The organism is Collinsella aerofaciens (assembly GCF_039758965.1).
GTDB classification, from domain to species: domain Bacteria; phylum Actinomycetota; class Coriobacteriia; order Coriobacteriales; family Coriobacteriaceae; genus Collinsella; species Collinsella aerofaciens_BR.
In genome coordinates this window covers 1-57,671 of sequence record NZ_JBDMSL010000018.1, presented here as the reverse complement: position 1 = coordinate 57,671, position 57,671 = coordinate 1, and the positions used below count along the sequence as shown (strand labels likewise).

The 57,671-nt window shown below is 60.7% G+C and carries 42 protein-coding genes and 5 tRNA genes; 32 read left to right on the top strand and 15 right to left on the bottom strand.

Going from position 1 to position 57,671, the window contains the following annotated elements; genetic code table 11:
* Positions 1-120 precede the first annotated feature (120 nt).
* From ABHU32_RS07150 to ABHU32_RS07135, 4 genes are all read left to right on the top strand, one after another.
* Positions 121-4,560, top strand: a complete 4,440-nt coding sequence (locus ABHU32_RS07150) for an acyl-CoA dehydratase activase (protein WP_346979504.1) — start codon at positions 121-123, stop codon at positions 4,558-4,560.
* A complete protein-coding gene (locus tag ABHU32_RS07145) occupies positions 4,544-5,233 on the top strand; it encodes a TetR/AcrR family transcriptional regulator (RefSeq protein ID WP_055285228.1) in 690 nt (229 codons plus the stop codon). Before ABHU32_RS07150 ends, ABHU32_RS07145 begins: the two co-directional genes overlap by 17 nt.
* Positions 5,234-5,425: 192 nt before the next feature.
* Positions 5,426-8,068, top strand: coding sequence for an ATP-dependent Clp protease ATP-binding subunit (locus tag ABHU32_RS07140; protein ID WP_346964771.1), 2,643 nt, complete (start codon positions 5,426-5,428; stop codon positions 8,066-8,068).
* Positions 8,069-8,281: 213 nt separating this feature from the next.
* The gene (locus ABHU32_RS07135; RefSeq protein WP_346979503.1) at positions 8,282-9,739 is read left to right on the top strand and encodes an aminoacyl-histidine dipeptidase; all 1,458 of its coding nucleotides are present in this window, start codon (positions 8,282-8,284) and stop codon (positions 9,737-9,739) included.
* Between the two features lie 131 nt (positions 9,740-9,870).
* Here the strand turns inward: ABHU32_RS07135 and ABHU32_RS07130 are convergent, their stop codons facing one another.
* The 3 genes from ABHU32_RS07130 to ABHU32_RS07120 all read right to left on the bottom strand — a co-directional run bounded on the left by ABHU32_RS07130 (position 9,871) and on the right by ABHU32_RS07120 (position 12,358).
* Positions 9,871-11,175 carry a type II toxin-antitoxin system HipA family toxin gene (locus tag ABHU32_RS07130; protein WP_346979502.1) on the bottom strand — a complete coding sequence of 435 codons (1,305 nt, stop codon included), beginning with the start codon at positions 11,173-11,175 and terminating at the stop codon, positions 9,871-9,873.
* 3 nt (positions 11,176-11,178) lie between these two features.
* The gene (locus ABHU32_RS07125; RefSeq protein WP_346964768.1) at positions 11,179-11,649 is read right to left on the bottom strand and encodes a helix-turn-helix domain-containing protein; all 471 of its coding nucleotides are present in this window, start codon (positions 11,647-11,649) and stop codon (positions 11,179-11,181) included.
* Positions 11,650-11,773: 124 nt separating this feature from the next.
* A complete protein-coding gene (locus ABHU32_RS07120) occupies positions 11,774-12,358 on the bottom strand; it encodes a manganese efflux pump MntP (protein WP_346979501.1) in 585 nt (194 codons plus the stop codon).
* 248 nt (positions 12,359-12,606) lie between these two features.
* Between ABHU32_RS07120 and disA the strand changes: the two genes are divergently transcribed.
* The 6 genes from disA to ABHU32_RS07090 all read left to right on the top strand — a co-directional run bounded on the left by disA (position 12,607) and on the right by ABHU32_RS07090 (position 18,068).
* Complete coding sequence (gene disA, locus ABHU32_RS07115; RefSeq protein WP_369796797.1) at positions 12,607-13,647, top strand: DNA integrity scanning diadenylate cyclase DisA; 1,041 nt, start codon at positions 12,607-12,609, stop codon at positions 13,645-13,647.
* Positions 13,647-14,375 (top strand): 2-C-methyl-D-erythritol 4-phosphate cytidylyltransferase, encoded by a 729-nt coding sequence (ispD, locus tag ABHU32_RS07110; RefSeq protein ID WP_346979500.1) that lies wholly within the window; start codon positions 13,647-13,649, stop codon positions 14,373-14,375. Before disA ends, ispD begins: the two co-directional genes overlap by 1 nt.
* The gene (ispF, locus tag ABHU32_RS07105; protein WP_006234975.1) at positions 14,365-14,859 is read left to right on the top strand and encodes a 2-C-methyl-D-erythritol 2,4-cyclodiphosphate synthase; all 495 of its coding nucleotides are present in this window, start codon (positions 14,365-14,367) and stop codon (positions 14,857-14,859) included. Before ispD ends, ispF begins: the two co-directional genes overlap by 11 nt.
* Before the next feature lie 3 nt (positions 14,860-14,862).
* Entirely contained in the window at positions 14,863-16,329 is a 1,467-nt protein-coding gene (gene cysS / locus ABHU32_RS07100; protein WP_346979499.1) for a cysteine--tRNA ligase, read from the top strand.
* Between the two features lie 143 nt (positions 16,330-16,472).
* Positions 16,473-17,387, top strand: a complete 915-nt coding sequence (gene rlmB, locus ABHU32_RS07095) for a 23S rRNA (guanosine(2251)-2'-O)-methyltransferase RlmB (protein ID WP_346979498.1) — start codon at positions 16,473-16,475, stop codon at positions 17,385-17,387.
* Between the two features lie 3 nt (positions 17,388-17,390).
* Positions 17,391-18,068 (top strand): NYN domain-containing protein, encoded by a 678-nt coding sequence (locus ABHU32_RS07090; RefSeq protein WP_006234978.1) that lies wholly within the window; start codon positions 17,391-17,393, stop codon positions 18,066-18,068.
* A 27-nt stretch (positions 18,069-18,095) separates the two neighbouring features.
* On the opposite strand, the gene ABHU32_RS07085 is transcribed toward ABHU32_RS07090, so the two are convergent.
* The gene (locus tag ABHU32_RS07085; RefSeq protein WP_346979497.1) at positions 18,096-19,478 is read right to left on the bottom strand and encodes a DNA-binding protein; all 1,383 of its coding nucleotides are present in this window, start codon (positions 19,476-19,478) and stop codon (positions 18,096-18,098) included.
* 119 nt (positions 19,479-19,597) lie between these two features.
* Here ABHU32_RS07085 and ABHU32_RS07080 point away from each other — a divergent pair.
* The 11 genes from ABHU32_RS07080 (at position 19,598) to rplA (ending at position 24,867) form a co-directional block, all read left to right on the top strand.
* Positions 19,598-19,672 (top strand) — tRNA-Thr (locus ABHU32_RS07080).
* An 813-nt stretch (positions 19,673-20,485) separates the two neighbouring features.
* Positions 20,486-20,567: transfer RNA gene (locus ABHU32_RS07075), tRNA-Tyr, on the top strand.
* Positions 20,568-20,577: 10 nt separating this feature from the next.
* Positions 20,578-20,653, top strand: a tRNA-Thr gene (locus ABHU32_RS07070).
* 3 nt (positions 20,654-20,656) lie between these two features.
* Positions 20,657-20,733 (top strand) — tRNA-Met (locus ABHU32_RS07065).
* A 96-nt stretch (positions 20,734-20,829) separates the two neighbouring features.
* Positions 20,830-22,020, top strand: coding sequence for an elongation factor Tu (tuf, locus tag ABHU32_RS07060; protein ID WP_035137538.1), 1,191 nt, complete (start codon positions 20,830-20,832; stop codon positions 22,018-22,020).
* Positions 22,021-22,299: 279 nt separating this feature from the next.
* Positions 22,300-22,449, top strand: coding sequence for a 50S ribosomal protein L33 (rpmG, locus tag ABHU32_RS07055; RefSeq protein ID WP_022093895.1), 150 nt, complete (start codon positions 22,300-22,302; stop codon positions 22,447-22,449).
* Positions 22,450-22,462: 13 nt separating this feature from the next.
* Positions 22,463-22,538: transfer RNA gene (locus tag ABHU32_RS07050), tRNA-Trp, on the top strand.
* Between the two features lie 76 nt (positions 22,539-22,614).
* Positions 22,615-22,953 carry a preprotein translocase subunit SecE gene (gene secE, locus ABHU32_RS07045; RefSeq protein WP_152067403.1) on the top strand — a complete coding sequence of 113 codons (339 nt, stop codon included), beginning with the start codon at positions 22,615-22,617 and terminating at the stop codon, positions 22,951-22,953.
* 3 nt (positions 22,954-22,956) lie between these two features.
* On the top strand, positions 22,957-23,493 hold the full coding sequence (gene nusG, locus ABHU32_RS07040) for a transcription termination/antitermination protein NusG (protein WP_099432095.1): 537 nt from the start codon (positions 22,957-22,959) through the stop codon (positions 23,491-23,493).
* A 120-nt stretch (positions 23,494-23,613) separates the two neighbouring features.
* A complete protein-coding gene (gene rplK, locus ABHU32_RS07035; RefSeq protein ID WP_152067404.1) occupies positions 23,614-24,042 on the top strand; it encodes a 50S ribosomal protein L11 in 429 nt (142 codons plus the stop codon).
* A gap of 117 nt (positions 24,043-24,159) precedes the next feature.
* The gene (rplA, locus tag ABHU32_RS07030; RefSeq protein ID WP_022093892.1) at positions 24,160-24,867 is read left to right on the top strand and encodes a 50S ribosomal protein L1; all 708 of its coding nucleotides are present in this window, start codon (positions 24,160-24,162) and stop codon (positions 24,865-24,867) included.
* Between the two features lie 127 nt (positions 24,868-24,994).
* Here the strand turns inward: rplA and ABHU32_RS07025 are convergent, their stop codons facing one another.
* The 10 genes from ABHU32_RS07025 to ABHU32_RS06980 form a co-directional block, all read right to left on the bottom strand.
* Positions 24,995-25,705 (bottom strand): metallophosphoesterase family protein, encoded by a 711-nt coding sequence (locus ABHU32_RS07025; RefSeq protein ID WP_346979496.1) that lies wholly within the window; start codon positions 25,703-25,705, stop codon positions 24,995-24,997.
* Positions 25,702-27,618 carry a BMP family ABC transporter substrate-binding protein gene (locus ABHU32_RS07020; protein ID WP_346979495.1) on the bottom strand — a complete coding sequence of 639 codons (1,917 nt, stop codon included), beginning with the start codon at positions 27,616-27,618 and terminating at the stop codon, positions 25,702-25,704. The genes ABHU32_RS07025 and ABHU32_RS07020 overlap by 4 nt, the downstream gene beginning before the upstream one ends.
* Positions 27,619-27,710: 92 nt before the next feature.
* Positions 27,711-28,478: a mechanosensitive ion channel family protein gene (locus ABHU32_RS07015; protein WP_195239368.1), complete on the bottom strand. Its 768-nt coding sequence runs from the start codon at positions 28,476-28,478 to the stop codon at positions 27,711-27,713.
* A gap of 129 nt (positions 28,479-28,607) precedes the next feature.
* A complete protein-coding gene (locus ABHU32_RS07010) occupies positions 28,608-30,632 on the bottom strand; it encodes a bifunctional metallophosphatase/5'-nucleotidase (protein ID WP_346979494.1) in 2,025 nt (674 codons plus the stop codon).
* A 158-nt stretch (positions 30,633-30,790) separates the two neighbouring features.
* Complete coding sequence (locus tag ABHU32_RS07005; RefSeq protein WP_346979507.1) at positions 30,791-31,585, bottom strand: ABC transporter ATP-binding protein; 795 nt, start codon at positions 31,583-31,585, stop codon at positions 30,791-30,793.
* Complete coding sequence (locus ABHU32_RS07000; RefSeq protein WP_006234992.1) at positions 31,578-32,501, bottom strand: ABC transporter permease; 924 nt, start codon at positions 32,499-32,501, stop codon at positions 31,578-31,580. Before ABHU32_RS07000 ends, ABHU32_RS07005 begins: the two co-directional genes overlap by 8 nt.
* 203 nt (positions 32,502-32,704) lie before the next feature.
* Positions 32,705-33,685, bottom strand: coding sequence for an ABC transporter substrate-binding protein (locus tag ABHU32_RS06995; RefSeq protein ID WP_022093885.1), 981 nt, complete (start codon positions 33,683-33,685; stop codon positions 32,705-32,707).
* A gap of 161 nt (positions 33,686-33,846) precedes the next feature.
* Positions 33,847-34,635: a hypothetical protein gene (locus ABHU32_RS06990; protein WP_346979493.1), complete on the bottom strand. Its 789-nt coding sequence runs from the start codon at positions 34,633-34,635 to the stop codon at positions 33,847-33,849.
* 258 nt (positions 34,636-34,893) lie between these two features.
* Complete coding sequence (gene asnS / locus ABHU32_RS06985; protein ID WP_055250271.1) at positions 34,894-36,297, bottom strand: asparagine--tRNA ligase; 1,404 nt, start codon at positions 36,295-36,297, stop codon at positions 34,894-34,896.
* Positions 36,298-36,478: 181 nt separating this feature from the next.
* Complete coding sequence (locus ABHU32_RS06980) at positions 36,479-37,042, bottom strand: PTS sugar transporter subunit IIA (RefSeq protein ID WP_022093882.1); 564 nt, start codon at positions 37,040-37,042, stop codon at positions 36,479-36,481.
* A gap of 243 nt (positions 37,043-37,285) precedes the next feature.
* On the opposite strand from ABHU32_RS06980, the gene ABHU32_RS06975 reads away from it, so the two are divergent.
* The 5 genes from ABHU32_RS06975 to ABHU32_RS06955 all read left to right on the top strand — a co-directional run bounded on the left by ABHU32_RS06975 (position 37,286) and on the right by ABHU32_RS06955 (position 44,438).
* Positions 37,286-38,185, top strand: a complete 900-nt coding sequence (locus tag ABHU32_RS06975) for an alpha/beta hydrolase (RefSeq protein WP_161160737.1) — start codon at positions 37,286-37,288, stop codon at positions 38,183-38,185.
* 472 nt (positions 38,186-38,657) lie between these two features.
* Complete coding sequence (gene feoB / locus ABHU32_RS06970) at positions 38,658-41,018, top strand: ferrous iron transport protein B (RefSeq protein ID WP_271737711.1); 2,361 nt, start codon at positions 38,658-38,660, stop codon at positions 41,016-41,018.
* Positions 41,019-41,138: 120 nt separating this feature from the next.
* Positions 41,139-42,335 carry an MFS transporter gene (locus ABHU32_RS06965; RefSeq protein ID WP_346979492.1) on the top strand — a complete coding sequence of 399 codons (1,197 nt, stop codon included), beginning with the start codon at positions 41,139-41,141 and terminating at the stop codon, positions 42,333-42,335.
* A gap of 153 nt (positions 42,336-42,488) precedes the next feature.
* The gene (locus ABHU32_RS06960) at positions 42,489-43,865 is read left to right on the top strand and encodes an alpha-amylase family glycosyl hydrolase (protein WP_346979491.1); all 1,377 of its coding nucleotides are present in this window, start codon (positions 42,489-42,491) and stop codon (positions 43,863-43,865) included.
* 3 nt (positions 43,866-43,868) lie between these two features.
* On the top strand, positions 43,869-44,438 hold the full coding sequence (locus ABHU32_RS06955; RefSeq protein WP_346979490.1) for a DNA-deoxyinosine glycosylase: 570 nt from the start codon (positions 43,869-43,871) through the stop codon (positions 44,436-44,438).
* Here ABHU32_RS06955 and ABHU32_RS06950 read toward each other — a convergent pair.
* Entirely contained in the window at positions 44,435-45,091 is a 657-nt protein-coding gene (locus tag ABHU32_RS06950; RefSeq protein WP_346979489.1) for a hypothetical protein, read from the bottom strand. The two genes, ABHU32_RS06955 and ABHU32_RS06950, sit on opposite strands and share 4 nt — an antisense overlap.
* A gap of 93 nt (positions 45,092-45,184) precedes the next feature.
* On the opposite strand from ABHU32_RS06950, the gene ABHU32_RS06945 reads away from it, so the two are divergent.
* The 6 genes from ABHU32_RS06945 to ABHU32_RS06920 all read left to right on the top strand — a co-directional run bounded on the left by ABHU32_RS06945 (position 45,185) and on the right by ABHU32_RS06920 (position 57,530).
* Positions 45,185-46,321 carry a pyridoxal phosphate-dependent aminotransferase gene (locus ABHU32_RS06945; protein WP_346979488.1) on the top strand — a complete coding sequence of 379 codons (1,137 nt, stop codon included), beginning with the start codon at positions 45,185-45,187 and terminating at the stop codon, positions 46,319-46,321.
* Positions 46,322-46,824: 503 nt separating this feature from the next.
* Positions 46,825-47,346, top strand: coding sequence for a 50S ribosomal protein L10 (gene rplJ / locus ABHU32_RS06940; protein ID WP_117646079.1), 522 nt, complete (start codon positions 46,825-46,827; stop codon positions 47,344-47,346).
* A gap of 102 nt (positions 47,347-47,448) precedes the next feature.
* The gene (gene rplL, locus ABHU32_RS06935; RefSeq protein WP_006235005.1) at positions 47,449-47,826 is read left to right on the top strand and encodes a 50S ribosomal protein L7/L12; all 378 of its coding nucleotides are present in this window, start codon (positions 47,449-47,451) and stop codon (positions 47,824-47,826) included.
* Between the two features lie 313 nt (positions 47,827-48,139).
* Entirely contained in the window at positions 48,140-49,048 is a 909-nt protein-coding gene (locus ABHU32_RS06930; RefSeq protein WP_118079369.1) for a UTP--glucose-1-phosphate uridylyltransferase, read from the top strand.
* A 508-nt stretch (positions 49,049-49,556) separates the two neighbouring features.
* The gene (gene rpoB, locus ABHU32_RS06925) at positions 49,557-53,048 is read left to right on the top strand and encodes a DNA-directed RNA polymerase subunit beta (RefSeq protein ID WP_346979487.1); all 3,492 of its coding nucleotides are present in this window, start codon (positions 49,557-49,559) and stop codon (positions 53,046-53,048) included.
* Between the two features lie 6 nt (positions 53,049-53,054).
* The gene (locus ABHU32_RS06920) at positions 53,055-57,530 is read left to right on the top strand and encodes a DNA-directed RNA polymerase subunit beta' (protein WP_172676298.1); all 4,476 of its coding nucleotides are present in this window, start codon (positions 53,055-53,057) and stop codon (positions 57,528-57,530) included.
* The last annotated feature ends 141 nt before the right edge of the window (positions 57,531-57,671 follow it).

The window sequence follows — 57,671 nt, the reverse complement described above, 5'->3', positions numbered from 1 at the left end:
ATTCGGCGGCTGCTGAAGCGTTTCGGCAGCCGCTTTTTATACGGAGTTTAAATACAACAGTCTGTTGTATTACGTAGAGTGGTATATCTCTAGCAGGAAAAATGCGAGAGACGGAGCATTATGGCGTTGCTAGTAGGACTGGACGTAGGGTCGACGACGACCAAAGTTTACGCGATGCACGAGGATATGACCGAGGCGTGGTGGGGATATCGCCGCCACGGGGCGTGTCAGACAGCGAGCGTGCGCGCCATGCTCGGCGAGCTCGCCGAGCGCTTTCCCCATGAGTCGCTGCGCGTTGCGGTGACCGGCTCGGGTGCGCGCGATATCGCGACCGCGCTGGGCGCCTCGTACGTTCAGGAGGTGGTCGCCAACGCGCTCGCGATCAGCAGGTTCTATCCGCAGACGCGCTGCGCCATCGAGCTGGGCGGCCAAGACGCCAAGATGATCTTCTTCCGCACCAACGATAAGGGAGACATCGAGGTTGCCGACATGCGCATGAACGGTTCGTGCGCAGGCGGTACCGGTGCATTTATCGACGAGATGGCAAAGCTCATGGGGGTCGGCACCGAATCGGGCGAGTTCGAGCAGCTCGCAAGCCGGGGAACGACCGTCCACGAGGTCTCGGGCCGCTGCGGCGTGTACGCAAAGACCGATATCCAGCCGCTGCTCAACGAGGGCATTCCTACCACCGACCTGGCGCTTTCGGCGCTTCACGCGGTCGCCCGCCAAACGATCGGCGGTCTGGCCCAGGGTATCGACATCGAGCCGCCGGTAATCTTCGAGGGCGGTACGCTCGCCTACAACCCCACGCTGGTCCGCGTGTTCCGGGAGCAACTGAATCTATCGGACGATCAGGTTATCGTCCCGCGCGATCCGCAGATCATGGTCGCGCGCGGTGCCGCCCTGTCGCTGACCGACATGTTCGCATCGTCCCAACCGATCGACCTTCCCGACGCTTTTGTCCGGCTGGATAAGCTCGAGACGGTCGCGCCCGCAAGCGGGGAGGGACGTCTTGCCCAGCCCTTTTTTGCCACACCTGCCGAGCAGGCGGATTTTACGGCACGCCATGGCAAAGAGACGCCGGCAAAGGGTCCGGATGCGTATGCGCCCGGAGAGACGGTGCGTGTGGCGCTCGGTATCGATTCGGGGAGCACGACGACCAAGTTCGCCCTGGTCGATGAGGCGGGTGAGCTTGTCGATTCGTTCTACGCGTCTAATAACGGCAGACCGCTCGACGTCGCCCAACAGGGTCTTGTCAGCTTGAAGAACCGCTGGGAGACAGCGGGAGTCACGCTTGCGATCGATGCCGTGGGCACCACGGGATACGGCGAGGAGCTTTTCGCGCGCGCGTTCCACGCCGACTACCATACGGTCGAGACGGTCGCGCACGCCCGCGCCGCGTGCGCATGCGTTCCCGATGCGACCTTCGTGCTCGACATCGGCGGACAGGATATGAAGGCCATCTGGCTCAACCACGGCGTGCTGACCGATATCGTCGTCAACGAGGCGTGCTCTGCGGGCTGCGGCTCGTTCCTCGAGGGTTTTGCCAAAAACCTCGGAATAGCCGTTGAGGATATCGCGACCGAGGCATTTTCGTCCAAAGCCCCCGCCGTTCTCGGCAGCCGCTGCACGGTGTTCATGAACAGCAGCGTCGTTTCCGAGCAGCGGCGCGGTAAGGGTCCGGGCGACATCATGGCCGGTCTCTGCCGTTCGATTATCGAGAACGTGTTCACCAAGGTCATTCGCGTTTCAAATCTCAACCGTCTGGGCGACAAAGTCGTCGTCCAGGGCGGCACGTTCCGAAACGACGCGGTGCTGCGCGCATTCGAGCAGTATCTGGGCAAACCCGTCACGCGTGCGCCCCACCCGGGGCTGATGGGCGCTATCGGTATCGCCCTGCTCGCGCGCGAGGAATGCCGCAAGGGCGACGCCGGCACGTCGTTTATCGGGCTCGATGCCGTGGAGCGCTTCGAGCATCGCGAGTTCGGCGGCGTTACCTGCCGTCGGTGCAACAACCGCTGCCAGCGCGCGGTCGTGGCATTTGGCGACGGCTCGCTTTACGTCACGGGCAATCGCTGCCCGCGCGGCGGCGCCATCTCATGGGATGAGCTCGTGCGCGAGGTTCCCGCGGCGGAGGAGCTGCGTCCGCAGGGTGCTTGCGAGGCACGGGCACCCGGCACGGGGCGCGACCGGACCGCGGCTGCCCCCAATCTCTTTGTCGACCGCGAGAAGCTGCTGTTCGAGTCGTGCCCCACGGTTCCCGTCTGCGGGGGGCGCGATGTCACGATCGGCATTCCCCGTGTGCTCGAGTTCTGGGACACCATGCCGTTCTGGTCGACGTTCTTCAGCACGCTCGGCTTTAAGGTGCGCGTCTCGGGACGCAGCACCAAGGCGATGTACGAGCGCGGTCTGGCGCACGTCACATCCGACACCGTGTGCTTCCCGGCCAAGCTCGTCCACGGGCACATCCGCAATCTCGTCGACGCCGGCGTCGACCGCATCTTCATGCCCATCATCACGACGGTGCCCACCGAAAACACCGCCTCTACCAGCGAGTGGATGTGCGCCGTCGTAAAGGGATACCCCTACGTGATGCGCAATTCCGATAACCCGGAGGAGCGTTTCGGCGTTCCGTTCGATACGCCGCTGTTCCACTGGTACGACGAGGGCGACCGAAACCGCCAGCTCAAGGCGTGGTGCAAGGAGACCTTCGATATCGATGCCGACCTGGTTGCCAAGGCGACCGAGCAGGCGGACCGCGCGCAGCAGACGTTTGAGAACCAGCTGCAGCTGCGCGGCAGGCAGGTGCTCGAGAACGTGCGCGAGGACGGCGGCTACGCGGTGGTGATCGCTTCGCGCCCGTACCACAACGACCCGCTGGTCAACCACGGGCTGCCCAAGCTCTTCTCTGAGCGCGGCATCCCCGTGCTGACGCCCGATGCGGTGCCGGGGGTCTGCAACGTCGATCTTTCCAACAGCCGCATCGACATCGTGAACAACTACCATGCGCGCATGCTGTCGTGCGCGGTCATCGTCGCATCGACGCCCGAGCTCGAGCTCGTGCAGATGGGCAGCTTCGGCTGCGGCCACGATGCGTATCTCACCGATGAGATCGCGCGCATGATGGGCGAGATGGGCTCCAAGGTTCCGATGATGATCAAGCTCGATGAGAGCGACGTCGCCGGTCCCATGGGCATTCGCGTGCGTTCGTTTATCGAGTCGGTCAACCGTCGTCGCGCGGAGGAGCGTGCCGAGGGCGCCCGGGTGCACGCGGTCCATCCGCTCGACGACCCGTATAAGGTCAAGTACACCAAGCGCGACCGGCACGACAAGATCGCGCTGGTCCCCAACACCTCCCATGCGTTCTGCAGGCTCATGACCGCGGCGATGCGCAATCAGGGCGTGCGCGCCGAGGCCCTTGATATCGGGCGCGAGGATGCCATCCGCCTGGGCAAACGCTATGTGCACAACGACATCTGCTTCCCCGCGCAAATCGTGATCGGCGAGGCGCTCGCGGCACTCGAGAGCGGTAAGTACGACCCGCACGACGTCGCCGTGGTGACTGGCAAGTATATCGGCGACTGCCGCCTGACGCACTACATGCCCCTGCTGCGCCGCGCGCTCGACGACGCGGGATACGACTATGTCCCGGTGCTCACCAACGACGACGTCGATGCCCACAATGCGCATCCGGGCTTCAAGCTCGGCCTTGGCCCGAGCATCCAGATCGCCTACGGTCTTCCCATGATCGATGCCCTCGAGGCCATGCTTAGGCGCATCCGTCCCTACGAGCTCGAGAAGGGCGCGGCGGACGCTGCGTTCGACCGCGCGCTCGATGAGGTTATCGAGGGCATGGAGCGCTCCGGGCTGAGAGGCCAGGCGACGGGCTTCAAACGCGCGCTTGCGATCATGGACGCCGTTCCGTACGACCGCTCGAACCCGCATCCGACCGTTCTCATCGTGGGCGAGTACCTGCTCAATTTCCATCTCGGCGCCAACCACGAGATCGAGCGCTACCTCGAGGACAACGGGCTCGAGGTCATCGAGGCGCGCATGACCGACGTGATCCGCAAGACCTATTTCTACAAGCATGCGCAGTCGCGCGAGTTCCACGTCGACCTGTCGCTGCCCGAAAAGGCCTGGTACGCCACGGCGGACAACCTGTTCGAGCTCGCGCACGACCGTTGCGACCGCCTGGGCGCGGCGAGCCCGCTCTACGAGCCGCCGACGCGCATGCCCGAGCTCGTGCGCGCGAGCGATAAGATCCTGCACCATACGTTCGATGCGGGCGAGGGCGTGCTGATTCCGGCGGAGATCCTCGAGCACGCCAAGCGCGGCTGCCGCAACTTCGTGATCCTGCAGCCGTTCGGGTGTCTGCCCAACCATGTCGTGGGGCGCGGGCTCATCCATGCGCTCAAGGAGCAGTATCCCACGGCGCAGTTCCTGCCGCTCGACTACGATCCCGACGTGAGCTTCGCCAACGTGGAGAACCGTCTTCAGATGCTCATCATGAACGCCAAGGCGCAGGGGTGCGGTGAGGCGCATGGCGAGACCGCGTAAGGACGCCGATGCGCCCGATGCACGCACCCGTATCATCGAGGCGTTTTGGGAGCTCATCGAGAACAACAGCATCTTCGAGCTGTCGGTTGGCGAGGTGACCCGCGCCGCCCGGTGCAATCGCGGAACGTTTTACTACTATTTTCACGATTTCGATGAACTCGTCGCCATCGCCATAGCCCAACTGCTACAGGATAACGAGCTCATCACCGATGCCCTCTGGCATTTTTCGAGCGAGGGCGACCTTTCGGCGTTCGACCGGCGCGACGTCCGCTGCCTGCTGCGGCGCATCGTCATCACCATGAGGGCGGGTGCCGCCGAGCAGGTCGTACAGGGCATCCATACGATCATCATCGACCGCGTGAGAGAGATCGTCCACCCCGACGGAGAAGAGCTCAAGGCGGATTCGAGCTTTGCGGTGGGCTTTCTGGTCTCGGGCATCATGGACTTTGTGATGGCGGTCGGCTTTGCCCGGGAGGGCGGCGAGGAGATAGACCTCGAGCAGCTGGGGGACAGCGCGTGCGCGTACCTGAGGGCGGTCGCCATGCAGACGGTGGAAACGGTCGCGCAAGTCGAGGGCGTCGATACATCCGAGCTGCTCGAACGCGTCTCCAAGGAGGCCGATGCCTATCGCGCATCGCGTGCGACGAGTCCCGACGTGGTGAAAGACGCCTAGGGTTTCTCTTGCGGGGCGCCTGTCGCGCATCGCGCGGTGAGTCCCGCGATGCGGTCATAACCTGCATTCATGTGAGCCGGGTTTATAGATATTCCTCCAGCTGTTAACATAGACAACCTGTGGGTAAAGAGACAAAAGCGCCGCCGACGGGCGGGCGTTTTGATTTCGATGAACTCATGTAAGGAAACGAGCATGTTAGATAGATTTACCGATCGAGCGCGCAAGGTCATGTCGATGGCCAAACAGGAGGCGCTCGATCTTCATTCAAATAAGGTGGGCACCGAGCACCTGCTGCTCGCGCTTGCCAAGGAGGACGAGGGCATTGCCGCCGAGGCACTGCGCTCGCTTGATATCTCCTACGACGACATCATGGACACCCTCAAGGAGGTCCAGACCACGGTTCCCGAGCCCAGTGAGGAGACCGAGGCGGCTAAGCTCGCCTTTACGCCGCTCGTCATTAGCGTTATGGAGCGTTCATTCCGCGTGGCGCGTGAGAATAACCAGACCTACGTGTCGACCGAGCACTTGCTGATCGGCATCGTCGAAGAGGGCAACGGCATGGCCATGGACATCCTCATGCGCCTGGGTGTGTCGTCCGCCTCTATCAAAAAGGCTATCGAGAAACTCACTGCCAAGGACCAGGACAAGAAGCGTCCGCTCGCCGGCGCCGGTGCCGGGCGTCCCGGTGCGGGCCTGCCGTTCTTTAGCGGCTCGGATGCCTCTCAGCAAAAGGGGAGTGGCACCGATACGCTTAAGCAGTTCGCGACCAACCTCACGCAGAAGGCGCGCGATGGCGAGCTCGACCCTGTAATTGGTCGCGAAAAGGAAGTCCAGCGTATGATGGAAATTCTTTCGCGCCGCACCAAGAACAACCCGCTCATTCTGGGCGACCCCGGCGTGGGCAAGACGGCCATCGTCGAGGGCCTGGCTCAGCAGATTGCAGCCGGCAACGTGCCCGAGAACCTCATGAACCAGAATATCTGGACGCTCGACCTGCCGGGCCTCGTGGCGGGTGCCAAGTATCGCGGCGAGTTTGAGGAGCGCCTCAAGAACGTGATCCAAGAGGCCACCGAAGCCGACGACGTCATCCTGTTTATCGACGAGATGCACACCATCATCGGTGCCGGTTCTGCTGAGGGCTCCATCGACGCGAGCTCTATGCTCAAGCCCGTGCTCGCGCGCGGTGCCTTCCAGATTATCGGCGCCACCACGGCCGAGGAATTCCGCAAGTACCTCACCAAGGACCCGGCCTTCGAGCGTCGCTTCCAGACCATCGATGTCGAGGAGCCGAGCGTCGAGGACACGGTCAAGATCCTGACCGCGCTCAAGCCGCGCTACGAGGAGCACCACCATGTGCGCTATACGCAGGGTGCTATCGAGGCCGCCGCGAACCTTTCCAACCGCTACATCCAGGATCGCTTCCTGCCCGATAAGGCCATCGACCTCATTGACGAGGCCGGTGCCCGCGCTCGCATCGCCGCGAATCGCGCGCCCGAGCCGGTGCGCGAGGCCGAGCATCGCATAGAGGAGCTCAAGGCCGCCGCGCAGGAGGCCACCGAGAGCGACGACATGAACAAGGCCGCCGAGATTACCGAGCGGCAGAAGGCCGCCGAGATTGAGCTCGCCGAGGCCAAGGCCGCCTGGACCGCCGAGCTCGACGCCAGCCCGCTCACCATCGATGTGAGTCAGATCGCCGATATCGTGTCCGTGACCTCGGGCGTGCCGGTGTCCTCGCTTACCGAGAGCGAGAGCCGTCGCCTGCTACAGGCCGAAAGCGTGCTCAAGACCCGCATTATCGGCCAGGACGAGGCCGTCGAGGCCGTTGCCAAGGCCGTGCGCCGCAGTCGCTCGCCGCTCAAGGATCCGCGTCGCCCCGGCGGCAGCTTTATCTTCCTGGGCCCCACCGGCACGGGCAAGACCGAGCTCGCCAAGACGCTCGCCGAGTATCTCTTTGGCAGCAAGGACGCGCTCATCAGCTTCGACATGTCGGAGTTCGGCAGCGAGTTCGAGGTCTCCAAGCTTATCGGTAGCCCTCCGGGTTACGTCGGTCACGACGAGGGCGGCCAGCTCACCAAGGCTGTTCGTCGCCACCCGTACTCGGTCGTGCTGTTCGATGAGATCGAGAAGGCGCACCCCGACATCTTCAATATCCTGCTGCAGGTGCTGGAGGAGGGGCGTCTGACCGATAGCCAGGGCAAGACGGTCGATTTCCGCAATACGGTGATCATCATGACGTCAAACGTGGGCGCCCGCGAGATTGCGCAGGATACGAGCGTTGGCTTTGGCACCACCGGCGAGCAGGGTCTCACGTCGAGTGAGATCCGTGGTCGCGCGATGGGCGAGCTCAAGCGCCTGTTCCGCCCCGAGCTGCTCAACCGTATCGACGACATCGTGGTGTTCCAGAAGCTCTCGGGCGAGAATCTCACCAAGATCGCTCACCTGCTGGTGGACGACCTGCGTCAGCGTTTGATTGCCAACGGCATGAACATTAAGCTCACCGATGCGGCCTATGACAAGATCGTGGCCGAGGGCACCGACCTCACCAACGGTGCGCGTCCGCTGCGCCGTGCCATCCAAAAGCTCATCGAGGACCCGCTGTCCGAGGAGCTTCTGGCCGGCGAGTGGGGCGAGGGCGATACCGTCCTGTGCGACGTGACCGATGGCAAGTTTGTCTTTAGCCACGGCACGGGTGAGATCCCGGCACCGCGTCCGGCGGGCACGCTCGGTGGCGATACCGCTCCGGCGGCACCGCACACCGGCAACGCCGCGCCCGTGAGCGGCGGCGTGACCTCGGGCCCCGGCGGCATGATGCAAGCCGGTTCCGGCGCGTTGTAGGGCGTGGCGACAATTTGATACGCGCAATCGAGGCGCTCTGGCAAGGGCGCCTCGATTTGTAGAACTGCGAAGTTGTGACCGTTACGCTATGCGGTCCACCGTTAGCCGATGATGCGAGGGCGCTCGGCGTTTTCGACTGGTTTATGCACGTAAAGTCTGGGAATATACAAGGCGCATGTCTTACTGTCTAACCAGTTGCGCCAAGGAGGCACCATGGACTACAAGATTACCGGCTACGAGCCCGCCCAGCTGTTCCATTTCTTTGAGGAGGTCAGCGCGATTCCCCGCGGGTCTGGCAACGAGAAGGGCATCAGCGATTTCCTGGTCGCGTTTGCCAAGGAGCGCGGCCTCGATGTGTATCAGGACGAGGTCTACAACGTCATCATTCGCAAGCCCGCATCTGCCGGCGCCGAGAATGCCCCGACCGTGATGCTGCAGGGTCACATCGACATGGTGTGCGACAAGCTGGGCTCCGTTGAGCACGACTTTACGACCGATGGTATCGACCTGGTCGTCAAGGACGGCGTCCTCACCGCTAACGGCACCACGCTGGGCGCCGACAACGGTATTGCCGTCGCTCTGATGCTCACTGTTCTCGATGACGATTCGATCGTTCACCCCGCCCTCGAGTGCGTATTCACCACCGACGAGGAGACTGGCCTGGTCGGCGCCGAGACGCTCGACAAGTCCCAGATTAGCGCTCGCACCATGATTAACCTTGACTCCGAGGAAGAGGGCGTTGCCACCGTCAGCTGCGCCGGCGGCGTCGTCGTTACCTACACCTGCCCGATCGCGCGCGAGCACAAGACCGGTAGCACCCTCACGCTCGACATCTCCGGCCTGCTGGGCGGTCACTCCGGCAGCGATATCCACCTGGAGCGCGGCAACGGCAACCTCATCATGGCCCGCATCATCGACCGCCTGATGGTCGCCGGCGAGCCCGCCATCGTCAGCTTTAACGGCGGCACCAAGGACAACGCCATCAACCGTGAGTGCAAGGCTGTTCTGGTCTACGCCGACCATGCTGCTGCCGAGGCGGCGGCCCAGATCGCAAAGGGCATCATCGCCGACGTCACTGCCGAGCTCGAGGTCTTCGACCCCGGCTTTACCTGCACCGTCGAGATTGCCGACGACGCCGAGGTCGAGGCCATGGACCAGAAGTCCGCGCTTGCCCTCATCCGCGCTCTGCGTCTTGCCCCTAACGGCGTGATTCGCCGCAACGTCGCCACCGACGGCTCCGTCGAGGTTTCCTCCAACATCGGTGTGGTTGCCACCTCTGACGACCAGGTCAAGATCATGCTGTCCCCGCGCTCCTCGATCACCTCGCTGCAGAACGAGTTCAAGGACCGCCTGCAGACGCTTGCCGATGTCCTGGGCTTTGACGCCAAGTTTGAGTTCGAGTATCCCGGCTGGAGCTATGCCGAGCATTCGCCGGTCCGCGACGTTTTTGTCGAGAGCTATCGCGAGCTCTTTGGCTCCGAGCTGCGCATCGAGTCCATTCACGCCGGCCTTGAGTGCGGCCTGTTTGCCGAGGCCCTGCACGGCCTGGACGCCATCGCCGTGGGCCCGACGCTCTCCGATGTCCACACCCCGGACGAGAGCATGGAGCTCGCTTCTGCCGAGCGCTTCTACGAGCTGCTCATCGACGTCCTCAAGCGCCTCGCTGCGTAAAGGTCGCATTGACGGCGATCCAAAACCTTTGCTGATGGATTGCAAATGACATTACGAGAGGGGGGGGGTACCCGAGCTTTTGCGGCGGGTGCCCCCTCTCTTCTTTTAAGAAATGGGAAATTGATTGGCGTCTAGCCCATATCCGCCTTGATGAGGTCGAGGGTGCGCTGGCAGTTTTCGCGGACGGGCCCGAGCATATGCTTGCGCAGGTCCGCCATGCCGGGCAGATCGGCGTATTCGTCCATGACCTCTTCCATGCAAATGGGTACCTCGTAGGCGAGGTCCATCATGGTCGCAAAGCAAAACTTCTCGGATAGCCCGGCATCGGTGAGTGCCGCCTCCAGCGCGGGGTCGCCCATACCGTGGTATCGGCGGATAGCGCCTGGACCGATGCGTCCCACACGGTTTTCGCCGCCAACGCTCATGGCGAGGCGCGCTTTTCGCCGCATACGTTCGTATGCCAGCCCAGATGCAACGTCATACATACGGGCCATCATAGCTGTGCCGCCGTTTCCAAGAAGCAGGGAATAGTTCTTCGCATGCGCGTCCGGTGCGCCGATGATGGCGTTAAAGAAAAGTATCTGCGTAAACAGATACAGGTTAAGTTGATGATGGCTCGTATTGACGAGGAGTTCCTGAATATCGCGTGCGGTCGGGCCGCCGTCTGCCGTGTACTTTTGAGCGGGCATCACTCCAAGGGCCTGACAGAGGTCTTCTTGGTGTAGACGCATGATTGTCCCGTCTTTGACATTCACACGGTCATAGCGCTCAACAATGAGGGCGGGTTCGTCCTCAAATAAGCGATACTCAACGTTCGCCGTTGCGATACCCGCGCGCTGGGCGCTTTTCATGCAGACAAACTCATTAAGCGCTTCGAGCTTAAATCCGATAACACCATTTTTGAAAATATGCGTCGTGGGCGAGGAACCTACGCATTCGCACCAGCGACCGTCTATGAGTGCGAGTGCGAACTTGCCCTGGTTGCCTCCAAGTGACCAACTTTCATCTAGACCCATCCACGATGCATCGCGGTCATCTCTGATCGACTTGAGACGGAGAGCAATTTCGTGGTCGTCTATAGGGCGGTATTCGCCAGCGCGATGCAGGACGGCGTCGGCATCTTCTTCGGCACAAAACTGCACTCCGCCCGGACAGTCGAGTCCGATATGGCTGAGCAACGCAACGGGATTGTTGGGCCTAACGTCGAATTTGGCGGCAATCGCTTTTCGTTGGTCCTCGCTGTCGGGTAGAAGGCCAAACAGGTACGGATTCATGACCTGTTGTCCGTATGTGCGATTCGATACGGGTATGTTGGTCGATAGGGCTGGCCCGTCATAGTCATGATCGTAGGTAAAGCTGATAAGACCGTTCTCATCTTGCGTGAGCGTTCCCGCAGGTACACCGCAAATAAAGGTCCGAAGTGATGTTCTGGCCATTGGCTATTTCCCTTCGGGCTTGGTTTGGTTAGATGCGTTTGCGGCAATCGAGACTCCGAGATTGGACATGGCGAAATCGGCGAAGGCTTTGTCGTAGAGTTCAGACGTAAAGGGGGCGTCTGCAAGAACCGGAATGGCGGCACAGCAACGGTAGCTATGAGAGGGACGTTGAGCGCGATGGCGTCTGGGGGTGCTGCGAGTTTGCAGATCGGCATGCGGAACGTTGGCTGATTGCTCGTTATTCGTTTTGACGATATCCCCTTGAGCGGCGAGCGCCAGTCCGAGAGCATTAAAGATCACCAATAGCTTGTCGAGTCGAATGCCGGTGGCATCTCCCAGCTCGAGCGATGCGAGCAGGCGCTCCGAAACACCGGCTTTTTTAGCGAGGGCCGCACGGGTGATTCCCTGTGAGTCGCGTGCCTGGCGCACGTAGATGCCAGCTTGGCGCGGCGTGGTGATGGGAAGGGTATCCACGGCAATCTCCTAACGTGCAGACTTTTGCATATCAGTATGACATGCAAAAGTCTGCACGAATAGGCATTATGCAAAACTCTGCATGAGACTTCTACATTGACGTTGAGCTTATGAGAGGCGCTTTTTATATCGCGAGAATCCCCAGATGCTCAAGCAAGATCTTAAGCCCGATGAGGATGAGTACAACGCCGCCCACGATGGTGGCGGGTTTTTCGTAGCGTGCGCCAAAGGCGTGGCCGATCGCTACGCCGGCGACGGAGAAGATAAACGTTGTGACGCCGATAAGCGATACGGCGGGAACGATATCGACCGAGAGCGCCGCAAACGAGATGCCTACGGCCAGGGCGTCAATCGAGGTGGCAATGGCGAGGATTAGATACTCACCCAGGTCAATCTTTTCGGCATCCTTGCCGTCGCCTTCGTCCTCATCCTCGTCCTCGGTAAAGGCTTCCCACAGCATTTTGCCGCCGATAAAGGCCAAAAGGATAAAGGCGATCCAGTGGTCGATAGGGCCGATGATGCCCATGAATTGGCTGCCAAGCGCCCATCCGATCACGGGCATGCCGGCCTGGAAGCCGCCAAAGAACAGGCCGAGCACCACGGCGACTTTAAGGTTGATCTTTTTCATGCCGAGACCCTTGCAGATGGAAACGGCAAAGGCGTCCATCGAAAGGCCAACGGCGAGCAACACGAGCTCTGCGAGTCCCATAGTCTGGCTCCCTCTCTGCGGGCGAGCCCGATTACGCGACTACTCCCTCATTTATATGAGACCCGATGCTACCACATGAGCAGTCAAAGGAGCCCCGTCCCAAATGAGCTACCTAAGCGGTGTTCGCTCATTCTGTAAGCATCGGATTTCGTGGCTGCTGCGGGGACAAACCGTGAGAAACTATTTAGCGTTTATGGAGCGTATACGATGGGAGCGATGCCTTGGATAAGAACGAGCTGCAAAAGCGTATGGAACAGGCCATCCGCCTGACGGCACCTGGTCAGCCGATCCGCACCGCCCTCGACATGATCATCGCCGGTCACCTGGGCGCCCTTATCTGCGTCGGCGACACCGAAAACGTGCTCGCTGCCGGTAACGACGGCTTCCCGCTCAACATTTCGTTCACCTCGAACCGTCTGTTCGAGCTCTCCAAGATGGACGGCGCTATCGTTATCGACGGCGACCTCACCCAGATCCTGCGCGCCAACTTCCACCTCAATCCCGATCCCTCGCTTGCCACGAGCGAGACGGGCATGCGTCACCGCACCGCCGCTCGCATGTCGGTGCTCACCGATGCCATCGTGATCTCGGTCTCGGCCCGTCGTGCCGTCGTCAACGTGTACGTTCACGGCAAGAGCTACGAGATCCAGCCTGTCACCACCATCATGAGCTCGGTCAACCAGCTCGTCGCTACGCTTCAGACCACCCGTCAGTCGCTTGATCGCTCCCTGCTGCGCCTGACGGCCCTTGAGCTCGACGACTACGTTACGCTCGCCGACATTACCGGTATTTTCTCGAGCTTCGAGATCATGCAGCAGGCAAAGACTGAGCTTAAGGATTGCATCGTCAAGCTGGGCAACCAGGGCAAGCTCGTGCAGATGCAGCTCGAGCAGCTCGCCGGCTCCAGTATGGATACCGAGTATGACCTGATGATCCGCGACTACGCGAGCGACTCCTCCGAGGCAAATGCCGAGAAGATTCGCGCCGAGCTTAGCCGCATGACGCCTAAGGACCTGTCCGACCCACAGCATGTGGCGGCGGTTCTGGGTTATGACGACCTGGATGAGGACTCCGTCATGACGCCGCTGGGCCTGCGCACGCTTTCGCGCGTGTCCGTCGTGCGCGACGGCGTGGCCGAGAAGATTGTCGACGAGTACGGCTCGCTGCAGGAACTCATGGACGACATCAGCGAGGATCCGGAGCGCCTGGGCGACTTTGGCGTTAACAACCCTGCCATTCTTGCGGACTCCCTGTACCGCATGAAGGGCACCAAACAGGGGAACGCATAATGGCGCCCGTATGCGCCGTGGTCGTTGCCGGTGGCAGCGGCCAGCGCTTTGGTAACCCCGGTGGCAAGCAGCTCGTCAATGTAGCGGGTCGTCCGCTTATGAGCTGGTCCATCCGCGCATTTGACCGTAGCGAAAAGGTCGGCCACATCGTGGTGGTTTGTCCTGCCGAGCGTCGTGCCGAGATGCGCCGCCTGGCTATCGACCCGTTTGACTATGACACGCCCATCAGCTTTGCCGATGCCGGCGATACCCGTCAGGATTCCACCCGAGCCGGCGTGCACGCGGTTCCGGCAGGCTTTGAATACGTCGCCATTCACGACGGCGCTCGTCCGCTCATCACGACCGAGGCCATCGATCATGCGATCGACGTGCTTGTGGGCGACCGCTCGCTCGACGGTGTCGTGTGCGGCCAGCCCGCGATCGACACGCTCAAGATCGTCGACGGCGACAACATCGTTGAGACGCCGCCGCGCGAGCTCTATTGGACCGCGCAGACGCCGCAAATCTTTAGCGTCGACGCCATGAAGCGCGCCCACACCGCAGCTATCGCCGAGGGTTTTATCGGGACCGATGATTCTTCGCTGGTCGAGCGCATGGGTGGGCGTGTCCGCTGCGTCCAGAGCCCGCGCGATAACCTTAAGGTGACGGTGCCCGAGGACCTGCGTCCCGTAACCGCGATTCTGCTCGGCCGCATGGCCGAGGGAGAGGACCTTCCCCATGTTCAGTAACCTGCGCATTGGACACGGCTACGACGTTCACCGTCTGGTGGAGGGGCGTCGATGTATTATCGGCGGTGTCGACATTCCCTACGAGCGCGGTCTGCTGGGCCACTCGGATGCCGATGTGCTCGCGCACGCGCTGGCCGACGCCATTCTGGGCGCCTGCCGCGGGGGAGACATCGGCAAGCTGTTCCCCGACACCGATCCTGCCTATGAGGGCGCCGACTCGATGGTGCTGCTCGCCCGTGTGATGGACTATGCGCGCGAGTTGGGCTTTGAGTTTGTCGATGCCGATTGCACCATTGCCTGCCAGCAGCCCAAGATCACCCCGCACCGCGATGCCATGCGCGCCAACCTGGCCCATGCCCTGGGCGTTGACGTCGAAAACGTGGGCGTCGCTGCCACTACGACCGAAAAACTCGGCTGGGAAGGCCAAGGCGAGGGAATTGGCGCCTGGGCCGTCTGCCTGCTACAGAAAACCGTTAAGGAGTAATGAATGCGTATCTACAACAGCGCTACCCATAAAAAGGAAGAGTTCCAGCCCATCGAGCCCGGTAAGGTCCGCATGTATGTGTGCGGCCCCACGGTCTACGACAACATCCACATCGGCAATGCCCGCACGTTCATCAGCTTTGACGTGATTCGTCGCTGGCTCATCGCGAGCGGCTACGAGGTCACGTTCGCCCAGAACCTCACCGATGTCGATGACAAGATCATCAAGCGCGCCAACGAGCAGGGCCGTACGGCTGCCGAGGTCGCGACGGAGTTCTCCGACAAGTTCATCGGCGTCATGCGCGCCGCCAACGTGCTCGATCCCGATGTGCGCCCCCGCGCCACCAAGGAGATCGGCCCCATGATCGCCATGATCAAGACGCTTATCGAGCAGGGCCACGCTTACGCAGCCGATAACGGCGATGTGTACTTTGCCGTGCGCAGCGATCCCAACTATGGTCAGGTCTCGGGCCGCAACATCGACGACCTTATGGTTGGTGCGCGCATCGAGGAGAACGAGGACAAGAACGACCCGCTCGACTTTGCCCTGTGGAAGGCCGCCAAGCCCGGCGAGCCCAGCTGGCCGAGCCCCTGGGGCGAGGGCCGTCCCGGTTGGCACACCGAGTGCGCCGCCATGGTGCATCGCTACCTGGGCACCCCGATTGACATCCACGGCGGCGGCTCCGACCTTGCCTTCCCGCATCACGAGAACGAGTGCGCCCAGGCCACCTGCGCCTGGCACCAGGGCTTCTCCAACACCTGGATGCACACGGGCATGCTGCTGGTAGACGGTGAGAAGATGTCCAAGTCGCTCGGTAACTTCTTTACGCTGGCCGAGGTGCTCGAGCAGCACTCTGCCGCGGCCCTTCGCCTGCTGATGCTGCAGACGAGCTATCGCTCGCCGCTCGACTTCTCCTGGGAGCGCCTGGAGGGTGCCGAGAACTCGCTCACGCGTATCGCCGGCACGGTCGAGAACCTGCGTTGGGCTGCGAACCACGCGACGGCCGACGCCGATGAGGCTGCCGCCGAGGCGTTTGTCGCCAAGGCCGCCGAGACTCGTACTGCCTTTAAGGAGTGCATGGACGACGACTTTAACACCGCCGGTGCCATGGGTGCCGTCTTTGGCTTTGTGACCGAGTGCAACCAGTACCTGGAGCAGGCGGGCGACGCTGCCGACAAGGCCGCCGCGCTTGCCGCTGCCGATACCCTGGCCGAGTTGCTCGATACGTTTGGCGTTGAGCTTCCCGAGCCCAAGGTCGAGCTGCCGCTGGGCCTGCTGGGCGTTGCCGCCGGTCTGGTTGCCTACACGGGTGACGATGTGGACGAGGCAGCTGCCAAGATTCTCGAGGCTCGCGCCGAGGCCCGCGCCGCCAAGAACTGGGATCTGGCCGATGCCATCCGCGACCAGCTCAAGGACCTGGGCCTGACGATCGAGGATACTGCCGCGGGCACTCGTATTAAGACTCTCTAGTATTTGTCGACCGTTCGAGGTGCGGCAGATTGCCTTGAAAGAGGAGGGCATAGACCTGGTGGTCATGTCCGACGATTGAAAGGCAAAGTGCCGTGGCTCGGACGGTCGATTCTTGTTCGTTATCTATTTAAGGAGGCCGTCCTATGGCCGACAATCGCAAGCGTGCGCCTCGTGGCGGCAAGCAGGCTGCTTCTGGCTCGCGTCCGATTCGCCGAAATGACCGCGCTGCCGCTTCCAAGGGCCAGCGCGATCGCACCCAAGCTGCGCGTCCGCAGCGCGATCGCAACCGCGACGCTGTCCAGGCTCCCAAGGGCGAGTTTATCGAAGGTCGTCGCGCTGCCGCCGAGGCACTACGCACTGGTTTTCCCATCAAGTGCGCACTCATTGCCGAGGGCGGGGAGCGCGATGCCGCCTTGTCGCGCCTGGTCGACGACCTCAACGCCGCGGGCGTCCGCGTTAAGTATGTGCCGCGCGCGCAGCTCGATGCGCTGTCGAGCCATGGCGCTCACCAGGGCATTGCGCTCGAGGTTGGCAACTTCCCCTATGCCGATATTGCCGATATTCTCGACCGCGCGGGCGAGGGTCCGGCACTCGTCGTTGTGCTCGACCACGTGACCGACGACGGCAACTTTGGCGCCATCGTGCGCTCCGCCGAGGTTGTGGGCGCGGCCGGTGTCATCATCGCCAATAAGCGTGCCGCTGGCGTAACCGTGGGCAGCTACAAGACGTCAGCCGGCGCCGTCATGCATTTGCCCATCGCGCAGGTTCCCAATATCGCCCGTGCGCTCGATGACCTCAAGGCCGCTGGCTTTTGGGTGGGCGGTGCCTCCGAGCACGCCGAGGGCAGTTGCTGGGACGCCCCCTTCGAGGGTCGCGTGGCACTCGTCATGGGCTCCGAGGGCGACGGCATCTCGCGTCTGGTGCTCGAGAAATGCGACTTTTTGACCAAGCTTCCCCAGCGCGGCATGACCGAGAGTCTCAACGTGGCCCAGGCGACCACCGCGCTGTGCTTTGAGTGGCTGCGCCGCAATGCCGGCGAGCTCATGGGGGAGGAGTAGCGCATGTCCAAGAAGAACCGCGCCAAGTCCAAGGCCAAGCGCTTTGGCGAGGGCTCGGCCAAGCCGATTGTTTCGGCCGCGACCTATGGTGTGGGCGGCAATGCGTTTGCGCAGGCCATCGCCGATCCAGTCTCGACGGTGCACTCCAATAAGCCCGAGCTGCTGGTGGTCGACGGCTACAACGTGATCCACTGCACGCCGCGCTACGAAAAGCTCGTCTACGACCATTCCGACGATCCGTATTCCAGCGACGTTCACGATATGGCGCGCACCGCCCTCATCAACGACGTTGCCGCGTTTGCCCAAGGCCGCTACGAGGCCGTAATCGTGTTTGACGGCGCGGGCAATATCTCCAGCGAGCGCCCCAACCTGCCGGCCCGTGGCGTGCGCATCGAGTTTTCGCCGACGGGCGTCTCTGCCGATACCGTGGTGCAGAAGCTCTGCATCGAGGCACGCGAGGAAGGCCGCGCGTGCTCCGTGGTGTCGAGTGACGGCACGATCCAGGCCGTCGTCATGGGCAAGGGCGTCACGCGCATCTCGAGCCGTATGCTGGTGGACGAGATCAAACAGATCGATAACGACGTTCACGAGGCCGAGGAAGCCCCGCAGATCAAGATGACTCTGGGCAGTCGCCTGAGCCCCGATGCCCTGGCCAAGCTCAAGGCCCTGCGCGGGAGGTAGGGGAGCTGACGGCGCGACGCTGTCTCGCTAACTCCATTCAGCGATGTCGATCATTCTACGGAGGCGCCATGTAAGCGCCTCTTTTAGATATGGCAGCCTTGCCGTGAGCGCGTCGTTTTTAGACAGAATCTCGATCGCCTCGTCGACAAAGCCCTCGAGTTTGTCGCCGTCAAACCAGCCCATGTCCTCGACGAGCAACATTTGTTTGGCGGGGCTTGAATGAAATTGTGCGCTGGTAAAACTGTGCTCTCCCGCCCTAAGCTCCTCTAGTGATATGTTGCACCAGAGTGATGAGCCCGAATCGAAGATGGGGGCTGGTCTACAGACCAGTGAGTTGACGTTTCGCACGAGGCCAAAGTTGCGCCAATGGCGATCGTAGTTGGCAATGATGTCATCGCATACGATCATGCGGTCAAGGGCGTCTTTTATAACTGTCGCTCCAAGCTCCTCGCAGTTTGCTACATACCGTTCGTAATCGGTTAGTCGCTCGTTTGCATTTGCATGCTGGTTTACATAGAACGCAGGGACATACTCTTCTTCATCAGTTAAGAAGACATTGCATATGCTCAGGGCGGAAGTGCCCGTGCCCTCGAGCGAGTAAGGCACATAATCGCAGGCGTTTAGGATGCGACGGTGAAGTGCAGTCGCCACCAGCTCGTTATAAGGTTCCTGGTTTAGATGCGCACCTGCTTTGTGGAGAATTCGACGGTCATCCTCGCATGTCCAGTACTTTTGAAGATTGCCGTCCGAGGTGTTGTCGGGCTTTGCGGCAGCTGCCTTGCCCTCTGGGGCGAAGGGTGCAATGGTTAGCGAGACGTCATCAAAAGCATTATTGAAGAAGTTAATATCTTTCCACGCGAGACCGGAGTCTTGGGGCCTAATCCAATACTGGTCGGATAAGGAGAGGCCAAGATTTCGCTGTACGAGTTCATCGGGAACATCGACTGCGGCTTCTGCAAGCAGGGAGGCTAGCCCAATGCGTGCGAGCGGGATACCGCGGCCTCGCCACCAAATGCGGAAAGAGTCGAGCGACACGGGACTATTGGGGCCAAGTACTCCAATAGGGGCGTGGATGTAATCGATGTCGGCACCGATGTGGGTAAAGTCTTTTCGCGATGTGCTGTAGACCAGCTGGGCGACTTCGTGCGTGCGGTTCATGAGGGTAAACGTAATCTCGCTTTTTCCATGGCCTCGACGGGGGCGTCCCCCCGTTTTGGTCACGGAGCGGAGTCGTGCGTTGACGCTGTCTTTGTCGATGAGCCATACACCAGAAGCCTTGCGTGCCTCAAGCGCTCCGTTTTTTATGAGCTCTTGCACCCTGCGCGGGGTGATGTCGAGTAGCTCTGCAGCTTCCTTCGTGGTCAACATCGTGAAACCCTTCGCCAGAACGAATAGTTTTATCTTCTTCATTGTAATAAAAACTATTCGTTCTGGCGAATAGTTTTGAGATGTGGTCGGTCAAAGGGCCTGTTGCGCCTCGTCCGCAATTCCTTTATTCTTATCTGGCTTCGCGCGAAAGCGCCAAGTGTGCCAGTGTGGCGCAACGGTAGCGCAACTGATTTGTAATCAGTGGGTTGCAGGTTCGATTCCTGTCACTGGCTCCATGAGAGTTTCGGGCTCTGTTCCCTTGTGGGACAGGGCCCGTTTCTATTTATGTCGATAAGTCAGCGTGTTTGGCGCCAACCAAGCTTCAGGTTTGTCTCGATCCGTAACACGAGTGGGCTGAAGACCCTCCTTATAGTTACAGATCGAAACATTGCCAAGGGAAGGCCGATAACATCTCGATCCGTAACACGAAGAGGCTGAAAACCGTTCTTACTGTTACAGAATGAGACGTAAGCGGGGGTTTCTGCGAAACATCTCGATCTGTAACAGATAGGGGAGGAATAACCCTCTTACTGTTACAGGTCGAGACATAGGCCGGGGCGAGGTTGGTCATCGTCATCGAGCGTGGATTATCGGACACACGAGCGTGGAAAATCTTCCGCCTAGTGAATGAGCGTGGATAATCTGCCACTTTGGATTCGATGGCACGGCAAAGTGGGAGATTATCCACGCTCGATTTCAAACGGAAGAAAATCCACGCTCGATTTTGCCTGGGAAGAGCAATCTTCTGTCTGGGCAGCCCCGATCTCGACCTATATATAGGTGCAAATAAGCTGGTATCGAAGTTCGATACTGAAGGTGTACTCCACTACAGCAAAGTGTTACCTTGGGAAACGTCACCTCAGTATCCAAAACCACTGTCCTTCATATCCAAACTCAATAAAACCGCAGGTCACGGCTATATAGATACGCCCGGCACCGTGTATCTATAGGTTTTCGTTGACAGCCCCCAAGGTTGCATCGTATTATCTTTTTCGTTCGCGGGGGCGGCGGTCCAAAAGACCAAAGGACCTGCGGATACTTGAACGATTGGGAGTTTGCCCGAGTGGTTAATGGGGACGGGCTGTAAACCCGTTGGCTCTGCCTACATAGGTTCGAATCCTATAGCTCCCACCCGTCAAGTGCCTGTATAGCTCAGTCGGTAGAGCACTTCGTTGGTAACGAAGAGGTCACCAGTTCAAGTCTGGTTGCAGGCTCCATCCGGCGGTGTAGCTCAGTTGGTTAGAGCACACGGTTCATACCCGTGGCGTCACTGGTTCGAATCCAGTCACCGCTACCATAGGTAACACGGTGGCTTCTCAATAGTATGTTGAGAGGCCACTATGGTATAAAGGCAAAGTCCCGTCCGGGGACGACCTGTTTAGAGGAGGGCTTTATGGCCAAAGAGAAGTTTGAGCGCACTAAGCCGCATGTTAACATCGGCACCATTGGTCACGTCGACCACGGCAAGACCACGCTGACCGCTGCCATCACCAAGGTTCTCTCCGAGACCGAGGGCTGCAAGGCTGACTTCACTGCGTTCGAGAACATCGACAAGGCTCCCGAGGAGCGCGAGCGCGGCATCACGATCTCCGTTTCCCACGTTGAGTACGAGACCGCTGCCCGTCACTACGCTCACGTTGACTGCCCGGGCCACGCTGACTACGTCAAGAACATGATCTCCGGTGCTGCTCAGATGGACGGCGCTATCCTGGTCATCGCCGCTACCGACGGCCCCATGGCTCAGACCCGCGAGCACATCCTGCTCGCCCGTCAGGTCGGCGTTCCCTACATCGTCGTCTTCCTGAACAAGTGCGACATGGTCGACGATGACGAGCTCATCGACCTCGTCGAGATGGAGACCCGTGAGCTCCTCTCCGAGTACGATTTCCCCGGCGACGACATCCCCGTCATCCGTGGTTCCGCTCTGGGCGCTCTCGAGGGCGACGCCAAGTGGATGGACGCTATCCGCGAGCTCATGAAGGCCGTCGACGAGTACATCCCGACGCCTGCTCGTAACAACGACCTCCCGTTCCTGATGGCCGTTGAGGACGTTATGACCATCTCCGGCCGTGGTACCGTTGCTACCGGCCGTGTCGAGCGCGGTGAGCTCAAGCTCAACGAGCCCGTCGAGATCGTCGGCATCAAGGATACCCAGAACACCGTCGTTACCGGTATCGAGATGTTCCGTAAGTCCATGGACTTCTGCGAGGCTGGCGACAACGTCGGTCTGCTGCTCCGCGGCATCAAGCGCGAGGACATCGAGCGCGGCCAGGTTCTCTGCAAGCCCGGTTCGGTTACCCCGCACACCAAGTTCACCGGCGAGATCTACGTTCTGACCAAGGAGGAGGGCGGCCGTCACACCCCGTTCTTCGATGGTTATCGTCCTCAGTTCTACTTCCGTACCACCGACGTTACCGGTACGGTCAAGCTCCCCGAGGGCACCGAGATGGCTATGCCTGGTGACCACATCACCATCGAGGGCGACCTCATCCACCCGATCGCCATGGAGGAGGGCCTGCGCTTCGCTATCCGCGAGGGTGGCCACACCGTCGGTTCGGGCATCGTCTCCACGATCATTGAGTAAATTAGCTCTTTGATATAGCTGACTTAGAGAACCCGGCACTTATATGGGTGCCGGGTTCTTTTCTGCAATGGATATTGAGCCGTTGCTGGTGTCGAGAGGATCGATAATGGTCCTGGATGCACCGTCGATTAGCTCTCGATGGCTTCATTGATGTGTTCCAAATATGAATGGATCCACCGAGAACCAATTGACTCGAGGTTTTCATTGACAGCACTTACGTGGAGCTGATAAAGTAACAACTCGTGCCCGTACGGGGCGGAAATGAAAGGTTCAGGATACATGCGTACTCTAGTTACTCTTGCGTGCACTGAGTGCAAGCGCCGCAACTATACGACCACCAAGAACAAGTCGACCATGCCTGATCGTATGGAGATCAAGAAGTATTGCCCCTGGTGCCGTCACCACACGCTGCACAAAGAGACTCGCTAGTCTCTAGTCACATACGCCAGTAGTTCAATTGGTAGAGCATCGGTCTCCAAAACCGAGTGTTGAGGGTTCGAGTCCTTCCTGGCGTGCCAGTCATTATTCCGTAAGCTCCCAATTGGGGGCTTACGGTTTACTCATGTATAAGCGCATTGCGCGGAGGTAACCCAAATGGCCAACAAGAAGAACAAGAAGAAGGCTCAGCAGCCGGCACCTGCCAACAGCGCTGCCGCCAACTCCAAGGTTGAGGCCAAGAAGGCCGTTGCCAAGAAGAACGAGAAGGCTGCGAAGTCCAAGAAGAACGAGAAGCCTGGTTTCTTCGCCCGCACCAAGAAGTATTTCGCTTCGGTCAAGTCCGAGATGAAGCGTGTCACGTGGCCCGATAAGAAGGAGCTCGTGAACTACTCGGTCGTCGTTTGCGCTTCTCTGATCGTCGTCGGCGTCGTCATCGCTCTGCTCGATGCTGGCTTTGGCGAGGCTCTTGCTCTGTTCTCTGGATTGAGGGGCTAAACCATGTCTAAGCGTTGGTACGTCGTTCACACTTACTCTGGATACGAGAACCGCGTTAAGTCCGATCTCGAGCATCGCATCGAGACTATGGGCATGCAAGACCGTATCTTTGATATCGAGATTCCTATGGAGCGTGTCACCGAGATTAAAGAGGGTGGCAAGCGTGAGACCAAGGATTCCAAGATTTTCCCGGGTTATGTCCTGGTCCGCATGGAGATGGATGACGATGCTTGGACGTGTGTTCGTAACACGCCTGGCGTCACCGGTTTCCTGGGCGGCAATGGCAAGCCCGCTCCGCTTTCCCGCGACGAGTACAATAAGATGACTCGTCGTCCCGGTAAGGGCGATTCGCCCAAGCGTACGTCGGTTGATATTGAGGTCGGTACGTCCGTCCGCGTCACCGATGGCCCGCTTACCGACTTTGATGGCAAGGTCTCCGAGGTTAACACCGAGGCTGGCAAGCTCAAGGTCACGCTGATGATCTTTGGACGCGAGACGCCGGTCGAGCTCGACTTTAACCAGGTCGCTGTCATCGCTTAAGTTTTCGTCCGTTCGCGCGAGCGTGCTTCTTCTGTGACTGCTCATCTCAGGAGTGCTTCTAACACGTGCGTGCTTACGATATAGCAAGTACTTCACACTCGTGATTCGAAAGGAATGACCATGGCTGAGAAGAAGGTTGCCAACGTCATTAAGCTCCAGATTCCTGCTGGTGCAGCTAACCCCGCTCCTCCCGTCGGCCCCGCCCTGGGCGCAGCTGGCGTGAACATCATGCAGTTCTGCCAGGCCTTTAACGCCGAGACGCAGGACAAGAAGGGCGACATCATCCCCGTTGAGATCACTGTCTTCGAGGATAAGTCCTTCTCCTTCATCACCAAGACCCCGCCGGCGGCTCACCTCATCAAGAAGGAGCTGAACCTTAAGTCTGGTTCCGCTAAGCCCCAGGCCGACAAGGTTGGTCAGCTCTCCCAGGAGCAGCTAACCAAGATCGCCGAGATCAAGATGCCGGACCTCAATGCCAACGACATTGACGCCGCCAAGAAGATCATCGCCGGTACCGCCCGTTCCATGGGCGTCACCATCGCTGAGTAGCGATTTCTTATGGTAACGACGGGTGCTCCGACCGGGGCGCCCGTTAAATGTGTGCAATAGGGCACACGATACGATGTGGGAGGGCTCACGCCCGTTTAACCACAGGAGGTAATGCACATGGCTAAGCATGGTAAGAGCTATAACGCCGCTGCCGAGAAGATCGACCGCGCCACGCTCTACACCCCCCTTCAGGCTGCCAAGCTCATCAAGGAGCTCGACACCGCCAAGTTCGACGAGACCGTCGAGGCCCACTTCCGTCTGGGCATCGATACTCGTAAGGCTGACCAGAACATCCGTGGTTCCATCTCCCTGCCCCACGGCACCGGCAAGACCGTTCGTGTTGCCGTCTTCGCCGAGGGCGAGAAGGCCCGCGAGGCTGAGGCTGCCGGCGCCGACATCATCGGTTCCGACGAGCTCGTCGCCCAGATCCAGAAGGGCGAGATTAACTTCGACGCCGCTATCGCTACGCCGAACATGATGGCCAAGGTTGGCCGCATCGGTAAGATCCTTGGTCCCCGTGGTCTCATGCCGAACCCCAAGCTCGGCACCGTGACCATGGACGTCGCCAAGATGGTCTCCGAGCTCAAGGCTGGCCGCGTTGAGTACCGCGCCGACCGCTACGGCATCTGCCACGTGCCCCTGGGCAAGAAGTCCTTCTCTGAGCAGCAGCTCGTCGAGAACTACGCTGCCCTGTACACCGAGATCCTGCGCGTCAAGCCCTCTTCTGCTAAGGGCAAGTACGTCAAGTCCATCTCCGTGTCTTCCACCATGGGCCCTGGCGTCAAGGTCGATCCCGCTGTCCAGCGTGACTTCCTGGCTGAGTAACTGCTAGTTACTGCCTGAGCAAAGCAAGCATTGCTAAAGAAACCCGGTTCCGCCTCGTGTGGGACCGGGTTTCTTGCTATCGCGTGCCAAAACCACCTCAAAGGGGTCAGCGTCCCCTTTGAGGTGGTTACCAGGGTGTTCTGGCGGTTGAGGACTCTATGGCATCGTGGCGTTTGAGTTCGCGGCGCATGGTTTGCGAATTGAGCCAGGCTGCCTGCCAGCCACGGATGGGGTAGCGCGTCTGGTCGAGCTCAAACTGCGTATAGCCGCAGGCGTTGATGATCGTCGTTCCACACACATGCTGCCGCTCGCGCTGAAAATCGTAACCGTAGCTTTGGTGTACATGCCCATGCACCATGTAGTCGACCCCCCAGGACTCAAGTGCCGTGTTAAAGCACTTAAACCCTCGATGCGGCAGATCGTCCAGATCACCCATACCGGCGGCGGGTGCATGGGTAAGCAGAATGTCGCACCCGCCGACCATCCTAACCTTACGCGACAGCTTACGCATGCGCTTGGACATCTCGCGTTCGGTGTACATGTTGGCGCCGTCGCGATAACGCATGGACCCGCCAAGGCCCGCAATGCGAATCCCTCGGTACGTGTACACGCTGTCTTCCACGCAGATACATCCGCCCGGTGCATGACGTGCGTAGCGGTCATCGTGATTGCCGCGCACGTAGATGAGCGGTTTGTTGATGACCGTAACCAAAAACTCAAGATAGTCCGGGTCCAGATCGCCGGCGGACAAAATCAGGTCGACTCCCTCAAAGCGTTCCTTGCGAAAGCACTCCCAAAGGCATCGTTCTTCGGTATCGGCTATGGCAAGGATTTTCATAGGGCAGGGACTTTCGGCTCATCGTCGAGCTGCGGAATGGTGCCTACCACGTTGTCCGCCAGCCAATTCATCTCGACAATCTGCGTGCTCGGCAGCGGAGGGAAGCCTTCGATCTGTACCACGCCGTTCTGGCTGTGGAGCTCGCCGCCAAAGGGGTTGATGGAGCCCTCAACAATGCCGTTGCGGAGCAACTGCACGAGTTTGCGTGTCTGGTAGGGTAGGCCCGGAGCGTAACGGATGTCGATAACGCCGGAGCTCATGCCGTACCAGTAGTTGACGGCGCGCACTTGGTTGTCGTCGCTGGTCTCGTCCCACGTGCCGTGCAGAAGGCTGCGAACGATGAGCTCGTAGTAACGGCCCCAGTTCCATACGGGCATGGCGATGCCGGTGACTTTGCCGTCGACCAAGCGGTGAAGCCCGTAGGCCGTTGGGTCTTCGAGCGACTTTGACATGTCAGCGCCGGTCATGACGCTCACGCCTTCGCGGCACATGGCTTCGGCAAGACCACCGGCGGGCACATCGCCCCAGGTGAGGATGACCTGCGCGCGCGGGTCGAGCAGCGAGGCGCCAATCGCAAAGGCGTTGATCTCGCTGAGTGCGCCCGAGGCGAAGACCGACGCGTGGTAACCGATGCGGTGGTTGTCCGCCATGCTGGCCGCAAGGGCGCCCAGCAGAAACTTGGCCTCGTACATCTTGCCAAAGTACGAACGGACGCTTTGATGGGGAAGGCCGATAGAGCAGTTGAGGAACCGAACCCGGGGATACTCAACGGCAGCCCTGAGCGTGTATTCCATCAGGCGGTGCGAGGTCGAGAAGATGACGTTTGCTCCATGTTTGACAGCCGTTTCCACGGCGGCGTAGAACACATCCGGATCGTGACAGTCCTCGAACGCCTCGGTGCGCACGATACCGCCAAAGTGCTCATCGAGATACTGACGCCCTTGGTCGTGCAGGCTGTCCCAGCTCGACGTCGCACAGGGGAACTCATGGATAAAGGCGATGCGCAGGGGGTTGGCCGTCGAGTAGACGGTCTTGCCCATAAAGAAGTTGAGCACGCCAGCGGTGGACTTGGCGGGCGTTTCTTCCTCGTCGACGCTCGGTGCTTCGACAAGATCGACCTTGTCCTCGTCATTTTTGCCGGCAATGACCAGCTCGCGCCAAATCTTGCACAGGCGGTTTACGACGATATCCGTCGGCGTATCCAGCAGGCGGTCCTGGTTGTACACATTGAGGTACACGAGCATGGCGTCGGCAGGCGTAATGTCCAGGTGGTCGCCGCCTGCGCGAAGGTAGGCGCGCTTAAAGAGCAGGAAGGTGTGGCGCAGGTAGTCGACCTTTTTCTGCGGCCATTTTTCGATAAGGTTCTGACCGAGCATCTTCGCGAGCGTTTCGTAGCTTCCCTCACGCGAGAACTCGATCTCGTATAGGGGGCAGACGCGCCAAAACGCGCAGAACTCGCCGTACAGGCGGCTTTCGACGGAATCCCATGTGCCGGGGTAGAGACGGGTGACCTTGGCCGAAACCGTCGGGGCGTCTAGGAATTTGAGGACACTGACGCGTTTGTTGCCTTCCTGGACATAGAACCGATGCATGAACTCGGTGACGATGATGGGGTCGCGATAGCCCTCGGTTACCTGGATATCGTAGAGGTTGGACCACTTGCGGGCGAACTCGGTGCTAAACGGAAGCAGGGGCATAAAGTTACACGAAAAGGCGGACTGACGGCCCTTGGTGATCGTGCCGACGACCATTTCGAGCGGAATATCCCTTAGGCCGACATTCTCTCGCTGACCTAAGGGGAGCTGGGCAACCAGGCTATCGAGGTCCGTAAGGTATGGATGCTCGCTTTGGCTGATGGCGCGACGGCGTCCCTGCTCGCCGCGCTTGCGTGCTTGACGATAGGCCTCTTCCATGATGTTGCTCCCTTAGTCGTTTAAACAACTATATAAACCATGGTACCACGAATGAAAACCGCTACAAAGATGCCTGACCCCTTTACGGTGGTTTAGGCGATGATGGGGGCGATGGCGCGGATGCAGGCGTCGGCTGCCGTGAAAGTAGTGCTGTCGTCGCTGACGATAAAGATGATCTTTCCTTTGATGCCAAAGTCGCCGATTTCGCTAAAGAGTACGTAGGGCTCCTTGTCAAAGCCCGAGATGGGCGAGACGGCCGTTTTGGTTGCGCTCGTGAGCTCGTCTGCCAGCACGTCAAGGGAAGCCCACTTAGACGTGTCCTTTACGGCAACGGGCACGGCCACGCGCCCAAAGGGCATCAAATGCACGAGCGTGTTCTTGGAGATGTTGGAGTTGGGCACAATGATGGTCTGTCCACAGGCATCCTCAATCGTTGTATGGCGCCAAGTGATGTCTTGGACCACGCCGGATACGCCGCCGACCTCGATATTGTCGCCGGGTTTGATGATGCCCATAAAGGTCACTTGCATGCCGCCGATAAGGTTTGACAGCGTGTCCTGAAAGCCGAGCGAGATGGCGATGCCGCCGACGCCAAGAGCAGCGACGAGCGCGTTTGCGTTAATGCCAAAGCAGTTGTCGAGGATAAAGCTGCCGCCAATCATCCAGATGACGGCGCGCGCGATGTTGATGAAGATACTCGATGCCGGAAGCGGGTTATCGTCTCGGTTAAGCAGATGGTTCAGGGTCTTGGATACGACCTTGGCGGCGACGGCGGTGCCTATCGCCAAGATGACGGCCCAGATGATGTTGTGGACCCACCGTTGCTCAAAGAAATGAAGAATCGGCTCAAACAATTCCATGTAGGGAAAACCTCCTAATGATCGTTCAACCATGATACCCACCAAGAAGCCCGTCCGATCAAATTCGGACGGGCTTCTGTGCTCGATATAAGGTTTACGCGGCGGGGCTGCAAGGCCCGGCGGTGTAGCTTAGCGTCGACGCTTCCAGATAATGCCGAGGATGATGACGATGATGCCGCCGATAAGGCACGCGCCAACTACTGCCAGCGTGCGGTCTCCCGTTGCAGCGAGCTTACCGGTCGTCTTCTTGGTGATGACCTTCGTGGTCGTCGTGTCCGTCTTAGGTGAGGGCTTAGGCGTCGGGGCCGGTGTGGGCGTGGGGTCCACGGCAGCGGAGCCAAAGCTGATGGTGCCCGCGAGCGAGGCCATCTTGCTCTCCCAGCTGCTCTGCCCAATCAGCGCCCTCAGCGCCGCCTCACACGTGCCCCACTCGGTGCGCTTGGTGGCGTGTGCGAAGGTGGGGAAGTCGGTCGTGTTGGTAATGATGTAGTTGTTGGTGGCGACGGTATAGGTCTTGGTGGGATCGAGCGTGCTGCCGTCCTTGGTGAGTGTGGCACTCACAATGCGCTTGCCTTCGGGCTGCGTCCAATCAATCGTCACGTTGATGCCGCCAAAGGAGAGAACGCTGCCAGAGTCATCGCGCCACTTGTACTTGTCTTGCGCCTCCTGCTCGGTATGACCGGCTGCCACGTAGGCTTGCTGAAGCTCATAACTGTGATTGCACTCGTCGCTGATCTGCAGCGAGTGCTCGAGCGCTGCGAGGAAGTCCGCACCGGTCATGGTCCAGGTCTCCACGGTGTTGCCGTAGGGCGAGATGGCGGTCACGTTGCCGGCGGTCACGTTGCCCGCCGCGATGCCGCCGCGGATGCCGCCAGCGTTTTCGATAGCGAGGTCTGCGCCCGTCAAGGCAAGATAGGAGCCGCAAATCACGTGGCCGATGGTCTGGGCTTTGGTGGTGTCGTCCTCCTTGCTGGGGCGGAAATCGGTGGTGCGCACCATTTCCCAACCATGCGTGCCTGCGGCGTCCTCGCCGTAGAAATAGTTGGTGGTGGATGTGCCGAGCACCTTGTTCGATTCGTTTTCAAAGGCCTCGTCGAGCGGCTTGATCTTGTTGCGGACGTCTTCAAGGCGGCTTTGGTAGTCGGAGCCCTTGTCGGGGTCTGCCAAAAGGTCGTTGACGTTCTTGGCGGTGTAGAGCTTCTCGTCGCTGCCGTCTGCAGGGACCGTGACCGTGTCATCGTCGGTCGTCTCGGTGCCATTCGTGTCGTACTTGTACGGAATGGAAAGCAGCCCCACCTCGGCAAAGGCGCTGCCTGCCTCAACAACGTGGATCGTCTTGCCGTCGGCTCCCGTCACCTTCTCGTTAAGGTTGATGTGCTCGTGGCCTGCGATAAGGGCATCGACGCCACGGAGCCGCGTGGCAAAGGTCTTGGCGTTGAGTGTATGCGCGATACACACAACAACATCGCAGCCCTCCCTGCGCAGCTGCTCTGCCTCGGTATTGATGGCGTTCGCGGCACTCGAGAACGACGTACCCGCGACCAGGTCCGCGCGCAGCGAGGATTCCAGCGACTCATCCATGGCGCCCACGACGCCGACCTTGATTTTGTAGTCGAATGTGGAGTGATCTTCGCTATCCTCCCAGGTGCGATCGAGCGTCTTCGTGATGCTCGAGCTCCATACGCCGCTCGTAGACTTTGCGTTCGCGCAGAGCATGGCGAAGGGCGTGCCAGTGGTGCTGTAGCTGGTCATGGTGCGGAGTTTGTCCGCGCCGTAGCTCCAGTCGTGGTTACCTGGCGTGGTCGCGTCGTAGCCGTCGGCATAGAAGGTGTCCATGAGCTCGGCGATGCTCTTGCCCTCACTCATGGTGGCGAAGGACTGTCCGTGGAAGGTGTCGCCCGCATCGAGCAAAAGATCGGGGGCGTTGCCCTGGGCGCTATAGAGAACCGCCAGTCCGTCAAAGCCCACAGTGCCAGTGCCCTTGCTTTCGTTGTAGCTGTACTTGTAGCTGCCGTGGATGTCGTTGGTGTGCATGACGGCCACGGAGCCGTCAATAGCGGCGGGCAGGTTCCCCGCGAAAGCGAGGCTTGGGATGCCTGCGAGCGCGCCGGCAAACAACGCGGCGGCTAACGCAAGGCGGGGGAGTCTTTTCATGGCAGTTTCCTTAGTCCTTAGCCAGAATGTCTGGTTGAATATCGGATTATCGACATAATATGCGAAAACCGCCGCAAGGGCGTCTGTCCCTTTGCGGCGGTTTTGACGTTTGCGCAGATAAAACCTGCCAAAATAAACCTGTCCCTTTTTGGCAGGTTTTAGCTTAGCAGCATGCGGTCGTTGGCGAGCTCGCCGCCCGAGACCTCTTCAAACTTCTGCAGTAGGTCGGCGACGGTGAGCAACTTCTTCTCATCGCCCGCCACGTCGTAGATCACGTGGCCCTCGTGCATCATGATCAGGCGATTGCCCAGACGTATGGCGTCGTTCATGTTGTGCGTGACCATGAGCGTGGTCAGGTGGTTCTCGTCGACGATCTCCTCGGTCAGGTTGAGCACCTTCGATGCCGTCTTGGGGTCGAGGGCCGCCGTGTGCTCGTCGAGCAGCAGCAGGCGCGGCTTGGTGAGCGTGGCCATCAGCAGGGTGAGTGCCTGGCGCTGGCCGCCCGAGAGCAGGCCGACCTTAGCGTTGAGACGTGTATCCAGGCCAAGGTCCAGGCGCTTGAGCAGCTCAACGTACTCATCCTTCTCGGCCTTGGTGACACCCCATGAAAGGCCGCGATGCTGGCCACGGCGCTTGGCGAGGGCCAGGTTCTCGGCGATCTGCATGTCGGCTGCGGTGCCGCGCATGGGGTCCTGGAACACACGGCCCAGGTACTTGGCGCGCTGCGACTCGCTCAGACGCGAGATGTCGGTGCCGTCGAGCTCGATAATACCCGAATCGAGCGGATACACGCCGGCGATCATGTTGAGCAGCGTGGACTTGCCGGCGCCGTTGCCGCCAATCACGGTTACAAAGTCGCCGTCGTTAAGGGTGAGGTCGACGCCGGTGAGCGCGCGCTTCTCGGTGACAGTGCCCTTGTTAAAGGTCTTTTTGACGTGCGAGAGCTTAAGCATCTGCCTCATCCCCCTTCGTGTAGGAGCTGCGGAGCTTATAGCGCTCCCAAACCACGGGCACGCACAGGGCCACGGCGACAATCACGGCGGAGAGCAACTTCATGTCGTTGGCGTCCATGCCCAACTGCAGCACGATGGCGCGGATAAGGAAGTACACCACGGAGCCAAAGACGGCGGAGGCAAGACGGACGCTAAACTGCGTGAGGCCGCCGGGCAGCAGACGGCCGAGCACCTCACCGATAACAATGGCGGCAAGACCGATAACGATGGCGCCGGTGCCCATACCAATGTCGGCATACTTTTGGCTCTGGCAGATGAGCGCGCCCGAAAGGCCGATGAGGGCGTTGGAGAGCACGAGAGCGATCATCTTGGTGGAGTTGGTGTTGACGCCCAGAGCGCGGATCATGTACTCGTTGTTGCCGGTGGCGCGCAGCGCCGAGCCGATTTCGGTGCCAAAGAACCAATACAGGATGGCAACGATAGCCACGGCGAGCAGGATGCCCAAGATGATGGCAACGGTGGACTGCGGCAGACCGGTCATATTGCTGACGGCCGAGAACACGGTGCCCTTGGCAAGAATGGGCGTATTGGACTTGCCCATGATGCGCAGGTTGATGGACCACAGGCTGATCTGGGTGAGGATTCCGGCGAGGATCGCGGGAATCTCGAAGACGGTGGTCAAAATGCCCGTGACGGCGCCCGCGATGGCGCCGGCGCACATGCCGGCCAGCACGGCGAGCAGCGGGTCGACGTTGTTATTGACGATGAGCACAGCGCAGACGCAGCCGCCGAGGGCAAAGCTGCCGTCGCAGGTCATATCGGGAATGTCGAGCAGGCGGAACGTGATAAACACGCCAAGCACCATAATGCCCCAGAGGACGCCCTGCGAAACGGCGCCCTGCAATGCAATGAGCATGCTTCATACCTCCTAGGATAGGGTGGACACGTGATTCACCATAATAGCGGTAACAATGCATAGAAGAGTTACGGACAGACGTTTTGTTTTACCTGAAACAAGCAGGGCGGACGCCGGTCTACAGCGCCCGCCCCTGTGGCTCAGATATTGAATAACGCGGCTAAAGCGCGAGCACGGGCTCTAGACGCATGCCGCGTATGGCATTACGCGTCCAGGGCGGAAAGGTCGATGCCCAGGGCCTCGGCCATTTCGTCGTTCTTGACGACGACCAGGTCCTTGCTCGAGAGGTGCTTGATCGGCATATCCTCGGGCTTGGCCTCGCCCTTCAGGATCTTAACGGCCATCTCGCCCGCGGCGTAGCCCAGGTCCTCATAGTTGATGGAGAGGGTGAACAGGCCGCCGGCCATGCACATACCCTCCTCGCCAGTCACGAAGGGAAGCTTGTTTTCCTTGCAGATCTGGCCGACCTGCGAGGCACCCGCGGCGATGGTGTTGTCGGTGGGGGAGTACAGCGCGTCGACCTTGCCCACGGCAGACTCGACGACGGACTGAATCTCGTTGGAGCTCGAGACGGTGAAGTCAGTGTACTCGAGGCCCAGCTTGTCGAGCTCCTTCTTGGCGGCCTTGATCTGGACGTCGGAGTTGGACTCGGCGGTGCAGTAGAGCAGGCCGACCTTTTTAACGTCGGGCAGGACCTTCTGCATCATCTCGAGCTGCTCGGCGACCGGGGTGAGGTCGGAAGCGCCCGTGACGTTGGTGCCGGGCTTGTCGTTGTCCTGGACCAGGCCGGAGGCGGCGTAGTCGGTGATGGCGCAGCCCACGATGGGGATATCGGCCGTGGCGCCGGCGGCAGCCTGCGCGGCGGGCGTGGCGATGGCATAAATCAGGTTGACGTTGTCGCCCACAAACTTGTCGGCAATGGACTTACACGTGGACTGGTCGTTCTGGGCGTTCTTCTGGTCGATCTTGACCTTAAGGCCGCTCTCCTTGATGGCCTTGACAAAGCCGTCGTTGGCGGCATCGAGTGCGGAATGCTCGGTGAGTTGCAGAACGCCGATGGTGTAGTCGGAACCGGCGGCAGCAGAGCCGGAACCAGAGTTGCCGCCGCATCCGGCGAGCGGGGCGAGCGCGAGCAGGCCGGCGGAGACCAGAAGGCTCCTGCGACTGATGGTGATGTCCTTCATATCATTACCCCCAGTATAAAAATGGCTGGAAACACTGCACTGGGACAAAGTGCAAGTGGAACTTATAGTAGCGCTGATGTCCATTTTTACAACAGCCTGGCGGGTTTTTTAATACAGAATCGGATGGGCGGTACGGGTAGTCGAATGGGCGGCGGAGGGTCTTATGCGGCGGAGGAGGCGTCGTCCTCCTCGTCGAGGGCGGCGAAGAGCTTCTTGCCGTCGAGGAGACGTGTGGTGACGTTTCTCATGCGGCCAATCTCTACGGTGCGCAGCGTGTCATCGGCACCTCGGGCGTCATAGACCGTTCCCAGCAAATACGAGATGCCATCGCGCTGCCTGATGGCAAAGGGGCGGAGTGTCATCCGTGCTACTTCGGTTTCGCCACGTGCCGTGACGCTCGAAATATCAAAACTCACCGTGGTTCCGTGGTCGATGGCCTGCTCGACGAGCTCGCACGTGTCGATGCGCTTGATGGGCGTGCGTGTTGCCTTGGTAGCCTTGCTGCCTGCGCTCGGAACGGGTTCGGGTGTATCGAGGTAGCCGCGAACGTCGGCACTCGCCATGGCAACTAAGTGCTGCGCCATGCTCTTGCGGATAGCGATAGGCGTGGAGCGGTTGCGCATGACCATACCGTGGAGCCGGATGATCTCTTCATCGGTGAGCGGACGGGTAAGAAGTTTGTAGCCCACGCCGCGTTTGTACTCAATTTCGTATCCGGCATGGCGAAGCGCGGAGATGGCGGTGTAGATGCTGCGCCGCGCCGCCGAGATGGGCATGCGGGCGGGGTCGTCGGGATGGGCGAGGCGCCGGATCAACTCATCGGAAAGCATGGCCTTGTCCTCGCCGGTGTTTTCGCTCAAGAGCTGCAGGATGCGAACGGCGCGATAGGCTGCCATCGAGGCGGCGCCTCTCGTCGTGGTGTCGTAGGTTTCAACAGCGGCTTCGGTCATGGTGCCCACGTCCTTTCCGTTTTGGGTGGCGACGGTATGGAGCCTAGGACGTGGGGCTTTCCCAGGGGCGCAGGGCGCTCTGGGCGGTCGGTAGTCGTCGGCAAACGGCGGGTCGAGTTTTCAACAGCCCTGCTCAACTGTCCAAAAACTTGCCAAAAGCTTGACGGATGCTGTTGAAAAAAGCGCCTCTCGACCGATGTCGAGAGGCGCTTGTGCGATGAGCGTTGGCGTGTGGCGACGCGAGCTAGCGTCCGACGATTAGAAGTCGGCGTTGCCCACGGTGCGCGGGTGCGGCAGGACGTCGCGGATGTTGCCCACGCCGGTCAGATACATGACCAAGCGCTCGAAGCCCAGACCGTAGCCGGCGTGCTTGCAGGAACCGTAGCGGCGCAGGTCAAGGTAGTACTTGTACTGCTCGGGATTCATACCCAGGTCCTTGATGCGGGCCTCGAGCAGATCCAGGCGCTCCTCGCGCTGGGAGCCACCGATGATCTCGCCGATGCCCGGCACCAGGCAGTCGGCGGCGGCGACGGTCTTGCCGTCGTTGTTCATGCGCATGTAGAAGGCCTTGATCTCGGCCGGGTAGTCGGTCACAAAAGTCGGTCGCTTAAAGTGTTCCTCGGTCAGGAAACGCTCGTGCTCGGTTTGCAGGTCGATGCCCCAGCTCACGGGATAGTCAAACTTGTGACCGGCGGCGACGGCCTGCTCCAGGATTTCGACGGCCTCGGTATAGGTGACGCGGGCGAAGTCGGAGTTGGCGACATGGTCCAGGCGCTCGAGCAGACCCTTGTCCACAAACTTGTTGAGCATATTGAGCTCGTCGGGGCAGGTGGCCATAACGTCCTTAAGGACGTACTTGAGCATGGCCTCGGCGTTGTCCATGTAGTCGTTGAGGTCGGCGAAGGCCATCTCGGGCTCGATCATCCAAAACTCGGCGGCGTGGCGCGTGGTGTTGGAGTTTTCGGCGCGGAAGGTGGGGCCAAAGGTGTACACGTCGCCAAAGGCCATGGCAAAGTTCTCGGCATTGAGCTGGCCGGACACGGTGAGGCTTGCATGCTTGCCAAAGAAGTCCTGGCTCCAGTCGACCTCGCCGGACTCGGTGAGGGGCGGATTTTTGGGGTCGAGCGTGGTCACGCGGAACATCTCGCCGGCGCCCTCGCAGTCACTCGTGGTGATGATGGGGGTGTTGACGTAGACAAAGCCCTGCTCCTGGAAGAAGCGGTGGATGGCGGCAGCCGCGACAGAGCGGATGCGGAACACGGCGCGGAACAGGTTGGTGCGCGGGCGCAGGTGCTGCTGGGTGCGCAGGAACTCGACGGTTGCGCGCTTCTTCTGCAGCGGGTAATCCGGGGCGCTCGTGCCCTCGACCTCGATGGAGGTGGCAGAAAGCTCGAAAGGCTGGGGCGCATCGGGGGTCAGCTTGACGGTGCCGGTGCAAATGAGTGCGGCCGAGACGTTTTGATGGGCGATCTCGTCGTAGTTGTCGAGTGCCTCGCGGTTCATGACGACCTGCAGGTCGCGGAAGCAGCTGCCGTCGTTGAGCGTAACAAAGCCAAAGTTCTTCATGTCGCGGACGGACTTGACCCAGCCGGCGACGGTGACGGTCTGGCCGCCGAGCGACTCGGCATCGGCATAGAGCTGCGCGATTTTGGTGCGGTTCACGTATCCTCCCATAACGGTTGAATGATAGTTATCCATACAGTTCGATATTCTAGCAGCTCGGCTCATTTGAGCTATACAGATAAAGCATTGGCGGGATGGTTTTTCAAACGAAAAGCGCCCGCGGCCAAATGGTCGCGGGCGCTTGACGAGGTGCCTTTTGGCTGTGTGGCGTGGGGCCTGGCTACTTGGTCTTGGCAACCAGCAGCGGGTCGCCAAGCTTGACGAGCGGGTTGCCGCCGATAAGCGTTCCAGACTCGCCGACATGGTCGATGCTCTTAAGACGATCGAGCTCGGAGACGATGACGGTCACGATGTCCTCGTGACCAGCGGCCTTAATGGCCTCGCGGTCGAAGCTGATGAGCGGCTGGCCTGCCTTGACCACATCGCCCATCTCGACAAAGCGGGCAAAACCCTTGCCGTTCATTTCCACGGTGCCCAGGCCAACATGGATGAACACGCGCAGGCCGTCCTCGGTGATCATGCCGATGGAGTGGTTGGTGACAGTGGTGGCACCGATGCGGCCGTTGGCGGGCGCATAGATGGTGCCGGTAATGGGCTCGATGCCATAGCCCTGGCCAAGCATGCCCGAGGCGATCGTCTCGTCGGGAACCTCGTCCAGGTTGACGAGCACGCCGTTGACGGGGGCATAGATGACGCCTTCGCGGGTAGCGAAGCTTGCTGCGGGCGGAACGGACGCCTCGCCGGTCGAGGTGAAGGTGGACTTAAGCGAATCGAGCAGACCCATAGTTGCCTCCAACTTAAATAGGCGCATATCGCGCGTTTGGTTTGCCGGAAACGTTTCACATGTGTTTCGCGGCTTGGTCAACGCCCCTATTCTACGCTGCTCAACGATACCTCTGAACTGGGATTATGTGATATATCAGTTGAAGGGAAACTTATTGCCGGAGTGTTTCTGTGCCACGGGTTCAAGTGGGGTACGCTTGAAGGCGAAAAACAAGGGCGCATAATTTGCGCGAAGGGAGCACATATGATTGTCGAGAACCATGCGCTGTGGGGCGAGGAACCGACCGAGGAATATCCGGCGACGTTTACGTATTTGGGTGCCGAGCCGCTGCCCGATAAACCGAATGGCCGCCGCCCTGCCGTGATTATCTGTGGCGGAGGTGCGTTTACGCATATCGCTCCGCATGAGCAGGATCCTGTGGCGTTTGCGTTTTTGGATCACGGTTACCAGGCCTTTGTGCTCAACTATGTCACGAGTTCTACGGGTGACGTGAGCTTTCCGCACCCCCAGGCAGATCTTGCCAAGATGGTCGCCACGGTGCGCGCCAACGCCGACGAGTGGCATGTCGATCCTAAGCGCGTGTGCGTCGTGGGATTCTCGGCGGGCGGCATGATCTGCGCCTCGCTGGCAACGCAGTGGAAGACCGGCCCCTTCGCGGCACTTGCCGGGGCACGTCCGGACGACATTCGTCCCGATGCCGTGGTGCTGGGTTATCCATTGCTCGACTTTGCCTATGTGCGCGACATGCAGACGCGCGATCCGCGCATTGACTTGCGTGTGCCCAAGACGGGCGGCAAGACGGGGCGCGATCTGCTCAACGACTACCTGTCGATGGTGACGGGCGGCGAGGCAACTGACGAGCATCTGGCCGACATCTGCCCCACCACGCATGTTTCGCGTCAGATGCCACCGACCTTTGTGTGGGGCGTGTCCGACGACAAGACGGCGCCGATCGCGCAGGTCTACCCGTTTGCCCAACGCATGGCGGAGGAGGGCGTCGCTTGCGAGATGCACGTCTTTGACCAGGGCGGTCACGGCCTTTCGCTCGGCAACGCCAACACCGCGGTCGACAACGAGGACAAGCAGGTGGCGGTCCGTCCCTGGATCCGCCTGGCCTTCCGCTTCCTCGAGCGCCATCTGTAAGAGTCCCGGCATCCAAGCCCTTCAATAACTTGCGGTGAAATAGTTCCTATCTGGGGCATCAACCAGCCCATCCAGGAACTATTCCACCGCAACTTCGTTTTTGATGCCCCGTCCGGAAACTGCGCCCCAGTTTTGCCTTTCAAGGTGGGACGCAGTTTCCCATAGGGCCTCGACTGGGAAAGCGCGTCCCGTTTCGAGCGGGGATTCCGGGATGCATTTTCCGTAAGAGGCCTGTTTGGGAAACCATATCCCGTTTCGAGCCGGAATTCTGGGATGTAGTTTCCCCGAGAGGCCTCATCGGGAAACTATGGCCCTGAACTCTCCTGCCTGTCCCCATTGCGCCAATTTGCTGATTGAACATCGTTGTGTGTTCGCGCTATCATGCATGGTTAAATTGGTTAGCCGTGGCAAACGGTTAGCCAAGGTGAACATAAATGCAACGCCCTGTGGGCGCCGGGGGAGGAACACGGACGTGAAGCTCGATACGCTCGAGATTGGAAAGGACGCCGTTGTCGCATCGGTGGCATCGGACGATCAGGCACTCCGACAGCATATTTTGGACATGGGTCTAACGCCGGGCACCGAAGTCACCATGATGAAGTACGCCCCCATGGGCGACCCGCTCGAGATCCGCCTGCGTGGCTACGAGCTGACACTGCGCAAGGACGATGCCGCTCGCATCGAGCTCGTGGGTATTCACGACACCGATACGGGTCCGCGCGCTAACGCCGCAATCGGCACGACGGAGCATCCGGCCCTGGGCGAGGGGACGTATTCGCCCCGTGCGGCAAAGACGGCCGTGCCCGAGGGCGCGCCGCTGCACTTTGCCCTCGCCGGCAACCAAAACTGCGGCAAGACCACGTTATTCAACCAACTGACGGGCTCCAACCAGCATGTCGGTAACTTTCCCGGCGTGACGGTCGACCGCAAAGATGGCACCATCCGTAACCATCCCGAGGCGAGCGTTACCGACCTGCCCGGCATTTACTCCCTGTCGCCGTACACAGGCGAGGAGGTCGTGAGCCGTCAGTTCATCCTCGACGAGCGCCCGGACGCCATCATCGACATCATTGACGCTACCAACATCGAGCGTAACCTGTACCTGACACTGCAGCTCATGGAGCTTGACCGTCCTATGGTCATCGCGCTCAACATGATGGACGAGGTGACCGCCAACGGCGGCGCCGTAGACGTCAACTTGCTCGAGAGCCTGTTGGGCGTGCCCGTTGTCCCCATTAGCGCTGCCCGCAACGAGGGCATCGGCGAGCTGGTGGACCACGCCCTGCACGTGGCGCGGTTCCGCGAGCGCCCTGGTCGCCTGGACTTTTGCGCGCCCGACGGTCCGGACGGCGGTGCGCTGCATCGCTGCATCCACGGTATTGCTAACCTGATCGAGGACCATGCCGTGACGGCGCACATCCCGGTGCGCTTTGCGGCGACCAAGCTGGTCGAGGGCGATGAGCTGGTAACCGAGGCGCTTCACCTGGATCGCAATGAGCTCGACGCTATCGAGCACATCATCACCCAGATGGAGGGCGAGGCCGGCACCGACCGCCTATCTGCGCTGGCCGATATGCGTTTTAGCTTTATCGGCGACGTGTGCGGGCGTTGCGTCGTCAAGCCGCACGAGAGCCGCGAGCACGTGCGCTCCGTCAAGATTGACCGCATCCTGACAGGTCGTTACACAGCCATTCCGGCGTTTCTGGTGATCATGGGCCTCGTCTTTTGGCTGACGTTTGGCGTGATCGGCGCGGCGTTGCAGGGACTCATGGAGGACGGTATCGCTGCCATCATCGCCTCGGCCGATGCGGGCCTCAAGGCGTTCGGTACCAACGACGTGGTGCGCTCGCTGGCTGTCGACGGCGTACTTACGGGCGTGGGCAGTGTGCTGACCTTCCTGCCGATTATCGTCGTGCTCTTTTTGTTCCTCTCCATTCTGGAAGACTCCGGATACATGGCGCGCGTGGCCTTTGTCATGGATAAGGTGTTGCGTCGCTTTGGCCTGTCGGGCCGCAGTTTCGTGCCCATGCTCGTCGGTTTTGGCTGCACCGTGCCGGCTATCATGTCGACCCGTACGCTCCCATCCGAGCACGACCGCAAGATGACGGTCATGCTCACGCCGTTTATGAGCTGCTCAGCCAAGCTGCCGGTTTACGGCTTGCTGTGCGGGGCGTTTTTCCCGCAGGCGACGGTTCCCGCCATGGTCTCGCTCTATCTGATCGGTATCGTGGTCGGCTGCATCGCGGCTTTGGTGCTCAACCGCACGGCATTTAAGGGCGACCCGGTGCCGTTTATCATGGAGCTCCCCAATTACCGCCTGCCGAGCGTCAAGACGACGGTGATGCTGGCATGGGATAAGGCCAAGGACTTCATCACCAAGGCCTTTACCATTATCTTTGCCGCGACCGTGGTCATCTGGTTCCTTCAGACGTTCGACATCCGCTTTAACGTGGTCGCCGACCAGTCGCAAAGCCTGCTTGCCGGTCTGGGTAGCATCATCGCGCCGGTGTTGGCCCCGCTCGGCTTTGGCGACTGGCGCGCCTCGACGGCGCTCGTCACGGGGCTCATTGCCAAGGAGAGCGTCATCTCGACGCTCACGGTGCTTTTGGGCGCAACGTCGCCCGCGGCGCTGTCGACCATGTTTTCGCCGTTTACCGCCTACGTGTTCTTGGTCTTTACGTTGCTGTACCCGCCTTGTGTGGCGGCAATCGGCGCCGTCAAGAGCGAGTTGGGCGCGCGCTATGCCGTGGCTGTATTCGCGTTTCAGGTCGCCGTTGCCTGGATTGTGGCGTTTGTCGTGCATTCGGCGGGCATATTGCTGGGGTTGGCTTAGTTATTTATTGACGGCGTAACCTCTGTGTATCGAATTGTTTCGGTCCCGTGTCCGTTACTGACGGATGCGGGACCGTTGCTATATAATCGCCTCCGCTCAAAATGATTGGAGATGTTATATATGAGTCAGGCAAGGCAAGACGGCATCACGCTCAGGCAGTGGCTCCCACTCGTCGGGCTCACCTGCTGTGCGTTCGTGTTCAACACGTCGGAGTTTATGCCCATCGGCCTTTTGACTGATATCGCCGCGTCGTTCTCGCTCACCGAGGCCCAGGCGGGCATCATGATCTCGGTCTATGCCTGGGGCGTCATGCTGCTGTCGTTGCCGCTCATGGTGTTCGCTTCGCGTTTCGAGTTTAAGCGGATGCTGCTGGGCGTGCTTGCCGTGTTCTCGCTCGGTCAGTTCCTGTCCGCTGTGGCGCCGACCTATCCCATCCTGGTCTGCGCGCGCCTGGTGGTCGCTTGCGCACATGCCGTGTTCTGGTCAGTCGCCTCGATTATGGCCTCGCGCCTGGTCGACACTCGCCACGGCGCGCTCGCCATCAGCATGATCGCTACGGGCTCGTCCATCGCGCAGATCTTTGGCCTGCCTCTCGGTCGCGCCATTGGCTTGGCCGTGGGCTGGCGCATGACGTTTGCCGTGGTCGGGGGCCTCTCAGCCATCGCGGCCGTCTACCAGGCAGCGGTGTTCCCGGCCATGCCGGCGGGTGAGCGCTTTACCGTCAGACAGCTGCCCGAGCTGCTCAAGAACCCGCTCCTCATCGCGCTCTACGCAGTCACGGTCTTCATGGCGACCGGCTATTACGCAAGCTACAGCTATATCGAGCCTTTCCTGGCTCAGGTCGCCCATGTCGACGCAAGCGCTATCACCATGACGCTGACGGCGTTCGGCTGCTCCGGTCTGCTCGGAAGCTGGCTGTTCGGCCGCCTGTTCGATGGGCATCGCTTCCCGTTCTTGGCTATCACGCTCTCCGGCGTGCCGGTGGCCCTGCTGCTCATGGGGCCGGCCGCATCGTCGCTCGTGACAGTGCTTGCCGTCTGCGCACTGTGGGGTTGCTGCGCCACGGCCTTTAACGTGGCGTTTCAGGCCGAGCTCATCAAGCACACGCCGGCAGATTCGTCGGCCGTCGCCATGTCGATCTTCTCGGGCCTGTTCAATCTGGGCATTGGCACGGGTACCGCGATCGGCGGAGCCGTGGTTTCGGGTCCCGGTATCGCCTGGATCGGCTTCGCGGGCGGGTCGATTGCCGTCGTGGGCGTCATCCTCGCTATCACGGTGATGTTCCCGGCCATACGCCGCGCAAAGTCTGTCGCCTAATCACGTTTCCTCATCAGTTGCGGTGGAATAGTTCCTGTTTAAGGCCTCTGAAGGTCCAAGCAGGAACTATTCCACCGCAACTTATTTTGGGGGAGAGGATACAAGCTGGGCATACAATGGATGTCGTTGTGTTGAGCTTACCGGGAGGCTGCTATGTGGGCATACGAGACGACGTTCTATCAGATCTATCCGCTGGGCTTTTGCGGGGCTCCGCGCGAAAACGCCGCGCCCGTTGCCGAGGATGAGCTCGCCCAGGCTGCCAACGCCGCGCCCAACCCCGATGCTCCTATCATGAAGGTCGCCCAATGGGCCGACTACATGCAGGAACTCGGCGTTGGCGCTGTGCTTATCAACCCACCGCTCGAATCTGATAGCCACGGCTACGATACACGCAGCCTGCGCCATATCGACCGTCGCCTGGGTGGGGACGCCGACTTTGCCGCCGTATGCGACACGCTGCATGCCCATGGCATCCGCGTGGTGCTCGATGCCGTCTTCAACCACGTCGGCCGCGGTTTTTGGGCCTTCCGCGATGTGCAGGAGCGCAAGTGGGACTCGCCGTACAAGGACTGGTTCCACATTAGCTTTGACGGCGGCTCCTGCTACGGCGACGGCTTTTGGTACGAGGGCTGGGAAGGCCATTTTGAGCTTGTGAAGCTCAACCTGCAAAATCCCGCTGTGGTCGATTACCTGCTCGAGTCCGTGCGCCGTTGGGCCGACGTCTTTGGCGTCGACGGCCTGCGCCTGGACGTCGCCTATATGCTCGACCGCGACTTTATGCGCCGCCTGCACGCCTTTACCCGTGAGCTCAAGCCCGACTTTGTGCTGATCGGCGAGACGCTCCACGGCGACTACAACCAGATCGTCAACGACGAGATGCTCGACTCCTGCACCAACTACGAGTGCTACAAGGGCCTGTACTCTAGCTTTAACTCGGTCAACATGTTCGAGATCGCGCACTCGCTGCACCGTCAGTTTGGCGGCGACCCCTGGTGCATCTACCGTGGCAAGCACCTGCTGTCGTTTGTCGACAACCACGACGTGCCGCGCCTGGCAAGCATCCTTACCGACAAGTTCTGCCTGCGTCCCGCCTACGGCATGCTCTTTGGCATGCCGGGCATCCCGTGCGTCTACTACGGCAGCGAGTGGGGAATTGCCGGCGAAAAGGGCGGCCCCGATGGCGACTGGGCGCTGCGACCTGCGCTCGATGAGCCTGCGCCCAACGAGCTGACGGCCTTCATCAAGCAGCTCGCGCACCTGCGCTCGGCAAACGACGCGGCAGCCCGTGCCCTCAACTACGGTGCCTATCGCAACGTGGTGATCCAGAACAAGCAGCTGCTGTTCGAGCGCGCCTGCGACGACGCGACGGTGCTCGTGGCGGTCAATGCCGTGAACGAGCCCTATACCTTTGGAGCCGGCGAACTCAACGGCTCCTTCGTCGACCTGCTTGCCGACGATGCGCCCACGGTCGAGCTGACAGGCTCCCTTGAACTTGCGCCCTATGAGGTGCGTTATCTGCTGAGGGCCTAATTCATGACTGCGCCGGACGAGGGCTATCAGCATATTGAGCATGGGTTTGAGCCCGTGTTTGACGAGCGCTCGCGCGTTTTGGTGCTGGGGTCGTTTCCCTCGGTGCTCTCGCGTGCCAATGCCTTCTACTATGGCAATCCGCAGAACCGCTTTTGGCGCGTGATGGCCGCGTGCCTTGGTGCGCCCGTGCCGCCCAACGAGGGAGACTCTTTGGCGAGCGGCGAGCCCGTGACGCTTGACGCCTCGATTGCCGCCAAGCGGGCTATGCTGCTGAACGGCGGCGTGGCCCTGTGGGACGTGATCGAGAGCTGCGACATTAAGGGCTCGAGCGATGCGAGCATTCGTAACGTTGTGCCGGCACATATCGAGCGCATTACCGGCGCAGCTCCCATTGAGCAGGTGATATGCAACGGTGGTACAGCTGGCCGGCTCTACAAGCGCTATCTACAAGAGCGCACCGGGCTGCCGGCCATCGTTCTGCCGTCGACAAGTCCCGCCAATGCGGCGTGGCGTCTGGAACGCCTTGTCGAGCGCTGGAGTGAAGCCGTTGATTGGCAGGCTTTTTCGATTTAGCAGTTTGAGTGCTCGGCAAGATGCCTCATAACGGCGTGCCAGATCGGTGTGGGCAGCGCAGACGTGGCGCGCACCATGCCGTCGGTGTCGACGCCACCCGTTGCGGCGCCACCGAGCTTCTGCGCGTGTTCGACGGAACACCCCATGCGAACGGCGCCCACGAGCTTGTCCATGGCCTCCGAAAACGGTCGCCGCAAGAGTCCCATGCGCGGGGAGCGACGAAGCGCTGCGATGCCGCTGCCGGCGCAGATGGCAACGCCGCCACACCACAATTGATCATGGCGCTCACATGCCTTGTGCAGGCGAACGGCGGTCCCACGCGCCTGCTCAGTGCCCTCTTGTGCGGCTCGAATCGCGGCATAGACGCGCGTTCCCGTACCGCCAAAGCGCTCAAGCGCCTGCTCGATGGCTGTCAACGTCTCATCGTCAGCCACATCTTCAATGGCCAGCACGATGCCATCGGCAACGCTGCCGGCGTCATTTGCCTTCAAGTCGACCGGGCGGGGGAGTGCGGTGCCGGAAAGTTGAGCATAGGCGGCGATGGCATCCTGCAGGTCCCAGAGCAAAAAATCAAGATCGGCGCTATTGGGAATACTGATATACGCAATGGTGTTCAGTGTTTTTGGTACGTCGCCGCGCGCGGTCGTCTCCATGCCATCTCCTTTCCGGCTCGTTTCCGTTTAGGTTACACCGTCTGGTGGCGCCCCGCCGCGCTATCCTAGTGCAACCCTTACGAAAGGAACGCCATGCGTCTGCCCATGAATACCTCGCTTGCCATGCTCAAGCCCTCCGGTATCCGCCGGATTAACGCGCTCGCCGCCCAGCATCCGGGGTGCATCGCGCTCGCGCTCGGCGAGCCCGATTTTCCCACGCCCGATGTGATTAGCGCCGAGGTGACCGCCGCACTGGACCGCGGTGACACACACTATCCGCCCAACAACGGTCGCCCCGCCCTGCGTGAGGCGTTATCTGCCTATATGGGGGACGCGGGCCTTACGTTTTCGGCTGACGAGGTCATCCTGACCGACGGTGCGACCGAGGCACTGTCGGCAACATTCATGGCTATGCTCAACCCCGGCGACGAGGTCATTATCCCCACGCCGGCCTTTGGCCTGTACGAAAGCATCGTTGTGGCCAACCACGCCAAAGCAGTCTTTTTGGATACGGAGCCTGCGCAATTTCAGATTGACGAGGATGCGCTTCGTGCTTGCGTGACGCCGGCGACCAAGGCTATCGTCATCTGCTCGCCCAACAATCCTACGGGCTGTATCCTCAACGCGGCTTCGCTCGACGCCGTGGCGCACGTGGCGGAGCAGACGGGCATCTACGTGGTCTGCGACGACGTGTATAACCGTCTGGTCTATGTGGATGGCTACGAGCGCTTTGCCCAGCGTCACCCGGAGCTTCGCGAGCAGACGGTCGTCATCGAGAGCTTCTCCAAGCCCTGGGCTATGACCGGCTGGCGCCTGGGTTGGCTCGCAGCCGCAGCCCCCGTCATCGCCGAGATCGCAAAAGCTCACCAATACCTAGTATCGAGCGCCGTCTCCTTCGAAATGGACGCCGCAGCCCGAGCCCTGACCGTCGATCCCACCCCCATGCTCAAAGTCTACCGAGCCCGCCGCGAACGCGTGCTCGCAGCCTTAAACGCCATAGGCCTCGACGTAGTAGAGCCCGCAGGAGCCTTCTACACTTTCCCGAGCATCAAAAAGTTCGACCTAACCAGCGAAGCCTTCTGCATCCAAGCCATCAAAGAAGCAAACGTAGCCCTAGTCCCAGGCGACTGTTTCGGCACCGAAGGCCACATTCGCCTCAGCTACTGCGTCTCCGACGAAAACCTGGACGAAGGCCTAAATCGCCTGTCCACCTTCATTTCAACCTTATAGCCCAACGGGACGCAACACATCAGCCTACCGACATAAGGGTTATGCGTGGGGCGCGTCGCTCAACGGGCGCGAAGATTCGCAGCAAAGCTACCGTAGCTCCGGTCCGAGGGGCCGGGTTGAGATTTTCGTAGATTCCGCACGAGCCGAAGGCCACTTAATGTGGCCTTCGTGCGAGCCAGGACTTGACCGAGCGAAAATCTCAACCCGGCCCCTCGGACCGGAGCGTATGCAGGGTTTGTGTACGAATCCTCGCGCCCGTTGACCGACGCCGGGGTCCCCGCCATAATACTTTCGGTTCACGCACGAATCCGCTGCCAGAGACAGCCGGTGCAAACGGGCATCGCCCGCGAGCTTAATGGGACATCCCGCCAGCCGAGGTGGTCGAGTAGATATGTCTTCTCGCCCCCGTCGCTCACGCAGCGCGGGGGCTTTCTTTTTGGACATGCCCCCGTCACGTCCTTGTGGCGGACCGTGCCCGGAAAGAATTCGAGGAGGTGTAATTCATGCCCCAGCAGTACAAAATCGACAAGGTTGCAGAGATCGAGTCCCGTATCGCCGAGAACGCCGGTCTGTTCGTCGTCAACTACAACGGTCTGACGGTTAAGCAGGCTCAGGAGCTGCGTCATCAGCTTCGCGAGTGCGGCGCCGAGATGAAGGTCTACAAGAACAACCTGGTCAAGATCGCTCTTAAGAACCAGGAGCAGCCCGAGCTCGACGAGATCCTCGCCGGCCCCGTCGCTTATGTGTTCTACGAGACCGAGCCGGTCGAGGCCGCTAAGACCCTTAAGGACTTCTCCGCTAAGTCCAAGGGTGTCCTTGAGATCAAGGGCGGTATCTCCGACGGCAAGGCCGTTTCCGCTGATGATGTTAAGGCTATCGCCGAGCTGCCCACCAAGGACCAGCTTCTCGGCCAGATCGCCGGTCTCATCTCCGGTTTCGCTCGCGACATCGCTGTCTGCGTCAACGGCGTTTCCTCTGGTCTCGCTCGTTCGATCCAGCAGGTCTCCGAGCAGAAGGCAGCCTAGTTGCTGTTTTCACCCGCGGCGGCAACGCCGCACCCCTGGCGCATTCGCGCCGTGTTTTAACTGATCTCCGTGCATCCGCACGGAAACCGAAAGGACTTAGAAATGGCTAAGCTTACCACCGATGAGATCATCGATGCTCTTAAGGAAATGACCCTTCTCGAGGCTTCCGAGCTCGTCAAGGCTATCGAGGACACCTTCGGCGTTTCCGCCGCTGCTCCTGCCGCTGTTGTCGCCGCTCCCGCTGCTGGCGCTGCTGAGGCCGAGGAGAAGACCGAGTTTGACGTCGTGCTCGAGGGCTTCGGCGACAACAAGATCCAGGTCATCAAGGCCGTCCGTGAGCTCACCAACCTTGGCCTGAAGGAGGCCAAGGAGGTCGTCGAGGGCGCTCCCAAGGCTGTTCTCGAGGGTGCCAAGAAGGAGGACGCCGAGGCTGCCAAGGAGAAGCTCGAGGCTGCTGGCGCTGCTGTCACCCTCAAGTAGTCAGGCTTTCTCGCCAGATTTCTTTGCAGACGGGGTTCGCATTGCGAGCCCCGTCTTTTTTGTTTTGGCTCATCATTCCCATTGCTCGGCACGCAGAGCACCGTTGTCTTCGCCGTGCCAATCCCGTTACCGCTGGGGCGTAAAATTGCACCATTCGAGCAATAATTTGCGTTGACCTGCTGAAGAATTGCGTTTGCCTTACGGCGACGTATGTCTCCGGCGGTAAGATACTTCGGTATCGCAATTTGGTCTGCGGCCGCCGTGCCGCACGCACAGGGCGCATTCTGCGCCTGCGAAAGGATCCTTGAATAACATGAAGGCAATCATCCCCGCCGCCGGTCTTGGCACGCGTTTTCTGCCTGGCACTAAGTGCACGCCCAAAGAGATGCTGCCGGTGCTCGACAAGCCGGTCATTCAGTATGTCGTTGAGGAGGCGCTCGACCCCGAGGAGGTCGACGACGCCATCATCGTTACCTCTCCCGGTAAGCCCGAGCTGCTGAGCTACTTCCAGCCCGATCGCTCGCTCGAGAATCTGCTGCGCGAGCGCGGTAAGGATGCTTACGCCGACGCCGTCGCCCACGCAGGCGGCATGCCGGTCGACTTCCGTTATCAGTACGAGCCCAAGGGCCTCGGTCACGCCATTCGCTCTGCTGCCGACGCCGTGGCAGGGGAGAACTTCCTGGTTCTTCTAGGCGACTACGTTGTGCCCAACCGTGACATCTGCGACAAGATGCTTGCTGTCTCCAAGGAGCACGGTGGCGCTTCGGTTATTGCCGTTGCCGCGTGCGCTCCCGAGGAAGTCAGCCGCTATGGCGTCATCGCCGGCGATCGCGTTGGCTCGCTCGAGGGCTTCGAGAATGCTGCCGACGACGAGCCCGGTGCCGTTTGGCGCATCGGCGGTCTGGTCGAGAAGCCCGCTCCCGAGGCGGCTCCTTCCAACCTGTACATCGTTGGCCGTTACCTGCTGAGCCCGCTGGTCATGGACCTGCTCGCCGATCAGCAGGCCGGTAAGGGCGGCGAGATCCAGCTGACCGACGCCATGGCCCGCTCGCTCGACCGCGAGGCCATGTACGCCGTCGTCATCGACCCGCTCTCGGGCTACGACACCGGCACCCCGTCTGGCTGGATGGCCACCAACGCCCTCATGGCCGCAAGCGATCCTCGCTTTGCCAGCGCCTTCTGGGACGCCATCGACGAGCGCGGTGGCTTGATGCGCAAGTAATCCTTTGGGCATCGACATTTACGGGTGCGGACTTCGGTCTGCACCCGTTTTTTATGCGAGTTACTGCTTAGCTCCGGAAAGTGCGACCCACAATTTGCTCGAATTCTGGGATGCGCTTTCCGGTTGGGGCCCCTAACGGAAACTGCGACCCGGAATATCGGCTCAGAACGGGATGCAGTTTCCCATACAGGGCTCAATCGGAAACTGCGTCCCAGTTTGAGGCCTCAAAACGGGACGCAGTTTCCGCCTGATCAACCCTTGCCGCCATTCCGCCGTTCAGCGGCCCGCACCAGTAGTCTCGTTCACAGAAAATATATGAACAGATGTTCGATACACACATATCTACCTGCGCATTTTCTGTCGAAAAACTTTGCTACTCCAAAAACTCAATCGCGTCAAGGCTTTTCTTGCCCAACGGTCGGTACCTGATAAACTATTAGGTTGCGATAACTGGCGAAGCTATGCCTCGCCAACCCACCGAGCATTTCCGTGAAGGAGGAAAAACCTGGTGACCTACGCATACACTGCCACTGAGCGCAAGCGCGTCAGCTTCGGGAAAATCCCGGAGGCCATGGAGCTCCCCAACCTTATCTCTGTTCAAAGGGAATCCTTTGAGCGTTTTAAGGACGAGGGCCTTCGTGAGGCGTTCAAGGAATCCAGCCCCATCCAGAGCCAGAACCATGTTCTCGAGGTTACCTTCGGCGAGCATCAGTTCGGCGACCCCGCGCACACCGTCGAGGAGTGCCGCGAGAAGGATATGACCTATCAGGCTCCGCTTCTGACCGACGTTCGTCTCACCAACAAGGAGACCGGCGAGATCAAGGAGCAGCTCGTCTTCATGGGCGACTTCCCCATGATGACCGATCAGGGCACCTTCATCATCAACGGTACCGAGCGTATCGTCGTCTCGCAGCTCGTCCGCTCCCCGGGCGTGTACTACAGCTCCGAGATGGATTCGGGCAAGCAGATCTACAAGGCCCAGATCATCCCGTCCCGCGGTGCCTGGCTTGAGTTTGAGGTCGACAAGCGCGACCAGCTCATGGTCTCCATCGACCGTAAGCGCAAGCAGAGCGCCACGATGTTCCTGCGCGCCCTTGGCATCGCCGTCACCAACGACGACATCATCGAGCTGCTCGGCAACTCCGATGTGATCAAGCGCACCCTGGAGCGCGATACCGCCCTCACTCGCGAGGACGCCCTCATCGAGATCTACCGTCGCCTGCGCCCGGGCGAGCCTCCCACCGTGGACGCTTCCCGCAGCCTGCTCGAGGGTCTGCTCTTTAACCCGCAGCGCTACGACCTGGCCCGCGTCGGTCGTTACAAGGTCAACAAGAAGCTCAACCTCACCACCGAGGAAGAGGTCACGGTGCTCACCGACGAGGATATCGTCGCGACGCTGCGCTACCTCCTGTCCCTCGCTGCTGGCGAGCAGGGCTTCAAGGTCGACGACATCGACCACTTCGGCAACCGCCGCATCCGTACCGTCGGCGAGCTCGTCGCTAACCAGTTCCGTATCGGCATGAGCCGTATGGAGCGCGTCGTCCGTGAGCGCATGAGCTCCCAGGACATCGACGAGATCACCCCGCAGTCGCTCATCAACATCCGCCCGATCGTGGCCTCCATCAAGGAGTTCTTCGGTTCCTCGCAGCTCTCGCAGTTCATGGACCAGGCGAACCCCCTGACCGGTCTGACCCACAAGCGCCGTCTGTCCGCACTCGGCCCTGGTGGTCTTGCCGGCCACAAGTCCGGCTCCAGCCGCCGCACCAACGTGCCGACGGCCGTCCGCGACGTTCACAATTCGCACTACAGCCGCATGTGCCCGATCGAGACCCCCGAAGGCCCCAACATCGGCCTGATCGGCTCGCTCGCCCTCTACGCCCGCGTCAATGAGTATGGCTTCATCGAGGCCCCGTTCCGCCGCGTCGAGAACGGCGTTGCCACCGATCAGATCGACTGGATGACCGCCGACGAGGAAGAGAAGCACGTCATCGCGCCGGCCAACACGCCGCTCGATTCCAAGACCAACGAGTTCATCACGACCGATGCCGAGGGCAAGATCGTCCGTCCGCACACCGTGATCGCCCGTACCCGCGACTTCGACGGCTCCTTCGGCGCTCCCGCCGACGTGCCTGTCGAGGACGTCGACTACATGGACGTCTCGCCGCGTCAGATGCTCTCCGTCGCAGCAACGCTGATTCCGTTCCTGGAGCACGACGACGCCAAGCGTACGCTGATGGGCGCTAACATGCAGCGTCAGGCCGTGCCGCTGGTTCACCCCGCCGCTCCCTATGTCGGTACCGGCATGGAGCGTCGCGCCGCTCTGGACTCCGGCGAGGTCACCCTGGCCAAGAACGCCGGCGAGGTCATCTTTGCCGACGCCGCCAAGATCATCGTCAAGCATGCCGGCGGCATGGATGAGTATCACCTGGCCAAGTACCAGCGCTCCAACCAGTCCACCTGCATCAACCACCGTCCGCTCGTGCGCGTCGGTGACACCGTTGAGCAGGGCGAGCCTCTGGCCGACGGTCCTTCGACCGATCACGGCGAGCTCGCGCTGGGCCAGAACCTCACCGTGGCCTACATGCCGTGGGAAGGCTTTAACTACGAGGACGGTATCGTCGTGTCCGAGCGCCTGGTGGCCGAGGACCTGCTGACGACCATCAACATCACCCGTCACGAGATCGACGCCCGCGACACCAAGCTCGGCCCCGAGGAGATCACCCGCGAGATCCCGAACCTCTCCGAGGACATGCTTGCCAACCTCGACGAGGACGGCATCATCCGCATCGGCGCCGAGGTCGGCCCTGGCGACATCCTGGTCGGCAAGGTCACGCCTAAGGGCGAGAGCGCTCTGACCGCCGAGGAGCGCCTGCTGCGCGCCATTTTCGGTGCCAAGGCCCACGACGTCCGCGACACCTCCCTTAAGATGCCTCACGGCGCTTACGGCCGTGTCATCGACGTCGTCCGCTTTAGCCGCGAGAACGGCGACGACCTGGCCCCCGGCGTCAACGAGCAGGTGCGCGTCTACGTCGCCCAGCGTCGTAAGATCCAGCAGGGCGATAAGATCGCCGGCCGCCACGGCAACAAGGGTGTTATCTGTAACGTTCTGCCGGTCGAGGACATGCCCTACATGGCTGACGGTACCCCGATCGACGTTATCCTCAACCCGCTGGGCGTTCCTTCGCGTATGAACGTCGGCCAGCTGCTCGAGTGCCACCTTGGCTGGGCTGCTGCGTGCGGTTGGGATACCGAGCAGGCCGACTCCGACAAGTACGTCCCCGGTCCGTTCTTCACCGCGACGCCCGTCTTCGACGGCGCCAAGGAGGACGAGATCGCTGAGGTCATCCGTCGTGCCAACAAGAACATGCTCAACAAGGCCACCGCTGCCTTTGGCGATCACATGCGTCCCGAGTTCGTCACCCAGCTTGACGAGCGCGGCAAGACCCGTCTGTTCGACGGCCGCACCGGCGAGGAGTTCCGCGAGCCCATTACCGTGGGTACGTCCTACATCCTCAAGCTCGGCCACATGGTCGACGACAAGATCCACGCCCGTTCGACCGGCCCTTACAGCCTGGTTACCCAGCAGCCTCTGGGTGGCAAGGCTCAGTTCGGCGGCCAGCGCTTCGGCGAGATGGAAGTTTGGGCACTGTACGCTTACGGTGCTTCCAACGTCCTGCAGGAGATCCTGACCGTCAAGTCCGACGATACCGTGGGCCGCGTCAAGACCTACGAGTCCATCGTCAAGGGCGAGAACGTTCCTGTCCCGGGTATCCCCGAGTCCTTCAAGGTTCTCGTCAAGGAGATTCGCTCCCTCGCACTGGACATCGAGCCCATGCACGATGCCGACGAGGACGCCTCCGCCCCTGTGACCGCCGAGGAGACCTCTGCTCTCGACGACCTGGCTGCGCTCGCCGGTGTTGACGCCGACGTCGAGGCCGAGGATGCCGAGACCGCCGAGGCGCCCGAGGCTGTCGCCGCCACGACCACTGATAAGGAGTAGTTGACTGTGGCAGATTTCGAAGCTACTGATTTTGACTCGGTAAAGATCTCCCTTGCCTCCGCCGACCAGATCCGTTCCTGGTCGCACGGTGAGGTCAAGAAGCCGGAGACCATCAATTACCGTACCCTCAAGCCCGAGAAGGACGGCCTGTTCTGCGAGAAGATCTTCGGTCCCGCCAAGGACTGGGAGTGCTCCTGCGGCAAGTACAAGGGCATCCGCTTTAAGGGCATCGTCTGCGAGCGCTGCGGCGTCGAGGTCACCTCGGCCAAGGTGCGTCGCGACCGCATGGGCCACATCGAGCTCGCCGCTCCCGTGTCCCACATCTGGTACTTCAAGAGCCCCACGAGCTTCCCGATGAGCCGTATGCTCGACATCAAGTCCAAGGACCTCGAGAAGGTTCTGTACTTTGCCAGCTACATCATCACCGAGGTCGACTACGAGGCTCGCGAGGCCGACGCCGACGACCTGCGCGAGGAGCTCGCCGCCGATCTGGAAGAGATCGATGCCGAGTGCGCCCGCCAGATCGAGTCCCTCAAGGAGCAGGGCAACCCCGAGAACTTTGACGAGTTCTCCGACGAGGAGCCGCTGACCCCCGAGGAGATCGCCTCCGGCATCGTCGACATCGAGGAAGAGTGCAAGGACGAGAAGCAGCTCCGCACGGACGCCTTCAACGCCTTCATGAAGCTCAGCGAGCGCGACCTCATTTCCGATGAGCCGCTGTTCCGTGAGATGACCCGTTACTACTCCATGTACTTCAAGGGTGGCATGGGTGCCGAGGCCGTCCGCGACCTGCTCGCTGCCATCGACCTCCCCTCCGAGGCCGAGAAGCTCAAGGCCATCATCGCCGACGAGGACTCCCAGAAGCAGAAGCGCGAGAAGGCCGTTAAGCGCCTCGAGGTCGTTGACGCCTTCCTGAAGGGCGGCAACAGCCCCGCGAACATGATCCTGGACGTCATTCCGGTCATTCCGCCCGATTTGCGCCCGATGGTCCAGCTTGACGGCGGCCGCTTCGCCGCGTCCGACCTCAACGACCTGTACCGTCGCGTGATCAACCGTAACAACCGACTCAAGCGCCTGCTCGACCTGGACGCCCCTGCGATCATCGTGAACAACGAGAAGCGCATGCTCCAGGAGTCCGTGGACGCCCTGTTCGACAACGGCCGTCGTGGTCGCCCGGTCTCTGGCCGTGGCGGTCGCCCGCTCAAGTCGCTCGCCGAGGCCCTCAAGGGCAAGCAGGGTCGTTTCCGTCAGAACCTGCTGGGTAAGCGTGTCGACTACTCCGGCCGTTCGGTAATCGTTACCGACCCCAAGCTGCTGCTGCACCAGTGCGGTCTGCCCAAGACCATGGCGCTGGAGCTCTTCAAGCCTTTCGTCATGAAGCGCCTAGTCGAGCTTGGCAAGGTCGAGAACATCAAGGGTGCCAAGCGCGCTATCGACCGCGGTGCCACCTTTGTGTGGGACATTCTCGAAGAGGTCATCGACGGCCGCGTCGTGCTGCTCAACCGTGCACCGACCCTGCACCGTCTGTCCATCCAGGCCTTTGAGCCGGTGCTGGTCGAGGGCAAGGCTATCCACCTGCATCCGCTGGTTTGCTCGCCCTTCAACGCCGACTTCGACGGCGACCAGATGTCTGTCCACGTGCCGCTGTCCAGCCAGGCTCAGGCCGAGGCTCGCGTGCTCATGCTCTCTGCGAACAACCTGCGCTCGCCGGCATCCGGCAAGCCGGTTAACATCCCTTCGCAGGACATGATCATCGGTGTGTACTACCTCACCCAGGTCCGCGACGGTCTGCCGGGCGAGAACCACGTGTTCGCCAGCTTCGACGACGCGCTGCACGCCTATGACTGCCGCTCCGAGGTCGACATGCAGGCCAAGATTCAGGTCCGCGTGTCCGCTGCCGACGCCAACGTCATCAACGAGGACGGCACCCGTATCTTCCGCGTCAAGAACGGCAAGAACGAGTTTGTCGACTACGACGTCACCGGCAACAAGACTGCGCGCTTCGAGACCTCCATCGGCCGCATCATCTTCAACCGCCAGTGCCTGCCCGAAGACTATGAGTTCATGAACTACAAGATGGTCAAGGGCGATGTGGCCAAGCTGGTTGCGGACTGCTGCGATCGTTACCCCGAGGCCAAGGTCGGTCCGATCCTCGACGCCATCAAGTACTCCGGCTTCCACTACGCTACCCGCGCCGGCCTCACCATCTCGGTGTGGGACGCTCTCATCCCTGCCGAGAAGCAGGAGCTGCTCGATCGCGCCCAGGCTAACGTCGACCAGATCAACGAGTACTTCGAGGAGGGCTTCATCAACGAGACGGAGCGCCACATCGAAGTCGTTAACGAGTGGACCGCTTGTACCGATAAGGTTGCAGCGCTCATGCTCGACATGTTCGACGAGGAGAACCCGCTGTACATGATGGCCGACTCCGGCGCCCGTGGTTCTAAGACCCAGCTGCGTCAGCTCGGCGGCATGCGTGGCCTGATGGCAGACATGTCCGGCGAGACGATCGACCTTCCCATTAAGGCGAACTTCCGCGAGGGCCTGCTGCCGCTCGAGTACTTCATTTCGACCTACGGCGCCCGTAAGGGCCTGGTCGATACCGCATCCCACACCTCGGACTCTGGTTACCTGACCCGTCGTCTGGTCGACGTGGCCCAGGACGTCATCGTCCGCGAGGAGGACTGCGGTACGCACGAGGGCGTCACCTACAACCTCATCATCCCCGGCACCACTGACCTCAACACCGACCTCGTCGGCCGTTGCTTCATCGAGGACGTCGTGGCTCCCGATGGCACCGTGCTCTTTGAGCAGGACGGCTACATCGAGAAGGTCGCCGACATCCAGAAGATGGTCGATGCGGGCCTCAAGAAGGTCAAGCTCCGCGCGCTGCTCACCTGCCGCTCCAAGTACGGCGTGTGCCAGAAGTGCTACGGCTGGGATCTTTCCACCCGTCGTCCGGTCGCCATCGGTACCGCGGTCGGCATTATTGCCGCCCAGTCCATCGGCGAGCCCGGTACGCAGCTTACGATGCGTACCATTCACTCCGGCGGCGTCGCTGGCGTTGACGATATTACGCAGGGTCTGCCTACGGTCAGCCGTATGTTCGATATCGTCGGCAACGTCAACGAGAAGATCCTGGGTCGCGAGGCCGAGCTGGCTCCGTACTCCGGTCACCTCTCTATTAAGCCCGAGAAGTCCGAGTACGTGCTGACGCTCACCGACTCCGAGGATCACACCCGTGTCCTCGACGAGCGTCGCGTCCCCGCTTCGGTGCGCTTTATGCCCGAGATCGAGGACGGCTGCGAGGTTCGCGCCGGCGATCAGATCACCAAGGGCTTCGTCAACTTCCGCAACCTGCGCAAGCTGACCGACATCGAGTCGACGATGCACACCTTCGTTGAGAGCGTCAAGGACGTCTACACCAGCCAGGGCGTTGACCTGAACGACAAGCACATCGAGGTGCTCGCACGTCAGATGCTGCGTCGCGTTCAGATCACCAACCCCGGCGACTCCAAGTATCTGCTTGGTCAGTACGTCGACCGCTACGAGTTCGCCGACGAGGTCGAGCGCGTTGCCCGTCTGGGCGGTCAGGCTCCTGTGGCCGAGCCCGTCATCCTGGGTACGCTCAAGGTCGCGTCCAACATCGACTCCTGGCTGTCGAGCGCTTCGTTCATCCGTACCGCCGGCGTCCTTACCGAGGCTGCCATTGAGGGCAAGGTCGACCACCTGCTCGACCTTAAGTCCAACGTCATCGTCGGTAAGAAGATCCCGGCTGGTACCGGCCTCAAGCCGTACGCCAACGCCAAGCTGACGTATCGCACGGCCGACGGCTATGTCGACATCGACGGCCCGGCTTCGCCCAACGCCAAGTCGCTGCCCGAGTGGGCTCCGGTTGAGCTCAAGGACCTGGACGAGCAGCTCCCGCAGCAGCTCGACTGGGCCGGCTACGACGAGTTCGGTGGTGCTGACGGTTCGTTCACTCGCAACGGCCACACCATCTCCGCCGAGAAGGCTCGCCTGTACCTGTTCGACGACCTGGGCGTGTCGCAGCGCTGGACCAACAAGTTCAGCGAGGTCGGCATCGAGACGGTCGGCGACCTGGTCGGCAAGTCCGAGGAGGATCTGCTGCGCATCGATGGCATCGGTGCCAAGGCGATCGAGGAACTCCGCGACGGCCTGGAGGCCCACGATCTGCTCTACATCCTCGAGAACAACGACGACGTTGCCGACGAGGAAGACCTCTCGCAGCTGCTGCAGATGGTCTTTAGCCCCGACGGTCCGGACGATATCCTGCTGGGTACCTCCGCTCCGACGCATCACGCCGACGCCGACGAGGAGCTCCTGGGCGCCCCGATCGACGACAAGAAGGCTCCCGCCAACGGCGCGATCAACGAGGACATGGCTTCTCTCGACGAGCTGCTTAACCAGCTCGTGGACACCGACGACGCCGAAGAGGCCAAGGACAACGACGAGGAGTAACTTCCAAGTACGTTAACCGTCCTTCCAAAGACCCGCTTCCCAACAGGGAAGCGGGTCTTTTTTTTTCAAGACTTTAGTCCGCTGGCCGCGCAGCGGCCAGCTTTAAACCACCCGCTACGCGGGTGGAGACAAACGGCTTTA

Bases quoted from the DNA above. Each gene is read 5' to 3' on its own strand.
- ABHU32_RS07150 (WP_346979504.1), top strand. From the start codon at position 121: ATGGCGTTGCTAGTAGGACTGGACGTAGGGTCGACGACGACCAAAGTT.
- ABHU32_RS07145 (WP_055285228.1), top strand. From the start codon at position 4,544: ATGGCGAGACCGCGTAAGGACGCCGATGCGCCCGATGCACGCACCCGT.
- ABHU32_RS07140 (WP_346964771.1), top strand. From the start codon at position 5,426: ATGTTAGATAGATTTACCGATCGAGCGCGCAAGGTCATGTCGATGGCC.
- ABHU32_RS07135 (WP_346979503.1), top strand. From the start codon at position 8,282: ATGGACTACAAGATTACCGGCTACGAGCCCGCCCAGCTGTTCCATTTC.
- ABHU32_RS07130 (WP_346979502.1), bottom strand. From the start codon at position 11,175: ATGGCCAGAACATCACTTCGGACCTTTATTTGCGGTGTACCTGCGGGA.
- ABHU32_RS07120 (WP_346979501.1), bottom strand. From the start codon at position 12,358: ATGGGACTCGCAGAGCTCGTGTTGCTCGCCGTTGGCCTTTCGATGGAC.
- disA (WP_369796797.1), top strand. From the start codon at position 12,607: ATGGAACAGGCCATCCGCCTGACGGCACCTGGTCAGCCGATCCGCACC.
- ispD (WP_346979500.1), top strand. From the start codon at position 13,647: ATGGCGCCCGTATGCGCCGTGGTCGTTGCCGGTGGCAGCGGCCAGCGC.
- ispF (WP_006234975.1), top strand. From the start codon at position 14,365: ATGTTCAGTAACCTGCGCATTGGACACGGCTACGACGTTCACCGTCTG.
- cysS (WP_346979499.1), top strand. From the start codon at position 14,863: ATGCGTATCTACAACAGCGCTACCCATAAAAAGGAAGAGTTCCAGCCC.
- rlmB (WP_346979498.1), top strand. From the start codon at position 16,473: ATGGCCGACAATCGCAAGCGTGCGCCTCGTGGCGGCAAGCAGGCTGCT.
- ABHU32_RS07090 (WP_006234978.1), top strand. From the start codon at position 17,391: ATGTCCAAGAAGAACCGCGCCAAGTCCAAGGCCAAGCGCTTTGGCGAG.
- ABHU32_RS07085 (WP_346979497.1), bottom strand. From the start codon at position 19,478: ATGAAGAAGATAAAACTATTCGTTCTGGCGAAGGGTTTCACGATGTTG.
- tuf (WP_035137538.1), top strand. From the start codon at position 20,830: ATGGCCAAAGAGAAGTTTGAGCGCACTAAGCCGCATGTTAACATCGGC.
- rpmG (WP_022093895.1), top strand. From the start codon at position 22,300: ATGCGTACTCTAGTTACTCTTGCGTGCACTGAGTGCAAGCGCCGCAAC.
- secE (WP_152067403.1), top strand. From the start codon at position 22,615: ATGGCCAACAAGAAGAACAAGAAGAAGGCTCAGCAGCCGGCACCTGCC.
- nusG (WP_099432095.1), top strand. From the start codon at position 22,957: ATGTCTAAGCGTTGGTACGTCGTTCACACTTACTCTGGATACGAGAAC.
- rplK (WP_152067404.1), top strand. From the start codon at position 23,614: ATGGCTGAGAAGAAGGTTGCCAACGTCATTAAGCTCCAGATTCCTGCT.
- rplA (WP_022093892.1), top strand. From the start codon at position 24,160: ATGGCTAAGCATGGTAAGAGCTATAACGCCGCTGCCGAGAAGATCGAC.
- ABHU32_RS07025 (WP_346979496.1), bottom strand. From the start codon at position 25,705: ATGAAAATCCTTGCCATAGCCGATACCGAAGAACGATGCCTTTGGGAG.
- ABHU32_RS07020 (WP_346979495.1), bottom strand. From the start codon at position 27,618: ATGGAAGAGGCCTATCGTCAAGCACGCAAGCGCGGCGAGCAGGGACGC.
- ABHU32_RS07015 (WP_195239368.1), bottom strand. From the start codon at position 28,478: ATGGAATTGTTTGAGCCGATTCTTCATTTCTTTGAGCAACGGTGGGTC.
- ABHU32_RS07010 (WP_346979494.1), bottom strand. From the start codon at position 30,632: ATGAAAAGACTCCCCCGCCTTGCGTTAGCCGCCGCGTTGTTTGCCGGC.
- ABHU32_RS07005 (WP_346979507.1), bottom strand. From the start codon at position 31,585: ATGCTTAAGCTCTCGCACGTCAAAAAGACCTTTAACAAGGGCACTGTC.
- ABHU32_RS07000 (WP_006234992.1), bottom strand. From the start codon at position 32,501: ATGCTCATTGCATTGCAGGGCGCCGTTTCGCAGGGCGTCCTCTGGGGC.
- ABHU32_RS06995 (WP_022093885.1), bottom strand. From the start codon at position 33,685: ATGAAGGACATCACCATCAGTCGCAGGAGCCTTCTGGTCTCCGCCGGC.
- ABHU32_RS06990 (WP_346979493.1), bottom strand. From the start codon at position 34,635: ATGACCGAAGCCGCTGTTGAAACCTACGACACCACGACGAGAGGCGCC.
- ABHU32_RS06980 (WP_022093882.1), bottom strand. From the start codon at position 37,042: ATGGGTCTGCTCGATTCGCTTAAGTCCACCTTCACCTCGACCGGCGAG.
- ABHU32_RS06975 (WP_161160737.1), top strand. From the start codon at position 37,286: ATGATTGTCGAGAACCATGCGCTGTGGGGCGAGGAACCGACCGAGGAA.
- ABHU32_RS06965 (WP_346979492.1), top strand. From the start codon at position 41,139: ATGAGTCAGGCAAGGCAAGACGGCATCACGCTCAGGCAGTGGCTCCCA.
- ABHU32_RS06960 (WP_346979491.1), top strand. From the start codon at position 42,489: ATGTGGGCATACGAGACGACGTTCTATCAGATCTATCCGCTGGGCTTT.
- ABHU32_RS06955 (WP_346979490.1), top strand. From the start codon at position 43,869: ATGACTGCGCCGGACGAGGGCTATCAGCATATTGAGCATGGGTTTGAG.
- ABHU32_RS06950 (WP_346979489.1), bottom strand. From the start codon at position 45,091: ATGGAGACGACCGCGCGCGGCGACGTACCAAAAACACTGAACACCATT.
- ABHU32_RS06945 (WP_346979488.1), top strand. From the start codon at position 45,185: ATGCGTCTGCCCATGAATACCTCGCTTGCCATGCTCAAGCCCTCCGGT.
- rplJ (WP_117646079.1), top strand. From the start codon at position 46,825: ATGCCCCAGCAGTACAAAATCGACAAGGTTGCAGAGATCGAGTCCCGT.
- rplL (WP_006235005.1), top strand. From the start codon at position 47,449: ATGGCTAAGCTTACCACCGATGAGATCATCGATGCTCTTAAGGAAATG.
- ABHU32_RS06930 (WP_118079369.1), top strand. From the start codon at position 48,140: ATGAAGGCAATCATCCCCGCCGCCGGTCTTGGCACGCGTTTTCTGCCT.